Source organism: Stutzerimonas kunmingensis, assembly GCF_002929225.1.
GTDB lineage: Bacteria > Pseudomonadota > Gammaproteobacteria > Pseudomonadales > Pseudomonadaceae > Stutzerimonas.
Map to the genome: position 1 here is coordinate 166,935 of NZ_PISM01000022.1, position 55,634 is coordinate 222,568.

Annotated in this window: 55 protein-coding genes, 1 other RNA gene and 1 pseudogene (2 of these 57 cut by a window edge); 35 read left to right on the top strand and 22 right to left on the bottom strand. The window is 64.2% G+C overall.

The features are described 5' to 3' along the window. The 6 genes from CW305_RS20085 to CW305_RS20110 form a co-directional block, all read right to left on the bottom strand. Positions 1-1,142: the 5' portion of an AsmA family protein gene (locus CW305_RS20085; RefSeq protein ID WP_044314860.1), read on the bottom strand. 1,084 nt of this gene lie to the left of the window's left edge; the window shows 1,142 of its 2,226 coding nt (coding positions 1-1,142); its start codon is at positions 1,140-1,142; its stop codon lies off the left edge, out of view. A 185-nt stretch (positions 1,143-1,327) separates the two neighbouring features. After that, positions 1,328-1,726, bottom strand: coding sequence for an aspartate 1-decarboxylase autocleavage activator PanM (gene panM / locus CW305_RS20090; protein ID WP_041015118.1), 399 nt, complete (start codon positions 1,724-1,726; stop codon positions 1,328-1,330). A gap of 89 nt (positions 1,727-1,815) precedes the next feature. After that, positions 1,816-2,598, bottom strand: coding sequence for an ABC transporter ATP-binding protein (locus CW305_RS20095; RefSeq protein WP_003296263.1), 783 nt, complete (start codon positions 2,596-2,598; stop codon positions 1,816-1,818). Positions 2,599-2,609: 11 nt separating this feature from the next. After that, entirely contained in the window at positions 2,610-3,479 is an 870-nt protein-coding gene (ntrB, locus tag CW305_RS20100) for a nitrate ABC transporter permease (protein WP_104098771.1), read from the bottom strand. A 26-nt stretch (positions 3,480-3,505) separates the two neighbouring features. Further along, positions 3,506-4,837 (bottom strand): CmpA/NrtA family ABC transporter substrate-binding protein, encoded by a 1,332-nt coding sequence (locus tag CW305_RS20105; RefSeq protein WP_104098772.1) that lies wholly within the window; start codon positions 4,835-4,837, stop codon positions 3,506-3,508. A gap of 358 nt (positions 4,838-5,195) precedes the next feature. Beyond that, entirely contained in the window at positions 5,196-6,509 is a 1,314-nt protein-coding gene (locus CW305_RS20110) for a nitrate regulatory protein (RefSeq protein WP_104098773.1), read from the bottom strand. A gap of 129 nt (positions 6,510-6,638) precedes the next feature. Here CW305_RS20110 and hisB point away from each other — a divergent pair, with 129 nt between their 5' ends. The 7 genes from hisB (at position 6,639) to CW305_RS20145 (ending at position 11,596) form a co-directional block, all read left to right on the top strand. Next, entirely contained in the window at positions 6,639-7,232 is a 594-nt protein-coding gene (hisB, locus tag CW305_RS20115) for an imidazoleglycerol-phosphate dehydratase HisB (protein WP_003303331.1), read from the top strand. Continuing rightward, a complete protein-coding gene (hisH, locus tag CW305_RS20120; RefSeq protein WP_104098774.1) occupies positions 7,232-7,870 on the top strand; it encodes an imidazole glycerol phosphate synthase subunit HisH in 639 nt (212 codons plus the stop codon). The genes hisB and hisH overlap by 1 nt, the downstream gene beginning before the upstream one ends. After that, entirely contained in the window at positions 7,871-8,131 is a 261-nt protein-coding gene (locus CW305_RS20125) for a DUF2164 domain-containing protein (protein ID WP_104098775.1), read from the top strand. It begins immediately after the preceding gene. Between the two features lie 36 nt (positions 8,132-8,167). Beyond that, complete coding sequence (gene hisA, locus CW305_RS20130) at positions 8,168-8,911, top strand: 1-(5-phosphoribosyl)-5-[(5-phosphoribosylamino)methylideneamino]imidazole-4-carboxamide isomerase (protein WP_041015041.1); 744 nt, start codon at positions 8,168-8,170, stop codon at positions 8,909-8,911. Between the two features lie 98 nt (positions 8,912-9,009). After that, positions 9,010-9,780: an imidazole glycerol phosphate synthase subunit HisF gene (hisF, locus tag CW305_RS20135; protein ID WP_104099117.1), complete on the top strand. Its 771-nt coding sequence runs from the start codon at positions 9,010-9,012 to the stop codon at positions 9,778-9,780. A gap of 87 nt (positions 9,781-9,867) precedes the next feature. Beyond that, positions 9,868-10,614: a substrate-binding periplasmic protein gene (locus CW305_RS20140; RefSeq protein ID WP_104098776.1), complete on the top strand. Its 747-nt coding sequence runs from the start codon at positions 9,868-9,870 to the stop codon at positions 10,612-10,614. Positions 10,615-10,849: 235 nt separating this feature from the next. Further along, a complete protein-coding gene (locus tag CW305_RS20145) occupies positions 10,850-11,596 on the top strand; it encodes a substrate-binding periplasmic protein (protein WP_104098777.1) in 747 nt (248 codons plus the stop codon). Between the two features lie 3 nt (positions 11,597-11,599). Here CW305_RS20145 and CW305_RS20150 read toward each other — a convergent pair whose 3' ends face one another. The 4 genes from CW305_RS20150 to gpmI form a co-directional block, all read right to left on the bottom strand. Continuing rightward, the gene (locus CW305_RS20150) at positions 11,600-12,391 is read right to left on the bottom strand and encodes a divergent polysaccharide deacetylase family protein (RefSeq protein WP_425444921.1); all 792 of its coding nucleotides are present in this window, start codon (positions 12,389-12,391) and stop codon (positions 11,600-11,602) included. A gap of 2 nt (positions 12,392-12,393) precedes the next feature. Further along, complete coding sequence (locus tag CW305_RS20155) at positions 12,394-13,719, bottom strand: S41 family peptidase (protein WP_104098779.1); 1,326 nt, start codon at positions 13,717-13,719, stop codon at positions 12,394-12,396. A 71-nt stretch (positions 13,720-13,790) separates the two neighbouring features. After that, positions 13,791-15,050 (bottom strand): murein hydrolase activator EnvC family protein, encoded by a 1,260-nt coding sequence (locus tag CW305_RS20160; RefSeq protein WP_104098780.1) that lies wholly within the window; start codon positions 15,048-15,050, stop codon positions 13,791-13,793. A gap of 116 nt (positions 15,051-15,166) precedes the next feature. Beyond that, positions 15,167-16,714, bottom strand: coding sequence for a 2,3-bisphosphoglycerate-independent phosphoglycerate mutase (gpmI, locus tag CW305_RS20165; protein ID WP_104098781.1), 1,548 nt, complete (start codon positions 16,712-16,714; stop codon positions 15,167-15,169). A 140-nt stretch (positions 16,715-16,854) separates the two neighbouring features. On the opposite strand from gpmI, the gene CW305_RS20170 reads away from it, so the two are divergent. The 3 genes from CW305_RS20170 (at position 16,855) to secB (ending at position 18,084) form a co-directional block, all read left to right on the top strand. Then, entirely contained in the window at positions 16,855-17,268 is a 414-nt protein-coding gene (locus CW305_RS20170; protein ID WP_014818641.1) for a rhodanese-like domain-containing protein, read from the top strand. A 2-nt stretch (positions 17,269-17,270) separates the two neighbouring features. After that, on the top strand, positions 17,271-17,525 hold the full coding sequence (gene grxC, locus CW305_RS20175) for a glutaredoxin 3 (RefSeq protein ID WP_102832361.1): 255 nt from the start codon (positions 17,271-17,273) through the stop codon (positions 17,523-17,525). 64 nt (positions 17,526-17,589) lie between these two features. Then, complete coding sequence (gene secB, locus CW305_RS20180; protein ID WP_014818643.1) at positions 17,590-18,084, top strand: protein-export chaperone SecB; 495 nt, start codon at positions 17,590-17,592, stop codon at positions 18,082-18,084. Positions 18,085-18,139: 55 nt separating this feature from the next. On the opposite strand, the gene CW305_RS20185 is transcribed toward secB, so the two are convergent. Then, positions 18,140-19,120 carry an NADPH:quinone oxidoreductase family protein gene (locus tag CW305_RS20185; protein WP_090520706.1) on the bottom strand — a complete coding sequence of 327 codons (981 nt, stop codon included), beginning with the start codon at positions 19,118-19,120 and terminating at the stop codon, positions 18,140-18,142. Between the two features lie 228 nt (positions 19,121-19,348). On the opposite strand from CW305_RS20185, the gene CW305_RS20190 reads away from it, so the two are divergent. Continuing rightward, positions 19,349-19,735: a flagellar basal body-associated protein FliL gene (locus CW305_RS20190; protein ID WP_236690575.1), complete on the top strand. Its 387-nt coding sequence runs from the start codon at positions 19,349-19,351 to the stop codon at positions 19,733-19,735. A 1-nt stretch (position 19,736) separates the two neighbouring features. Here CW305_RS20190 and CW305_RS20195 read toward each other — a convergent pair whose 3' ends face one another. Further along, on the bottom strand, positions 19,737-20,186 hold the full coding sequence (locus CW305_RS20195; protein ID WP_104098782.1) for an EVE domain-containing protein: 450 nt from the start codon (positions 20,184-20,186) through the stop codon (positions 19,737-19,739). Between the two features lie 195 nt (positions 20,187-20,381). On the opposite strand from CW305_RS20195, the gene CW305_RS23530 reads away from it, so the two are divergent. After that, complete coding sequence (locus CW305_RS23530; protein WP_014818647.1) at positions 20,382-20,534, top strand: hypothetical protein; 153 nt, start codon at positions 20,382-20,384, stop codon at positions 20,532-20,534. 28 nt (positions 20,535-20,562) lie between these two features. On the opposite strand, the gene CW305_RS20200 is transcribed toward CW305_RS23530, so the two are convergent. From CW305_RS20200 to CW305_RS20215, 4 genes are all read right to left on the bottom strand, one after another. After that, entirely contained in the window at positions 20,563-21,165 is a 603-nt protein-coding gene (locus tag CW305_RS20200) for a 5-formyltetrahydrofolate cyclo-ligase (RefSeq protein WP_104098783.1), read from the bottom strand. A gap of 6 nt (positions 21,166-21,171) precedes the next feature. Continuing rightward, a non-coding RNA gene (gene ssrS / locus CW305_RS20205) (6S RNA) lies at positions 21,172-21,350 on the bottom strand. A gap of 33 nt (positions 21,351-21,383) precedes the next feature. Further along, on the bottom strand, positions 21,384-21,698 hold the full coding sequence (locus tag CW305_RS20210) for a cell division protein ZapA (RefSeq protein WP_003303305.1): 315 nt from the start codon (positions 21,696-21,698) through the stop codon (positions 21,384-21,386). Continuing rightward, entirely contained in the window at positions 21,695-21,904 is a 210-nt protein-coding gene (locus CW305_RS20215) for a TIGR02449 family protein (RefSeq protein WP_003303302.1), read from the bottom strand. The genes CW305_RS20210 and CW305_RS20215 overlap by 4 nt, the downstream gene beginning before the upstream one ends. A 130-nt stretch (positions 21,905-22,034) precedes the next feature. On the opposite strand from CW305_RS20215, the gene CW305_RS20220 reads away from it, so the two are divergent. The 10 genes from CW305_RS20220 (at position 22,035) to gcvP (ending at position 34,375) form a co-directional block, all read left to right on the top strand. Next, positions 22,035-22,589 (top strand): YecA/YgfB family protein, encoded by a 555-nt coding sequence (locus CW305_RS20220; RefSeq protein WP_104098784.1) that lies wholly within the window; start codon positions 22,035-22,037, stop codon positions 22,587-22,589. A 16-nt stretch (positions 22,590-22,605) separates the two neighbouring features. Further along, entirely contained in the window at positions 22,606-23,940 is a 1,335-nt protein-coding gene (gene pepP, locus CW305_RS20225; protein ID WP_104098785.1) for a Xaa-Pro aminopeptidase, read from the top strand. 1 nt (position 23,941) lies between these two features. Further along, positions 23,942-25,120 (top strand): 2-octaprenyl-6-methoxyphenyl hydroxylase, encoded by a 1,179-nt coding sequence (gene ubiH, locus CW305_RS20230; RefSeq protein WP_104098786.1) that lies wholly within the window; start codon positions 23,942-23,944, stop codon positions 25,118-25,120. 25 nt (positions 25,121-25,145) lie between these two features. Then, the gene (locus CW305_RS20235; protein ID WP_014818652.1) at positions 25,146-25,634 is read left to right on the top strand and encodes a DUF4442 domain-containing protein; all 489 of its coding nucleotides are present in this window, start codon (positions 25,146-25,148) and stop codon (positions 25,632-25,634) included. Further along, positions 25,634-26,854, top strand: a complete 1,221-nt coding sequence (locus CW305_RS20240) for a 2-octaprenyl-3-methyl-6-methoxy-1,4-benzoquinol hydroxylase (protein WP_104098787.1) — start codon at positions 25,634-25,636, stop codon at positions 26,852-26,854. Before CW305_RS20235 ends, CW305_RS20240 begins: the two co-directional genes overlap by 1 nt. Before the next feature lie 112 nt (positions 26,855-26,966). After that, positions 26,967-27,968: an extracellular solute-binding protein gene (locus tag CW305_RS20245; RefSeq protein ID WP_101275390.1), complete on the top strand. Its 1,002-nt coding sequence runs from the start codon at positions 26,967-26,969 to the stop codon at positions 27,966-27,968. A gap of 118 nt (positions 27,969-28,086) precedes the next feature. After that, entirely contained in the window at positions 28,087-29,703 is a 1,617-nt protein-coding gene (locus CW305_RS20250; protein WP_014818655.1) for an ABC transporter permease, read from the top strand. A gap of 212 nt (positions 29,704-29,915) precedes the next feature. Then, entirely contained in the window at positions 29,916-30,998 is a 1,083-nt protein-coding gene (gene gcvT, locus CW305_RS20255; RefSeq protein WP_104098788.1) for a glycine cleavage system aminomethyltransferase GcvT, read from the top strand. Positions 30,999-31,050: 52 nt separating this feature from the next. Next, positions 31,051-31,440: a glycine cleavage system protein GcvH gene (gene gcvH, locus CW305_RS20260; protein WP_003303288.1), complete on the top strand. Its 390-nt coding sequence runs from the start codon at positions 31,051-31,053 to the stop codon at positions 31,438-31,440. A 58-nt stretch (positions 31,441-31,498) separates the two neighbouring features. Next, entirely contained in the window at positions 31,499-34,375 is a 2,877-nt protein-coding gene (gene gcvP / locus CW305_RS20265; RefSeq protein WP_104098789.1) for an aminomethyl-transferring glycine dehydrogenase, read from the top strand. 183 nt (positions 34,376-34,558) lie between these two features. Here the strand turns inward: gcvP and yihA are convergent, their stop codons facing one another. Next, entirely contained in the window at positions 34,559-35,212 is a 654-nt protein-coding gene (gene yihA, locus CW305_RS20270; RefSeq protein WP_014818659.1) for a ribosome biogenesis GTP-binding protein YihA/YsxC, read from the bottom strand. A 267-nt stretch (positions 35,213-35,479) separates the two neighbouring features. Between yihA and CW305_RS20275 the strand changes: the two genes are divergently transcribed. The 5 genes from CW305_RS20275 (at position 35,480) to CW305_RS20295 (ending at position 40,506) form a co-directional block, all read left to right on the top strand. Next, positions 35,480-36,112, top strand: coding sequence for a c-type cytochrome (locus tag CW305_RS20275; RefSeq protein ID WP_014818660.1), 633 nt, complete (start codon positions 35,480-35,482; stop codon positions 36,110-36,112). A gap of 182 nt (positions 36,113-36,294) precedes the next feature. After that, positions 36,295-36,924: a thiol:disulfide interchange protein DsbA/DsbL gene (locus CW305_RS20280; protein ID WP_014818661.1), complete on the top strand. Its 630-nt coding sequence runs from the start codon at positions 36,295-36,297 to the stop codon at positions 36,922-36,924. 6 nt (positions 36,925-36,930) lie between these two features. Then, the gene (locus CW305_RS20285) at positions 36,931-37,800 is read left to right on the top strand and encodes an endonuclease/exonuclease/phosphatase family protein (protein ID WP_041015059.1); all 870 of its coding nucleotides are present in this window, start codon (positions 36,931-36,933) and stop codon (positions 37,798-37,800) included. Beyond that, a complete protein-coding gene (locus CW305_RS20290) occupies positions 37,797-39,587 on the top strand; it encodes a GGDEF domain-containing protein (RefSeq protein WP_104098790.1) in 1,791 nt (596 codons plus the stop codon). The genes CW305_RS20285 and CW305_RS20290 overlap by 4 nt, the downstream gene beginning before the upstream one ends. Before the next feature lie 130 nt (positions 39,588-39,717). Further along, a complete protein-coding gene (locus tag CW305_RS20295) occupies positions 39,718-40,506 on the top strand; it encodes an N-acetylmuramoyl-L-alanine amidase (protein ID WP_014818664.1) in 789 nt (262 codons plus the stop codon). Between the two features lies 1 nt (position 40,507). Here the strand turns inward: CW305_RS20295 and CW305_RS20300 are convergent, their stop codons facing one another. From CW305_RS20300 to algB, 3 genes are read right to left on the bottom strand one after another with little or no spacing between them, the layout of a single operon-like run. Beyond that, the gene (locus tag CW305_RS20300; RefSeq protein ID WP_104098791.1) at positions 40,508-40,912 is read right to left on the bottom strand and encodes a DUF1330 domain-containing protein; all 405 of its coding nucleotides are present in this window, start codon (positions 40,910-40,912) and stop codon (positions 40,508-40,510) included. Positions 40,913-40,933: 21 nt separating this feature from the next. Beyond that, positions 40,934-42,721, bottom strand: coding sequence for a KinB sensor domain-containing domain (locus CW305_RS20305; protein ID WP_023444003.1), 1,788 nt, complete (start codon positions 42,719-42,721; stop codon positions 40,934-40,936). Continuing rightward, complete coding sequence (gene algB, locus CW305_RS20310; protein WP_014818667.1) at positions 42,718-44,064, bottom strand: sigma-54-dependent response regulator transcription factor AlgB; 1,347 nt, start codon at positions 44,062-44,064, stop codon at positions 42,718-42,720. Before algB ends, CW305_RS20305 begins: the two co-directional genes overlap by 4 nt. A 307-nt stretch (positions 44,065-44,371) precedes the next feature. On the opposite strand from algB, the gene CW305_RS20315 reads away from it, so the two are divergent. The 4 genes from CW305_RS20315 (at position 44,372) to CW305_RS20330 (ending at position 47,153) form a co-directional block, all read left to right on the top strand. Further along, positions 44,372-44,803, top strand: a complete 432-nt coding sequence (locus tag CW305_RS20315; RefSeq protein ID WP_104098792.1) for a PA2169 family four-helix-bundle protein — start codon at positions 44,372-44,374, stop codon at positions 44,801-44,803. Between the two features lie 179 nt (positions 44,804-44,982). Beyond that, positions 44,983-45,219 (top strand): hypothetical protein, encoded by a 237-nt coding sequence (locus tag CW305_RS20320; RefSeq protein ID WP_104098793.1) that lies wholly within the window; start codon positions 44,983-44,985, stop codon positions 45,217-45,219. A 109-nt stretch (positions 45,220-45,328) separates the two neighbouring features. Further along, on the top strand, positions 45,329-45,499 hold the full coding sequence (locus CW305_RS20325; protein WP_003282841.1) for a DUF1328 domain-containing protein: 171 nt from the start codon (positions 45,329-45,331) through the stop codon (positions 45,497-45,499). 424 nt (positions 45,500-45,923) lie between these two features. After that, the gene (locus tag CW305_RS20330; protein ID WP_104098794.1) at positions 45,924-47,153 is read left to right on the top strand and encodes a nucleoside recognition domain-containing protein; all 1,230 of its coding nucleotides are present in this window, start codon (positions 45,924-45,926) and stop codon (positions 47,151-47,153) included. A 110-nt stretch (positions 47,154-47,263) separates the two neighbouring features. On the opposite strand, the gene CW305_RS20335 is transcribed toward CW305_RS20330, so the two are convergent. Together CW305_RS20335 and CW305_RS20340 are read right to left on the bottom strand one after the other, a co-directional pair. After that, complete coding sequence (locus CW305_RS20335; protein ID WP_104098795.1) at positions 47,264-49,816, bottom strand: TRAP transporter permease; 2,553 nt, start codon at positions 49,814-49,816, stop codon at positions 47,264-47,266. Between the two features lie 119 nt (positions 49,817-49,935). After that, positions 49,936-50,901 (bottom strand): TAXI family TRAP transporter solute-binding subunit, encoded by a 966-nt coding sequence (locus CW305_RS20340; RefSeq protein ID WP_014818672.1) that lies wholly within the window; start codon positions 50,899-50,901, stop codon positions 49,936-49,938. Positions 50,902-51,511: 610 nt separating this feature from the next. On the opposite strand from CW305_RS20340, the gene CW305_RS20345 reads away from it, so the two are divergent. The 4 genes and pseudogenes from CW305_RS20345 to CW305_RS20355 all read left to right on the top strand — a co-directional run. Continuing rightward, entirely contained in the window at positions 51,512-53,092 is a 1,581-nt protein-coding gene (locus CW305_RS20345; RefSeq protein WP_104098796.1) for a methyl-accepting chemotaxis protein, read from the top strand. A gap of 300 nt (positions 53,093-53,392) precedes the next feature. Further along, positions 53,393-53,557, top strand: coding sequence for a hypothetical protein (locus tag CW305_RS23535; protein WP_179485434.1), 165 nt, complete (start codon positions 53,393-53,395; stop codon positions 53,555-53,557). Between the two features lie 123 nt (positions 53,558-53,680). Beyond that, entirely contained in the window at positions 53,681-55,267 is a 1,587-nt protein-coding gene (locus CW305_RS20350) for a methyl-accepting chemotaxis protein (RefSeq protein WP_104098797.1), read from the top strand. 131 nt (positions 55,268-55,398) lie between these two features. Further along, positions 55,399-55,634 (top strand): annotated as a pseudogene (locus tag CW305_RS20355) (sensor domain-containing diguanylate cyclase) (it continues 1,688 nt past the right edge of the window).

Below are 55,634 nucleotides of genomic sequence, written 5' to 3' on the forward strand. Positions count from 1 at the left end.
GCGAAGTCGCTGATCGCGAGGCGGCCGGTGAAGGTGCTGTCGTCGAGCTTCAGGGTCAGCTCTTCCAACGCCAGGCTGTTCGGCGTACCGCTCAGGCGACTGACCAGTTCGGCCTTGCTCAGTGCGGCAGCGTCAGCCATGGCCGGCAGTTGCTGGCCGGTGCCCTGAAGGAATTCGCGCAGGTTGAACTGCGCCACGGTCAGCGCACCGCTGATCTTCGGTTCCTTGTCCAGATCACGCGCCTTCAGTTCGCCCAGCCCGCGGAGCTGGTTGGCGGTGAACTTGAGGCTGTTCCATTCGGCGATCTGCGCAGCGAGATCGACCAGCAGCTGGCCCTGGGCGCTGAAGGTCAGTGTCTGCCCTTGCAGCGGCTCGCCGGAAGCCTCGCCGGACAGGCGCATGTCTTCGAACTGGTAGCGCTTGAGCTGGTTGTCGAAACGCAGCGCGCCCTGCAGTTCTGTGCGCGCGCGCATCACCGGCTTGTTGCTGCCGAAGAAGGCGTTGAGCTTGAGCGGGATCGGGCTGCCTTCGCGGATCGCGCCGGTCGTGAGCTCGATGCTTTCGGCGCTGTACTGCTGGCCGGTCTTGGCGTCGCTGTAGGTTACGCGGGCATCGCTGACGGTCAGGCTGTCGATATCCAGCGTCAGCGGCTTGTTGCGCGAAGCTGGCGCTTCGTCGGCCTGTTCTGGGCCTGGCTCGCTGGCCTTCGGGGTTTGCGCGGACTGCTCTGGCTGTTTGGCCGGCTGGCCAACGCCCTCCCAGTTGCCGCGGCCCTGTTCGTCACGGCTCAGGGTCAGGTTGAGGCCGTTGACGGTGATGTCGCTCATCTGCACTTCGCGGCTCAGCAGCGGCATTACCCGCACCGACAGGCCGAGCATGCGCAGGTCGGCGAACGGCTGCTCGGGTGTCTGTGCGCTGGCCAGGGTGGTCTCGTGCAGCTCCAGGCCGAGCCAGGGGAACAGGCTCCAGCCGATGTCGCCTTTGATGTCCAGTTCAAGGCCGGCCTTGCTGCGTGCCAGGTCGCGGATCTCGTCCTTGTAGTCGTTGGGATCGAATAGGTGGGTCAGGGCGAAGCCCGCCGCCACGACGATCAGCAACAGCCCGAGAAAGACCAGACCCAGGATTTTGCCGAGCGATTTCATGGACGAGTCCTTGTAGATGAACGATCTGAAAAGTGCCGAGTATAGCCCCGTGCCTGCACTTGTCGGGAACGCGGTCGGCGTTGGAGTGCCGTTGCGGGTGCGGGTTCCACAGATGGCCGCGGCGGGGCGGCAAGCGCGCCCCGTCGGCGGATCAGGCAGGGCGCAGCGGATATCGCGTGGGCGACTTAGAGCGAATCCAGCGGCAGATGCGTTCGCGCGGCCAGGGCGCTGGCTTCCAGATGACCGGCGGGTGCGGCAAGGCGCAACGGCTTGCCGGCTTCACTGGCCAGCCGTTGGGTTTCTTCCAGCAGCCGGCGGCCGACGCCGCGTTTGCGGGTGACCTTGCGTACGCACAGGTGTGACAGGCGCCAGGCTTCGTCGCCGCGCCGCAGCAGGGCGGCGCCGAGCAGACGGTCATTGAAGCGGCCTGCGATCAGGCTGCCATCGGCCAGCGCCGCCTCGATCAGCGCTTCGGCGCTGGCATAGGGCGTCAGCAGCCATTCGGGGGCGTCGGCGTAGATTTTCGCCAGATCGGTTAAATCCTGCGGGCTGGGCTGGGTGACGGATTCGACGTAGACGGGCATGGCGACCTTGCGACGGCTGAGCAGAAGTGCCGGCAAGGATACGCCGAACCGCCGCCAGCGCACGAGACGGCGGCGGTTGGCGCGTTCGCTCAGTGCAGGCGATGGCGCTCGTGAAGGAAGCTCAGCACCGCACGGCGATAGTGGTTGTACTCCGGGTCGTCGGCCAGGGCGATGCGGTCGCGCGGGCGCGGCAGTTTCACCTCGAGGATTTCGCCGATGGTCGCCGAGGGGCCGTTGGTCATCATCACGATGCGGTCGGAGAGCAGCACGGCCTCGTCGACGTCGTGGGTGATCATCATCATGGTGTTGCCCAGGTCCTTCTGGATCTTCATCACCTCGTCCTGCAGGTGCGCGCGGGTCAGTGCATCCAGCGCGCCGAAGGGCTCGTCGAGCAGCAGCACCTTGGGCTTCATCGCCAGCGCGCGGGCGATGCCGACGCGCTGCTTCATGCCGCCGGAGATTTCCTGCGGATACTTGTTCAGTGCGTGGCCCATGTTCACCAGCGCCAGGTTGTGCTCGATCCAGTCGCGCCGTTCGCGCTTGTTCATGCTGCGCTTGAACAGCTTGTTCACTGCCACTTCGACGTTCTCGTAGACGGTCAGCCAGGGCAGCAGCGAGTGGTTCTGGAACACCATGCTGCGGTCCGGGCCGGGGCCGCGGACCTCCTTGCCGTCGAGGATCACGCCGCCGAGGCTGGGGTCGAGCAGCCCGGCGACGATGTTCAGCACCGTCGACTTGCCGCAGCCGGAGTGGCCGATGATGGAGATGAACTCGCCCTTGGCGATGTTCAGGTTGATGTCCTTGAGCACCTGCGAGGCGAGGTTGCCGCGCACGAAACTCTTGTCCAGGTGTTCGATGGAGAGATAGCTCATGGCGTTGCTCCTCAGTTGGCCGGAATGCCGCGGGTGATGCGCTGGCCGACGAAGGCCACCAGGCGATCGAGCACGAAGCCGACCACGCCGATGTAGACGAGCGCGAGGATGATGTCGCTGATGCGCGAGGCGTTCCACGCATCCCAGATGAAGAAGCCGATGCCGACGCCGCCGATGAGCATTTCCGCGGCGATGATCGCCAGCCATGACAGGCCGACGCCGATGCGCAGGCCGGTGAAGATGTAGGGCGCAGCGGCCGGCAGCATGATGGTCTTGAAGTACTCGAAACCGTTGAGCTGCAGCACCTGGGCGACGTTGCGGTAGTCCTGCGGGATGTTGCGGATGCCCACCGCGGTATTGATGATGATCGGCCAGATCGCGGTGATGAAGATGACGAACAGCGCCGAGGGATGGCTGTCCTGGAAGCCCGCCAGCGATAGCGGCAGCCAGGCCAGTGGCGGCACGGTGCGCAGCACCTGGAAGATCGGATCGAGGCCGCGCATGGCCCAGTCCGACTGGCCGATCAGCACGCCGAGGCCGACCCCGGCGACCACCGCCAGCATATAACCCACCGCAACCCGCTGCAGGCTTGCCAGCAGCTGCCAGGCCAGGCCCACGTCATTGCCGCCGTTGTCGTAGAACGGATCGATGATCAGCTCCCAGGTTTCCGTAATCACCTGCGACGGCGGCGGCAGCGCGGCGTCTGCGCCGGAGCAGAGCATCTCCCAGACCACGCCGAGCAGCAGCAGGATCACCAGCGGCGGTACCAGCTGTTGCGCTGCGTAGCGGCCGCTACGCCGAGCCAGTGTGGCGAGCCGGGAAGGGCGGGCGATGGTCACCGGCTCTGCGCTGGCGGGCTGCAGTTTGACATTGGCATTCATGGGCTTTTCCTCGCGGGTTGCGGTTGTCAGGCCATGGCCTTGATGGTCAGGCTGTCCAGATAGGCTTGCGGGTTTTCCGGATCGAATACCTTGCCGTCGAAGAACTTCTCGACCCCACGAGAAGTGGAGGCCGGGATCAGCTCGGCGGGCAGGTTCAGTTCGCCGGCGGCGGCGCGCCAGATGTCTTCGCGGTTGACCTTGGCGATCAGCGCCTGGCTGTCGAAGTCGGTTGGCAGGTAGCCCCAGCGCTTGTTCTCGGTGAGGAACCAGAGGTCGTGGCTCTGGAAGGGGTAGGAGGCGTGGTCGTCCCAGTAGCGCATCTGCTCGGGATGGTTCTCGATGACCTTGCCGGTGCCGTAGGCGAAATTGCCCTTCATGCGGTCGACGATGTCCTTGTAGGGCGCGCCGATCCACTTGCGCTGCGAGCAGATCTTCGCCACTTCCTCCTTGTTCTCGGCCTTCTCGCAGAACTGCTGGGCTTCCATGATCGCCATGGTCAGCGCCTTGGCCGCGTTGGGGTTGGTCGCCACGTAGTCGCTGCGCAGGGCGAAGGCCTTTTCCGGGTGGTTGTGCCACAGCTCGCCGGTGGTGTTGGCGGTGTAGCCGATCTTCTGGTTGATCAGCTGGGCGTTCCACGGCTCGCAGACGCAGAAGGTGTCCATGCTGCCAACCTTCATGTTGGCGACCATCTGCGCTGGCGGCACGACGATGGTGTTGATGTCGGCGTTCGGGTCGATGCCGCCTGCGGCCAGCCAATAGCGCATCCACAGGTCATGGGTGCCACCAGGGAAGGTCATCGCTGCGCTGACTTTCTTGCCGCTGGCCTTCTTCGCTTCCAGTGCGGCTTTGAACGGTGTGCTGTCGAGGCCGATCTTCAGGTCGCGATATTCCTCGCCCACCGAGATGCACTGCCCGGACAGGTTCAGCCGCGCCAGGATCGACATGGCCACCGGCTGGTTGTTCGGCGTGACGGTGCCGGCGCTGATCAGGTAGGGCATGGGCGTGAGAATGTGCGCGCCGTCGATGCCGTTCTTCGCCGAGCCGAGCACCAGGTTGTCGCGGGTGGTGCCCCAGGACGACTGCTTGAGCACCTCGACTTCGGTCATCCCGTACTTGGCGAAAAAGCCCTTCTCGGCGGCGACGAACAGCGGCGCGGCGTCGGTCAGGGCAATAAAGCCGAGCTTGGCCTTGCTTGTCTCCACATCCCCGCCCGCCGCCCAGGCGGCCGAACGCATGCCCAGGGACATGCCGCCGAACAAGGCAACGCCGCTGGCGGCAATGATCGAATGCTTGAGAAAGCTGCGGCGCGAGGCCAGCGTGACGCTGCTGGGCTGGTCGTTGTTCGGCTTGTCGGTCATGGTCGGGTTTTCCTTTGGGCGAAAAAAAACGGCGCCACACCGCCCGGCTTGAGCCGGAGAGCGTGGACACCGTTGTCCTGATGAGGAGTTGTGAAAGCCGAAAGATCCGGCCTTGCCTGAGCTTTGCGAAAGCTGTGCCAGAAGTGCTCGGGCGGAGCTAAGAGGGTGCTGCCGCGGCATCGAATAGTCTGGTGGCTTCCATCAAATCAAGCACTTGCGACGCTTCTGCAAACAGGGCGCGACCAGCTCCCTGATTGGCTTGCTCGACAGGGGATGCGCTTGGCGATCCTGCGGGCCTGGCGGCGCATGCACATCCGCGGGGCAGGCATGCTGTGCTGATGGTGCGGCGTGCCTGTTTTCAGTGCCTGGAGCGCTGGCCCAGGGTGCGGGCCGGGGCGCGCTCGGCCGCCGGCTGTGCCAGTGACAGCAGGCGCTGGGCGACCTCCTCCAGGCGCAGGCCCTGGTTCATTGCCGCCTGGCGCAGCCAGCTGTAGGCCTCGCCCTCGGAGAAGCCCTGCTGGCGCATCAGCTGCTGCTTGGCGCGCTCCACCTGCTTGCGCTCGTCCAGCGCCTGACGTGCCTCGCGCAGCTCTTCATTAAGGCCCTGCAGGCGTACGCTCTGGGTCAGCAGCAGCTCCAGGGTCGAGCGTGCGACCATCGCGGTCATGCCGTCCGGCGGCGGCGCGTCGAGATCGCTGGCCTGCACACTGAACAGCTTGGCCTGCTCGGCGGCGGCGTGCATGTCGGCGATGCCGTCGAGCAGCTTGCGATGGCTCTGCAGGTCCTTGCGGATGCGCTCGATGCTGTATCGGCACTGCTGCAACAGATCCTGCTCCAGGCGTGTCTCGACCTGCTTCATCGCGTCGATTCGCTGTGTATGCAGTTCGAACCAGAGTTCGCACAGCAGCGGTTCGACCGCTGCGCCCGGGCTGGTGCGGCGCGCAATGTCGCGCAGCCGGCAGGCCTGGGTATTGGCCTCGCTGGCGCACAGCGACTGCCACAGCTGCTGTGCGCAGTCACTGGCGAAACGATTGAAGGTGGCGAAGCAACGCTCCTGGCCTTCGAGCAGGTGTTCCAGGCGCTCCAGCATGTCGGCGCGGAAATAACCGCTGGCGAAGCCGACCACACCGAGGGCGCGCTCCTGGCCGGCCAGTTCCTTGCCCTGCATGAAATTGAACAGCGCCACCAGGCAACGGGTGATATCTGGATCGGCGGCGGTGTCGGCCGCCTCGAACACCACGGCCAGCAAACCACCGATCAGCCGCACCAGCGTCGCCGTGGCGTCCTGCATGCTGATGGCGTGTTCGCGGATGCGCCGGCGCAGCGCGGGCAGCTCATCGAGGCTGTGCAGCGCGTAGGCGATGCGGGTGAACAGTCGGGTCTTGTCCGCCGTACTGATGGCGTCCAGGTCGATGCGGTCCAGATCCAGTCGCACGTCGCGTTCCAGCGACTCGGCTTCCAGGCTAAGCACGTCCAGCTGCTGGCGATGATGCGCGGCGTTCCCGCTGAGGTAGATGTTCGAGTAGCCGCGCTCCTTCTGCAGCGCGTGCACCAACTGGCTGATGCCGGTGACCAGTTCGCAGGTGCGCGCCAGGTCCTCCAGGCCGAGTAGCTCGCTGCGCCGGGACGCCAGCATGAAGCGCAGGGTCGCAGGCATTTTCCGTCCGTGCATGGGCGGCACCTCCGCGGGTTGACGCGCTGGTTCCTGCAAGATGCAGTCCAGTAAGCCCTGTGCGTATCCGTGCTGCGGCGTTTGCGCCTATAATGTGCCCCTTTTCGCCCACGATCAGCGGAGCTGTTGATGTCCGAACGTACGGCTTACGTAGAGCGCAACACCCTGGAAACCCAGGTCAAGGTCACCATCAATCTGGATGGCACCGGCAAGGCGCGCTTCGCCATCGGCGTGCCCTTCCTGGAGCACATGCTCGACCAGATCGCCCGTCACGGGCTGATCGACCTGGATATCGAGTGCAACGGCGACCTGCACATCGACGACCACCACACCGTCGAGGACGTCGGCATCACCCTTGGCCAGGCCTTTGCCAAGGCCATCGGCGACAAGAAGGGTATGACCCGCTACGGGCATTCCTACGTGCCGCTGGACGAGGCGCTGTCGCGCGTGGTGATCGACTTCTCCGGGCGCCCGGGGCTGACCATGAACGTGCCCTACACCCGCGCGGTGGTCGGCAAGTTCGACGTCGACCTGTTCCAGGAATTCTTCCAGGGCTTCGTCAATCACGCCCTGGTGACCCTGCACATCGACAACCTGCGCGGCATCAACACCCACCACCAGATCGAAACCGTGTTCAAGGCCTTCGGCCGCGCGCTGCGCATGGCCGTCGAGCTCGATCCGCGCATGGCCGGGCAGATGCCTTCCACCAAAGGGTGCCTGTAATGCAGACCGTTGCCGTCATCGACTACGGCATGGGCAACCTGCATTCGGTGGCCAAGGCGCTGGAGCACGTCGGCGCTGGCCGCGTGCTGATCACCAGCGATGCGCAGGTCATCCGTGAGGCCGACCGCGTGGTGTTTCCCGGTGTCGGCGCGATTCGCGACTGCATGGCCGAGATCCGCCGGCTGGGCTTCGATGAACTGGTTCGCGAAGTCAGTCAGGATCGCCCGTTCCTCGGTATCTGCGTCGGCATGCAGGCGCTGATGGAGCGCAGCGAGGAGAACGACGGCGTCGATTGCATCGGTCTGTTCCCCGGTCAGGTGCGCTTCTTCGGCAAGGACCTGCACGAGGACGGCGAACACCTGAAGGTGCCGCACATGGGCTGGAACGAGGTCAAGCAGGTGATCGACCATCCGCTCTGGCACGCGATTCCGGACAATGGCCGCTTCTATTTCGTGCACAGCTACTACATCGAGGCCGGCAATCCGCGCCAGGTGGTCGGTCGCGGCCATTACGGCAACGACTTCGCCGCCGCGCTGGCCGATGGCTCGCGCTTCGCCGTGCAGTTCCACCCGGAGAAGAGCCACACCCACGGCCTGCAGCTGCTGCAGAACTTCGCCGCCTGGGATGGCCGCTGGTAAATGAGCCGGGCCAAGCTCAAGCCGCCGGTCCTGACGCTGGATGCCGCTCAGGAGCAGGCGGCGCAACAGATCATCAAGCGCTTTCTGGAAGAGCGCTTCGAACTCGAGCTGGGCTCGTTCGAGGCGCAGGAAGTACTCGATCTGTTCGCCCGGGAAATCGCGCCGCTGTATTACAACAAGGCGATCTTCGACGTGCAGAGCCACCTGAAGGAACGGTTCGAGAGCATCGAAAGCGACTTGTGGGCGCTCGAGAAGAGCTGACCCTTAACCGACACTTGATTTGAACAGGTTCAAGCCATGCTGATTATCCCCGCTATCGATCTCAAGGACGGCGCCTGCGTGCGTCTGCGCCAGGGCCTGATGGACGATGCCACGGTGTTTTCCGACGACCCGGTGGCCATGGCCGCCAAATGGGTCGAGGCCGGTTGCCGTCGTCTGCACCTGGTCGATCTCAACGGCGCCTTCGAAGGCCAGCCGGTCAACGGCGAGGTGGTCACCGCCATCGCCAAGCGCTACCCGGACCTGCCGATCCAGATCGGTGGCGGCATCCGCACCCTGGAAACCATCGAGCACTACGTGCGCGCCGGCGTCAGCTACGTGATCATCGGCACCAAGGCGGTCAAAGAGCCAGAGTTCGTCACCGAGGCCTGCCGCGCCTTCCCGGGCAAGGTCATCGTTGGTCTGGATGCGAAGGATGGCTTCGTCGCCACCGATGGCTGGGCCGAAGTCTCCAGCGTGCAGGCAGTCGATCTGGCCCGCCGCTTCGAGGCCGATGGCGTCTCGGCGATCGTCTACACCGACATTGCCAAGGACGGCATGATGCAGGGCTGCAACGTCGAGGCCACCGTGGCGCTGGCCAACGCCAGCCGCATCCCGGTGATCGCTTCCGGTGGCATCCACAACATCGGCGACATCCAGAAGCTGCTCGATACCAACACCCCGGGCATCGTCGGCGCCATCACCGGCCGGGCGATCTACGAGGGCACGCTGGATGTGGCCGAGGCGCAGGCGCTCTGCGACCTGAAGTACAAGGACGAGTGATTCGCTGATCTGTGGTGGATCGGTGAAGCGCGATCCACCCTACACGCTACTTGCAGCTTGAAGCCTGCGGCTTGAAGAAGCTGCTTTCGGAGAAAGCCATGGCCCTGGCCAAACGCATCATTCCCTGCCTCGACGTGGACAACGGCCGCGTGGTCAAGGGCGTTCAGTTCGAGAACATCCGCGACGCCGGCGACCCGGTGGAAATCGCCCGCCGCTACGATGAGCAGGGCGCCGACGAGATCACCTTCCTCGACATCACCGCCAGCGTCGACAACCGCGACACCACCCTGCACACCGTCGAGCGCATGGCCAGCCAGGTATTCATCCCGCTGACCGTGGGCGGCGGCGTGCGCAGCGTGCAGGACATCCGCAACCTGCTCAACGCCGGCGCCGACAAGGTCTCGATCAACACCGCCGCGGTGTTCAATCCGGAGTTTGTCGGCGAGGCCGCGGACCGCTTCGGCTCGCAGTGCATCGTCGTTGCCATCGATGCCAAGAAGGTCTCCGCGCCGGGCGAGCCTGGCCGCTGGGAAATCTTCACCCATGGCGGCCGCAAGCCCACCGGGCTGGATGCGGTGGTGTGGGCGAAGAAGATGGAAGACCTCGGTGCCGGCGAGATCCTGCTGACCAGCATGGACCAGGACGGTGTGAAGAGCGGCTACGACCTGGGTGTCACCCGTGCCATCAGCGAAGCGCTGTGCATTCCGGTGATCGCCTCGGGTGGCGTCGGCAACCTGCAGCACCTGGCCGATGGCATCCTCGAAGGCAAGGCCGATGCGGTGCTGGCCGCGAGCATCTTTCACTTCGGCGAATACACCATTCCGGAAGCCAAGGCCTATCTGGCCGCCCGCGGCATCGTGATGCGCTGATCGCGTTGCCGGCAGAGCGAAAGGCTTCGCTCTCGAAACATGGACACGTCCGCGGCTGTTGCGGATAAGTACTCAGGGGGTACACACATGCGCAAGACAATCTCTACCATCGCCGCAGCTTTGCTGCTGGGCGCTACGCTGGCGCACGCTCAGGCGCCAGACAAGATCAATCTGCTGACCGAGAATTTCCCGCCCTACAACATGGCGGCCGACGGCAAGAACTTCGCCCGCGATGAAAACATCAGCGGTATCGCCGTGGATATCGTGCGCGAGATGTTCAAGCGCGCCGGGGTCGATTACACCCTGACGCTGCGTTTCCCCTGGGAACGCATCTACGGCATGGCGTTGGAACAGCCGAACTACGGGGTTTTCGTCACGGCGCGCCTGCCCGAGCGTGAAGAGCTGTTCAAATGGGTTGGTCCCATCGGTCCGGATGACTGGGTGTTGCTGGCCCGCGGCGACAGCCCGATCAACCTGACCAATCTGGAACAGGCCCGCCAGTACAACGTCGGCGCCTACAAGGGCGACGCTATCGCCGAACACCTGGAAGGCCAGGGCTTGACGCCGCAGCTCGCCCTGCGCGATCAGGAGAACGTGAAGAAGCTGATCGACGGCAAGATCGACCTGTGGGCCACTGGTGATCCCGCTGGCCGCTACCTCGCCCGCCAGGACGGTGTGACCGGACTCAAGCGTGTGCTGCGTTTCGACAGTGCCGAACTGTACCTGGCGCTGAACAAGCAGGTCGCCGACGAGACGGTGCAGAAGCTGCAGAAAGCGCTCGACCAGATGCGCAGCGAAGGTGTGATCGACGAGATCAACGCGCGCTACCTCTGAGCCTTCCCAGGTCGGCGCATTTCCTGCGCCGACTTTTTCGGTGGTGGCGGTGCGCCAGTAGCGTGCACCGATCCTCCTGCTCGCGCCGTCCTGGCGCATGCACGCTTCCGTGATTCAGCGGGCGCTCAGCCGCCTGGCGCCGTGGCGCTTCGCTGGTTCGCATCTTGCTTTGGACAGTCCCCGGCTCTGGCTCGCGGAGGGGTGGGCCAGGGAATCGAGAAGAAGGGAGCGATCCATGTTCAAGCGAATCATTGCCGTCGTCTTGCTGCTGCTCTGTGCTCACGCGCACGCCGCGCTGCCTGACGATTACCGAGTCGTGCTGCTGACCGAGAACTTTCCACCATTCAACATGGCCGAGGACGGCAAGAACTACGCGGCCGACGCGCGCATCCACGGCATCAACGCCGACATCGTGCGCGAGATGTTCCGCCGCGCGAATATCCGCTACGAGCTGACCCTGCGCTTTCCCTGGGATCGCATCTACAAGCAGGTGCTCGAACAGCCGGATCAGGGTCTGTTCTCCACCACCTTTACGGCCGAGCGCGAGCAGCAGTTCAAATGGGTCGGCCCGTTGGCGAGCATCAGCTGGGTGCTGCTGGCGCCCGCCGACAGTCCTCTGCGCCTGACCGGGCTGGAGCAGGCACGTGACCTGCGCATCGGTGCCTACAAGAACGATGCGGTCAGCCAGCACCTAGAGGGCAAGGGCCTGGCGCCGATCAACTCGCTGCGTGATCAGGAGAACATCAGCAAGCTGCTCAAGGGTCAGATCGACGTCTGGGCCACCGCCGATCCGGTCGGACCCTACCTGGCCAAGCAGGAAGGTGTGACCGGCCTGAAACCGGTGCTGCGTTTCAATGAAGCGCGGCTGTTCCTCGCGCTCAACCGGGCGACACCGGACGAGGTGGTTGAGCGCCTGCAGCGGGCGCTGGATGCGATGCGTGCCGACGGCACGGTGGATGCGATGCTGCGCCGCTATCTCTGAAGCTCAGCGGTAGACGCCGCCACGACCGTGGGCGGCCATCGCGCGGTTGCTGCGGGTGGCGATCATCTGCCCGACATCGACCCATTCGATGCCCTGCGCCGAGAGCCGCGGCAGTTCGCGTTCGAGCACGGCCAGCGTGCTCTCGTGGGGATGACCGATGATGACGACCGAGCCTTGCTTGCGCGCCAGCGCGACTGCCGCGTGAAAGCGTTCGGCTACCGCGGACGGTGAAGGATCGTCATCGAGAAAGATGTCCCGAGACAGGCTGGCCAGTGCCGTGCGTTGGGCGCTGGCGGCGGCCACGGTGCGCGGGCTGGTGCGGCTGTCGAGAAAGAACAGGTGGCGGCGCTGCAGTTCGCCCATCAGCCAGGTCATGGCCTGTATCTGATCGGTCATGGCGCTGCCCATGTGGTTGTTCAGCCCGCTGGCATGCGGTACCGCCGCAAGCGCTGCGTCGAGACGGCGCGCCAGTTCGTCATGAGGTAGTTGGGGATGCCAGGTGAAACGGCCTTGGGCAGGCGCCATCGGCATGTGCAGCATGACCGTTTTGCCGGCGCGATGGGCCTGCTCGGCAAGGTCGGCTGCATGGCGGGTGTCGGGAAGGATCGCCAGCGCGACCGGCCCCGGCAGTTGCAGCACGCGGCGGTCGCGTGCCGGGTTCTGCCCGAGGTCGTCGATTATCAGGGTCAACCGCGGTCGCGGGACATGGTCCGGCGTGGCTGCGGGCTCGCTGGCATACAGCGCCTGGCTGGCGAGCAACACCAGCAGCGCCAGCCCTGCTACCCAGCCTGACATCTTCACTGGCCGCGGGTGAGGTTCAATCCCTTGAGCAGATTCAGGGCCTGACCGAGCTGGTAGTCATCGTCCTGCGGGCGCGGCGAGTCGCTGGTGATCTGGGTGGCGGTGGGACGGTCCGGACCGCCGTTGCCGTTGCCCAGGTGGCCAGCAAGATCGGCCTCGCGGAAGCCATCGGCGGCCTGCTCGCGGGTCAGCTTGGCACGCTCGACCTTGATGTCCGGCTCAATGCCCTGGGCCTGGATCGAGCGGCCGTTGGGGGTGTAGTACAGCGCGGTAGTCAGCTTCAGTGCACGATCGTTGTTCAGCGGCAGCACGGTCTGTACCGAGCCCTTGCCGAAGCTGTCGGTGCCCATCAGCACACCGCGCTTGTGATCCTGCAGCGCGCCCGCGACGATCTCAGAGGCCGAGGCGCTGCCGCCGTTGATCAGCACCACCAGCGGTACGCCTTCGCTGGCATCGGCCGGGTCGGCGTTGAAGCGCAGCTCGGAATTGGCGATGCGACCCTCGGTGTAGACGATCAGGCCCTTGGTCAGGAAGTGGTCGGAAATCTCGACAGCCGCCTGCAGCACGCCACCGGGGTTGTTACGCAGGTCGAGGACCAGGCCGTTGAGCTTCTTGCCGTCGTTGTCCTTCTTCAGCTTCGCCAGCGCCTTGCCCACTTCCTCGCCGGAGTTGACCTGGAACTGAGTGACGCGCAAGTAGCCGTAGCCTGGCTCCAGGATCTGGCTGCGGACGCTGCGCACCTTGATGACCGCGCGGGTCAGCTTCACGTCGAACGGCTGGCCGCCTTCGCGCACCAGCGTCAGGCTGATGCTGCTGCCCGGCTTGCCGCGCATCTTGCCGATGGCGTCCATCATCGACAGCCCCTTGGTCGGCTGGCCGTCGATCTTGACGATCAGGTCGCCGGCTTCGATGCCGGCCTTGGATGCCGGGGTATCGTCGATCGGTGAAACGACCTTGATGAAGCCGTCTTCCATGCCGACTTCGATGCCGAGACCACCGAATTCGCCGCTGGTGCTTTCCTGCAGCTCGGCGAACGCTTCGGGCTCGAGATAGGCGGAATGAGGATCGAGATTGCTGAGCATGCCTTTGATGGCATTTTCCAGCAGGGTTTTGTCATCGACTGGTTCGACATAGGCAGCCTTGATGCGGTCCAGTACCTCGGCAAAGGTGCGCAGCTCCTCCAGCGGCAGCGGGGCTTTGGCACTGGCACTTGGCGCCGTGGCCTCCTCCATGGGCTGCTGGGCCCATGCGCCGCCCTGCATCCCCAGCAATACGGCCAGGGCGAGCGTGGATGGGCGGGCGAAACGGCGCAGGTGCAACATGTCGAACTCCAATTATGAGAGGGCGCGCTTGGTGGTGCGGGCGGCTCGGCAGGACCGAACGCCGCTGCGCGCTAACCTTGCGCGCGGCACCATTGGGCAGGATCGCTGGGGCGCCCCTGCTGGCGAATGGCGAAATACAGTGCGGCAGTTTCCTGGCCGCCGCTGGTGCCTACCGTGGCAATTGCGTCGCCGGCCTTGACGATATCGCCGGCGTCGCGCAGCAGGCTCTGGTTGTGGCCATACAGGCTCAGATAACCATTGCCATGGTCGAGGATTACCAGCAGTCCAGCGCCGCGCAGCCAGTCGGCGAACACTACGCGTCCGCCATGGACGGCGCGGACCTGAGTACCGACGCTGGCGCCAATCAGTACGCCGTCCCACTTGGTTCGAGCGTCGCCGCCGCGCGGAGTGCCATAGCGGGCGACGAGACGTCCATCCACCGGCCATGGCAGCTTGCCCTTGGCCTTGGCGAACGGGCCGCCGAAGTTGCCGCCGGCACTGGAAACCAATGGACCGCTCGGCGCAGTGCTGGCGCCGGACCGGGATTGTTGTTGCTCCTGACGCTGGCGCTCGGCAAGCAGCTCTCGTTGCCGGGCTTCCTCGGCTTCGCGAGCCTGGCGGGCCAGAGTTTCCTCGATGGTCTTGAGTACCCGTTCGAACTGGGCCTGCTCCTGACGGCGGGCCTGCAGCTTCTGTTCGCGGCTGGACAGGTCGCTGTTGAGCTTGGCCAGCGTTTGCTGGCGCTCCTTGCGCACCTCGGCGAGCTGTTCGCGCCGCTCCAGCAGGCCGTCCTTCTTTTCCGCCAGAAGGTTCTGCTGCGCTTCGATGTCAGTCTGGACTCCGGCCAGTTGGCGCAGGGTCTCGTTGAAGCTGTCGAGCTGTTCGAGGCGCGCCTTGTTCAGGTAGTCGTAATAGGTGATGGTGCGGCTGAATTTTTCCGGGTTCTGCTGGTTGAGCAGCAGCTTGAGGTATTCCTGCCTCCCATTCTGATAGGCGGCGCGGGCCTGCAGCCCGATCAGGCGCTGCTGCTGCAGGCGTGCGCCTTCCAGGGTGGTCTTCTCCTCGTTCAGGCGTTCCAGCTCCGCCTCGCTGCGGTCGATCTCCTGCTGCAGGGTGTCGACCTGCTTTTCCAGCTGACCCATCTCGCTTTCGGTGGTCTTCAGCTGCTTCTGAACGCCGGATTTCTCCTGCTCGATCTGCTTGAGCAGTTTCTGCAGTTCGGCAATGTCCTGGCGAGCGGCTTCGATCTGCTGCCGCGCTGCGGCACGATCGTCCGCCACGGCGGGGCCGAGCAGGCAGAGGAAGGCGAGGGCAAGAAAGGTACGAGGCATTGGAGGGCGTCAACCGAGCGTTATGACCGACGTAGTATGCCTAAAAAGCAAGCTGGAAGCTTGAAGCCTGTAGCGGGAAACGGCGGCAGGCGCCAGCCGCTTCCCGCCCGGCTCGATCATTTTAGCTCGACGATCGAGCGACCGGTCATCTCTGGCGGTACCGGCATGCCGAGCAGGGTCAGCATGGTTGGCGCGACATCGGCCAGCACGCCGCCTTCGCGGATCGAGACGTTGCGCTTGCCTATATAGATGAAAGGCACTGGCTCACAGGTATGCGCGGTGTGCGCCTGGCCGGTCATGACGTCTTCCATCTGTTCGACGTTGCCGTGGTCGGCGGTCAGCAGCGCTTCGCCACCGACCTTGTCCAGCGCCTCGACGATCCGCCCGACGCAGCTGTCCAGGCATTCCACCGCCTTGACCGCGGCATCGAACACGCCGGTATGACCGACCATGTCGCCGTTGGCGTAGTTGACCACGATAACGTCGTAGCGCTGGTTTTCGATGGCATCGACGATACGATCGGTGACCTCGGGCGCGCTCATCTCGGGTTTCAGGTCGTAGGTGGCGACCTGAGGCGAGGGGATCAGAATGCGCTCTTCGCCGGGGAAGGGCTCTTCGCGGCCGCCGGAGAAGAAGAAGGTTACGTGGGCGTATTTCTCGGTTTCGGCGATGCGCAGCTGGGTCTTGCCGTTGTTGGCCAGGTACTCGCCGAGCACGTTGGTCAGCGCTTCCGGGGCGAAGGCTGCCGGCGCGGGAATGCTCGCGGCGTACTGGGTGAGCATGACGAACTCGGCCAGTTGCGGCACCCGGGCGCGTTCGAATTCATTGAAGCCGGGTTCGACGAAGCAACGGGTCAGCTCGCGGGCGCGGTCGGCACGGAAGTTCATGAACACTACGGCGTCGCCATCCTCGACGCGTACCGGTTCGCCGACGGTGGTCGCCTTGACGAATTCGTCGCTTTCGCCACGCTCGTAGGCGGCGATCAGGCCATCCACGGCGTAGTCGGAGCGGTACTCCGCCTTGCCGTCGACAATCAGCTCGTAGGCCTGCTGTACGCGGTCCCAGCGGTTGTCGCGGTCCATGGCGAAGTAGCGGCCGATCAGGCTGGCGATACGGCCCTTGCCCAGGCGGGTGAAGGTGGCCTGAAGCAGTTCGATGGAGTGCTGTGCGCTCTTCGGAGGGGTGTCGCGGCCGTCGAGGAAGGCATGCAGGTAGATCTTCTCGGCGCCGCGCCGGGCCGCCAGCTCGGCCATGGCGACCAGATGATCCTGATGGCTGTGCACGCCACCGTCGGAAAGCAGGCCGAGGATGTGCACCGCCTTGCCGGCCCCCGCGGCCTTGTCGACGGCGGCACAGATGGTCGGGTTGGCGAAGAACTCGCCATCACGGATCGCCTTGGTCACCCGGGTGAAGTCCTGATACACCACGCGCCCGGCGCCCAGGTTCATGTGGCCGACCTCGGAGTTGCCCATCTGCCCGTCCGGCAGACCGACATCCATGCCGCTGCCAGAGATCAATCCGTGCGGCTGGCTGGCCAGCAGGCGATCGTAGACCGGCTTGCGGGCGGCGTGGATGGCGTTGAAGTCCGGGCTGTCGCTGTGCCCGAAGCCATCGAGAATGATCAGTACCAGGGGTTTGGGCGTGGCGGTGGGGGCGACGGACATGCTTTCGGGCTCCTTGCACGGGGGCGGAAAAGGGCAGCCAGTCTACTGGCTGGCCGGGGCGAGGTCACGAATCATCAGGGTTCAGCCGGTAGGAGGGGCTGTGTATACTGGCCCGCATTTTATCGTCCGGGTACCCGTTGATGCTCGCTAACCTGATTGAATTTGTCTCTAACCACTATGTACTCAGCAGCCTGTTCGTGGTGCTGTTGATCCTTCTGTTCATCACCGAGACACGCAAGGGTGGCAAGAGCCTGAGCAATCGCGAACTGACGGCACTGGTCAACAGTGGCGAGGGCGTGGTGTTGGACGTGCGCGTCAAGAAGGAGTTCGACGCCGGTCATATCGTCGATGCATTGAACATTCCCTACGAGAAGCTGGTCAGCCGCACAGGCGAGCTGGAAAAGCACAAGGCCAAGACCATCATCGTGGTCGACGCCATGGGGCAGCACGCCGGAACGGCCTGCCGTGAGTTGCAGAAGGCAGGCTTCACCGCCGCCAAGTTGTCGGGAGGGATTTCCAGCTGGCGCGGCGACAATCTGCCAGTGGTCAAGTAATCATGCCCAACGTCGTCATCTATACCACCGCCTGGTGCCCGTTCTGTATCCGCGCCAAGGCGCTGCTCGATCGCAAGGGTGTCGCCTACGAGGAAGTTCCCGTGGATGGCAACCCGTCCCTGCGCGCCGAGATGGCCAGCAAGGCCGGACGCACCTCGGTGCCGCAGATATGGATCGGCGACAAGCACGTCGGCGGCTGCGATGAGCTGCACGCGCTGGAGCGCGCTGGACGTCTCGACCCGTTGCTGCAGGCTTGAGGCCGGCAACGCGGGTCCGCGAACAATTCAAACGACACGCACAACTGGATAGAAGGTTGCAGAAATGACCGAACAAGCTAACAACGGCGGCGCAGCGTCGCAGAACGAACAGGGCGCGCAGTTCTCCCTGCAGCGCATCTACGTCCGCGACCTGTCCTTCGAAGCGCCGAAGAGCCCGGAAATTTTCCGTCAGGAATGGAATCCGAGTGTCGCACTGGACCTGAACACCAAGCAGAAGGCGCTTGAGGGCGACTTCCATGAAGTCGTGCTGACCCTTTCGGTCACCGTGAAGACCGGCGAAGAAGTTGCCTTCATTGCCGAAGTGCAGCAGGCCGGGATCTTCCTGATCAAGGGTCTGGAAGCGGCTGCGATGAGCCACACCCTTGGAGCGTTCTGCCCGAACATCCTCTTCCCGTACGCCCGTGAGGCGCTGGACAGCCTGGTGACCCGCGGTTCGTTCCCGGCACTGATGCTGGCTCCGGTGAACTTCGACGCACTCTACGCCCAGGAAATGGCGCGCATGCAGAGCGCCGGCGAAGCCCCCAGCACCGCCCACTGATCCATGCGGATCATGCAGGAAGCGTCTGACGCTTCCTGCATTTCCCTTCTGCGCATTAGCGCACCTGCACCACCAGCTTGCCGACCGCCTTGCGCTGCCCCAGCGTGGCGATAGCCTGGCCAGCCTCTTCCAGCGCAAAGCGTTGCGATACCAGCGGCTTGAGCTTGCCTTCTGCATGCCAGGCGAACAGCTGACGGAAATTCGCGGCGTTGTCCTGCGGTTGACGCTGGGCGAAGGCGCCCCAGAACACGCCGATCAGTGCGGCACCCTTGAGCAGCGGCAGGTTGGCCGGCAACGCCGGAATGTCGCCACCGGCGGCGAAACCCACCACCAGCATGCGGCCGTTCCAGGCGATGCTGCGGAAGGCTTCCTCGAACAGCTTGCCGCCCACCGGATCGTAGATGACATCCACACCCTGGCCGCCGGTGAGTTCCTTCAGGCGCTCCTTCAGGCTGACTTCGCTGTAGTTGATCAGTTCGTCGGCGCCGGCATTCTTCGCCACCTCCAGCTTTTCGGCGCTGGAAGCGGCGGCGATGACTCGCGCGCCCATGGCCTTGCCGATTTCCACGGCAGCCAGGCCGACACCACCGGAGGCACCGAGCACCAACAAGGTCTCGCCGGGTTGCAGATTGGCGCGCTGCTTGAGCGCATGCATTGAGGTGCCGTAGGTCATGCTGAAAGCGGCAGCGGTCTCGAAGTCCATGCTCGGCGGGATCGGCAGTGCGTTGGTACCGGCCACCGCAACCTGTTCGGCAAAGCTGCCCCAGCCGGTGAGCGCCATGACCCGGTCGCCGACCTTGAGGTGGCTGACCTTCTCTCCGACTGCGGCAATCACGCCCGCCGCCTCGCCGCCAGGCGAGAACGGGAACGGCGGCTTGAACTGATACTTGCCCTCGATCATCAGCGTGTCAGGGAAATTCACCCCGGCGGCATGCACGTCGAGCAGGATCTCGCTCGGCTTGATCTGAGGGGAGGGGGCATCTTCGACAACCAGGCTTTCGGGCGGGCCGAAGCTTTTGCACAGGACGGCTTTCATCGCTTTTCCTTGTTCGACTGGTCGGACGCTTGCCGCCCGACATGGGATGGCTCGACTGCTCAGGACTTTCCAGTCTAGGAGCGCTGCGTGGCGAGGCAATCAGCATCGTTCACTGTAATGGCGGCGTATAAGTAGCAGGCGGTCGTGCAACGGCTTGGGGGTTGCGCTGCGACTGGTTATGCTGGCGCAGATTCCTCCTGGAGCTGCTGCGTGAAATACCTACTATCGATATTTTTCTGTCTGGCATTTGCTGGAGCCGTTCGAGCCAATGAGCCGGCCGAAGAGTCCGCTGCTCCACAGGCCATCTATTACGCGCTGACGCCTGCGATGGTTGGCAACTACGGCTCCGGCGAGCGACTGAAGTACTACAAGGCCGATGTTGCGCTGCGTATCTCCAGCAAGGAGGTGGAGGATCGGGTCAAGCATCACGAGCCGCTGATTCGCCATCAGCTGGTGATGCTGTTTTCCCAGCAGACCGACGAGACGCTGAGCGGCCCCGAAGCCAAGGAACAGCTGCGTCAGGAAGCCTTGCGCCAGGTGCGCGAGGTGCTGGAGCAGGAAGAAGGCAAACCGCTGGTGGATGATCTGCTGTTCAACAATCTGATCATCCAGTAGCTCAGCGCATCGCCAGGATCGCCTGCCATTCGTCTTCGCTGACCGGCATCACCGACAGGCGGCTTCCTTTCTTCACCAGTGCCAGTTCGTGCAGTGCTGGCTCGATTTTCAGGCGCGCCAATTTCAACGGTGTCGCAAAGGCGTCGACGAACTCGACATCGACCGCGCTCCACGGATTTGCATCATCGCGAGCCTTGGCATCGTGATAGGGGCTGGCAGTGTCTAGGGCAGTGGGATCGGGATAGGCGCTGCGACTTATCCTGCCGATGCCGGCGATTCCTGGCTCGGCGCAACTGGAGTGATAGAAGAAGAACTGATCGCCTTCCTGCATCTGGCGCATGAAGTTTCTCGCCTGGTAGTTGCGTACACCATCCCAGCGTCCGTGACCCATTTTTTTCAGGTCCCGGATGGAAAATTCGTCGGGTTCGGACTTCATTAGCCAGTAAGGCATGAACCTTGCTCTCCTATCAGACGGTTCGATCAGACCATGATGGCAAAATCTCCGACAATCGGCTGCAATACCTGTTTGCGCGGTGCCGACGCTTCACGGAAAATGCCGCAGCTGTAAGGTGGCCTATCGAGTCCTAGAACGAAAACACATCGACTCGACGCAAGCATTTCGCCTGGTAGGGGGAGGCGAACACAAATGAAACGTAAGCCCGATATTCTGTGGATTTTGGTCTTTATCTTTGGTCTCGGCGTAGTCACCACGGGCTATACGCAGAGTCTGTGGGATCAGCACGATGGCGCGGCCGGCATGGCCCCAGTCATTCAGGTGCAGCAGGCTCAGCAGCGATGACCTCGTGCCGCATGGACGCGGCGTTCCATCACCCGGCGTACCAGCCCTGGTCCGTCACCGTAGCCTGAAGCGCTACATCCCAGCTCTCCAGCGGCAGTCGATCGACGCGCTGACATTCATGAGCCAGTCCCAACAATGTCGGTTTGTGACTTTTTTTGCGCATGGCGCGATACGCCAGGCTGCGATCATAGAAGCCGCCACCCATGCCAAGCCGTCCGCCCTTTCCGTCGAAGCCCACCAGTGGCATGAGCAGCAGGTCCAGCGCCCAGACACGGCGTTGCCGAGCGGCCCGGATCACGGGTTCCAGAATGCCGAAGCGGTTGCGGCGCAGCTGTTCGCCGGGCTCGATGCGCTGGAACACCATGCGCGTACGTGGCCAGGGGTTGAGTACCGGAAGATAGGTTGCCTTGCCGCGGCGCTGAGCCGCTTGCAGCAATAGGCGCGGATCGATTTCGCCATCATTGGGCAGGTACAGGGCGATATGCCGGGCGCGCCGAAACCGGGGATGCTGAGCCAGCTGCCGATAGAGATGGCGAGCGGCCAGGCGCTGCTGGGCGGGTTTCAGTTGGCGTCGAGCGTGGCGCAGCTTGCGGCGTAGCGCCGGGCGCGAAAGGCCTTCGGCTACGATCATCAGAAGTGGCTCCCCAGCATGCCGCTGCCAGCGTAGGCCCTTGAACCCGAGAGTTCAAGGTGGCGACTACAGAGTACCTTAAGGCTTTCCGTCAGGCGGACATGCACACCGGCACCACGTGTAGCCTCCATGGTGTTGCTTATCGGGAGAGGGTCATCGCCGACTGGCGAACATGCCAGGGAGTTGGGCGGAGTATAACGCAAACCGGCTGCCGTTGATCAGTTGCCGGAAGGGTTCGGGTCGGTGGCCAGTGCGCTGTCGACGCGCTCCAGCAGCATGCGTACGTGCTCGCGCGCGCTGTTGGCTTCGGCATCCAGGCGATCATGCTTGTGTAGCAGTTCGTGGGTGATGTTCAGCGCGGCCATCACCGCAACGCGGTCGGCGCCGATGACTTTGCCGCTGCTGCGGATCTCGCGCATCTTGCGATCCAGATAGCGGGCCGCGCCTTCCAGATTGCTGCGTTCCTCTGGCGGACAGGCAATGCAATATTCCTTGTCCATGATGTGCACGGTGACGGTGTTCGGCTGGGTCATGAGTCCTGCTCCAGGGCTTTCAGGCGCGAAATCATTGATTCGACCTTCAAGCGGGCCATTTCGTTCTTTTCGATCAGATGAGCGCGCTCTTCACGCCAGTTCCGCTCGTTGGCCAGTAGCAGGTGGTTCTGCGCCTTGAGCTGTTCGATGCGCTGAATCAGCTGCTCCAGCTTGGTGGTCAGCGCTTTCAGATCGGCGTCTTCCATTGGATTCCTGTTGGGGCACTGAGTGAAGACGGAGGCGATGCCCGGGGGCTTCGATGGTCTTGCCGCGGCCGCCGGTGCTAGGATACGAAGCCTTCATTCTAGTCATTGCGCCATCGTGCGCCTAGCCGCCATGTCCATTCAGAATTCCCCATATGCCGCTTTCGCCACACTTCTGGCTGGCGCACCGCAAACTGTTTCTCCTGCCGAATTGCATGGCCTGTTGCTCGGGCGCAGCTGCGCCGGTGCCGGCTTCGATGTCGAACCCTGGCTGACCGATGCCTCGGACCTACTTGGCGAAGCGCCGCAGGACAATATCCGTCAGGCCTTGATCGGCCTGCAGGAGATGGTCAAGGGTGAGCTTGCCGGCGACGACATCGCCGTCGTTCTGCTGCTGCCCAGCGATGATGCGCCGCTGGCCGAGCGCGCTGTCGCGCTGGGCCAGTGGTGCCAGGGCTTTCTCGTCGGCTTCGGTCTGACTGCTGGCGACCGCGCGCTGAGCGCCGAGGCCATGGAAGTACTGCAGGATCTCTCGGCCATCGCGCAAATTCAGGACTCGCTGGAAGAGTCCGAAGATGGCGAGACCGATTACATGGAAGTGATGGAGTACCTGCGCGTGGCGCCGTTGCTGCTGTTCACCGAGTGCGCCAAGCCGGTACCTGCTGCTCCGAAACCTTCCCTGCATTGAGGAAATCGTTCCGCTCATGACTCGCATCCCGAAATCGGAATACGCCCGCCGGCGCAAGGCGCTGATGGAGCAGATGGAACCCAACAGCATCGCCATTTTGCCGGCGGCGCCGATGTATATCCGCAACCGCGATGTCGAGCATGTCTACCGCCAGGATAGCGACTTTCAGTACCTGTCCGGCTTCCCCGAACCGGAGGCGGTGATCGCGCTGATTCCCGGGCGTGAGCATGGCGAATACGTGCTGTTCTGCCGCGAACGCGACCCCGAACGCGAGCTGTGGGATGGCCTGCGTGCCGGGCAGGACGGCGCGATAAGTGAATACGGTGCCGACGATGCCTTTCCCATCGGCGACATCGACGACATCCTCCCCGGGCTGATCGAAGGCCGCGACCGTGTCTACTACGCCATCGGCACCAACGAAGCCTTCGATCATCGGCTGATGGAGTGGATCAAGACCATCCGCGCCAAGGCCCGCCAGGGTGCGCAGCCGCCTAGCGAGTTCGTCGCGCTCGATCACCTGCTGCACGACATGCGCCTGTACAAGTCGAGCAACGAGGTGAAGGTGATGAAGCATGCCGCGGAGATTTCCGCTCGTGCGCACATCCGTGCCATGCAGGCCAGCCGCGCCGGCCTGTTCGAGTACCACCTGGAAGCCGAGCTGGATTACGAGTTCCGCAAGGGCGGGGCGAAGATGCCGGCTTACGGCAGCATCGTCGCTGCGGGTCGCAATGCCTGCATCCTGCATTACCGCGAGAACGATGCGCCGCTGAAGGATGGCGACCTGGTGCTGATCGACGCCGGTTGCGAGATCGACTGCTACGCCAGCGACATTACCCGCACCTTCCCGGTCAACGGCCGCTTCTCGCCCGAGCAGAAGGCCATTTACGAACTGGTGCTGGCCGCCAACGAAGAGGCCTTCAAGCACATCGCACCCGGCAAGCACTGGAATGAGGCCCACGAGGCCACCGTGCGGGTAATCACCGCCGGGCTGGTCGAGCTGGGCCTGCTGCAGGGCGAGGTCGACGAACTGATCGCAAGCGAGGCCTACAAACCCTTCTACATGCACCGCGCCGGGCACTGGCTGGGCATGGACGTGCATGACGTCGGCGACTACAAGATCGGCGGCGAGTGGCGCGTGCTCGAGCCGGGCATGTCGATGACCGTCGAGCCGGGCATCTATATCGCCGTGGACAGTCAGAACGTCGCCAAGAAGTGGCGCGGCATCGGCGTGCGCATCGAGGATGACGTGGTGGTGACCCGGACCGGCTGCGAAATCCTCACCGGTGGCGTGCCGAAAAGCGTCGCCGAGATCGAGGCGCTGATGGCCGCCGCTCGTGAGCAGGTCGCCTGACATGCAGAGCCTGGCGATCATCGGTGGCGGGCTGGTCGGTGCCAGTCTCGCGCTGGCCTTGCAGGATGGCGCCCGTGAGCGCGGCTGGCGGATTCATCTGATCGAGCCGTTCGAGCCCGGCCACGAGTACCAGCCGAGTTATGACGCGCGCTCCACCGCGCTGTCCTATGGCACCCGGCTGATCTACCAGCGCCTGGGCCTATGGGAACGCATCGCCGAGCGCGCCGAGCCGATTCTGCGCATTCATGTATCCGAGCGCGGCAGTTTCGGGGCGGCACGCCTTGATTGCACACGCGAAGGCGTCGAGGCGCTGGGTTACGTGGTCGAGAACGCCTGGATCGGACATTGCCTGTGGCAGGCGCTGGATGATCAGGTGGTGGTCCGTCACTGTCCGGCCGAGGTTGAGCGACTGGAGCCCGGCGCCACCGGTTACCGGTTGAGTTTTACCGATGGTCAGCAGCTGGAGTGCGACCTCACCGTGCTCGCAGATGGTGGCCGCTCCGGGCTGCGCGAGCAGCTTGGTATCCAGGTGTCGCGCCGGCCGTACGGCCAGGCCGCGCTCATCGCCAACATCACGCCAGGCAAACCGCACGGCGGTCTAGCGTTCGAGCGCTTCACCGAAGATGGCCCGATGGCGCTGCTGCCGCTGCAGGATGATCGTTGTGCGCTGGTATGGACGCGCTCCCAGGCCGATGCCGCGCGCCTGGCGCAGGCGCACGAGGCGGTTTTCCTCGGTGAACTGCAGGAAGCCTTCGGTTATCGCCTAGGCGCTTTGCAGCAGGTCGGTGCCCGGCATCTGTATCCGCTGACGCTGATCGAGGCCGAAGAGCAGGTACGTTCGGGTCTGGTGGTGCTCGGCAACGCGGCGCACAGCCTGCACCCGATCGCCGGGCAGGGCTACAACCTGTCGCTGCGTGATGTGGAGGCGCTGAGCGTCGCTTTGCTGCGCAGCGACGCCGCGTTGGGCGACCTGGCGGTGCTGCAGGAGTACGCCCGCAGGCAGCGCTTCGATCAGCGCGTGACGGTCGGTTTCTCCGATCAGGTCACCCGGCTGTTCGGTGATTCCGGTCGGCTGGTCGCGGCCGGACGCAATCTCGGTCTGCTCGGGCTGGACCTCATGCCCGCCGCCAAGCGTTGGTTTGCGCGCCAGGCGATGGGCCTGGGCACTCGCGCTGGCTGAAAAGCGGCAACCAAAAGGACTCGGCATGAGCGGCTCCCGTTTGGCGCGCAAGGCGCGGTTTCTGCGCTGGGCCATGAATTTCTACCCGCCATACATCGGAGCCGGTGTTCGGGTGCGGCACATCAGCGCGGATATGCGCCTGGTTCAGGTCAAGATGGTGCTGCGCTGGTACAACCGCAATTATGTCGGTACGCAGTTCGGTGGCTCGCTGTATTCGATGGTCGACCCGTTCTTCGTGCTGATGCTGATGGAGAATCTCGGGCGCGACTACATCGTCTGGGACAAGGCGGCCAACATAGAATTCGTCAGCCCTGGGCGCGGCGCGGTCTACGCCGAATTCGCCATCAGCGACAGGCTGCTGGATGAGATCCGCGCGCACACGGCCGACGGCAGCAAGTATCTGCCCAGAATGCATGTCGAAGTGCGCGACGGCGAGGGCACGCTGGTGGCACGGGTGCAGAAGACCCTCTACATACGACTCAAGCCGCGGGCGCGGCAGCCAGGAGAGAAGTGATGCAAGCGGATCTGATCATCGTGGGTGCCGGCATGGTCGGCAGTACCCTGGCACTCGCCCTCGAAGGTTGCGGGCTGAAGATCGTCGTGCTCGATGCGAGCCCGCTCGAGGTCGTCGACTTCGACCCGCAGGGCGGCTTCGAACCGCGGGTCAGTGCGCTGTCCGCAGCCAGCCAGCGCATCCTGCAGCGGGTCGGTGCCTGGCCGGGCATCGCCGCTCGCCGCGCGAGCCCCTACACCGACATGCACGTTTGGGACGGCTCGGGCACCGGGCAGATTCACTTTTCCGCCGAAACGGTGCACGCCGAAGTTCTCGGTCTTATCGTCGAAAACCGGATTGTGCAGGATGCCCTGCTGGAAACCATGCAGCGCCATGGTCAGGCGCGGCTGATCGGCAATGCCCGCGTCGAGCAGCTGGTGCGCACGGACGAGGGCTGGCAGCTGACGCTCGCCGACGGTCGCGAACTGCACACTGCATTGTTGATCGCGGCAGACGGCGCCAACTCGGCGATACGTCGCCTGGCTGGTTGCGAAACCCGCGAATGGGATTATCTGCATCAGGCCATCGTCACCAGCGTGCGTTGCAGCGAGCCGCACCAGCGTACGGCCTGGCAACGCTTCACCGATGACGGCCCCCTGGCATTTCTGCCGCTCGAGCGCGATGGCGACCGGCGCTGGTGCTCGATTGTCTGGTCGGTTACTGAAGCCGAAGCCAGGCGGCTCATGGCGCTGGATGACGCGGCATTCCGAATGGCGCTTGGTCGAGCCTTCGAGGAGCGCCTGGGCGAAGTACTCGAAGTCGATCCGCGGCTGTGCATCCCGCTGCGCCAACGCCATGCCAAACGCTATGTGCAGCCGGGCCTGGCGTTGATCGGCGATGCCGCACACACCATTCATCCGTTGGCGGGGCAGGGCGTGAATCTTGGCCTGCTGGATGCTGCCGTGCTTGCGGAAGTGCTCAAGGCGGCGATTGCCCGCGGTGAGCGGCTGGCCGATGTGCAGGTGCTGAGCCGCTTCGAGCGTCGGCGCATGCCGCACAACTTGGCGATGATGGCAGCCATGGAAGGCTTCGAACGGCTGTTCCAGGCTGATCCACTGCCGCTGCGCTGGCTGCGCAATACCGGTCTCAAGGCCGTACAAGCGCTACCGGAGGCGAAGGCGCTGTTCGTTCGTCAGGCGCTCGGATTGAGCGGCGATCTGCCGGAACTCGCCAAGCCCTGATGTCAGATTGATATTTACAAAACATTACCTGCACGATTTGTCGCATTGAGAAGGTAAATAACATTCACTACTATTCAGCCTCTGTTCCAACTCACCAACAAGAGGCTGTTCCATGCAGGCAAGCAAAGGTTTACTCGCCGCCCTGGCGCTGACGGCGCTGTCGGGTGCCGTCCAGGCTGCCGACGAAGTAGTGGTCTACTCCTCGCGTATCGATGAGCTGATCAAGCCGGTGTTCGACGCCTACACCGAGAAGACCGGTGTAGCGATCAAGTTCATCACCGACAAGGAAGCCCCGCTGATGGCCCGCATCAAGGCCGAAGGCGCGAACACCCCGGCGGACCTTCTGCTCACCGTCGATGGCGGCAACCTCTGGCAAGCCGAGGAAATGGGCATCCTGCAGCCGCTGAACTCTCAGGTGGTCAAGGACAACATCCCGGCCCAGTATCGTTCCTCCAACGACGCCTGGACCGGCCTGTCGCTGCGCGCACGGACCATCGTCTACTCGCCGGAGCGGGTCAAGGACGGCGAGCTGAGCACTTACGAGGCGCTGGCCGACGAGCGTTGGGACGGCCGCCTGTGCCTGCGCACCAGCAAGAAGGTGTACAACCAGTCGCTGACCGCGACCATGATCGAGACTCACGGCGCCGAAAAGACCGAAGAGATCATCAAGGGCTGGGTCGGCAATCTCGCCACCGACGTCTTCGCCGACGACACGGCGCTGGTGCAGGCCGTCGACGCCGGGCAATGCGATGCCGGCATCGTCAACACCTACTACTTCGGTCGTCTGCACGCGCAGAACCCGCAGCTCAAGGCCAAGCTGTTCTGGCCGAACCAGGAAGACCGCGGCGTGCACGTCAACCTGTCGGGCATCGGCCTGACCAAGCACGCACCGAACGCGGACGCCGCGCGCAAGCTGGTGGAGTGGATGACCAGCGAAGAGGCGCAGAGCATCTTCGCCGACATCAACATGGAATACCCGGCCAACCCGGGCGTGAAGCCTTCGGCCGAAGTAGCGGCATGGGGCGAGTTCAAGGCCGATACCATTCCGGTGGAAGTGGCTGGCAAGCGTCAGGCCGAAGCCATCAAGCTGATGGATCGCGCCGGCTGGAACTGATCAGCCCTCCGCGCTTGCAGCGGTGACGTGCAGCTCCGGCCGCCACGTTCACCGCTGCGGTTATACTCGGCGCCCCGGCCTGGTCCGGGGCGTCGTCTTTTTTGCTGTCGAGGCTTGAGTGTCCCATCCCGTCGAGCGCCGCTGGTATCCCATCACGTTTGCTGTCGCAGCCCTGGTGTTGCTGCCACTGAGCATCCTGCTGTTCAGCTGGAGCAGTATCGATACCGAGATCTGGTCGCACCTGTGGGACACGCAGATGCCGCGTCTGCTGGGCAATACCCTGACGCTGGTTCTCGGCGTGGGCATCGGCGTGGTGGTGCTCGGCGTCAGCCTCGCCTGGCTGACGGCATTGTGCGAATTTCCCGGACGCCGCTGGCTGGATTGGGCGCTGATGCTGCCGTTCGCGATTCCTGCCTATGTGTTGGCGTTCGTCTTCATCGGGCTGCTCGATTTCGCCGGTCCGGTGCAAACCCTGGCGCGCGAGTGGTTCGGTAGCGGCATTCGCTTTCCGCGAGTGCGCTCCACGGGCGGTGTGATCACGGTGCTGGTGCTGGTGTTCTACCCCTATGTCTATCTGCTGGCGCGCTCGGCCTTTCTCGCTCAGGGCAAGGGACTGATGGAAGCGGCGCGGGTGCTCGGCCAGTCGCCCTGGCAGGCTTTCTGGCGCGTGGCGCTGCCGATGGCGCGACCGGCGATCGGTGCCGGTCTGGCCCTGGCAATGATGGAAACCCTGGCTGACTTCGGTGCGGTGTCGGTGTTCAACTTCGATACCTTCACCACTGCGATCTACAAGACCTGGTACGGCTTCTTCAGTCTGACCAGCGCCACCCAGCTGGCCAGCCTGTTGTTGCTGGCGGTGATGCTGGTGCTCTACGGCGAGCGCCGGGCGCGCGGTGCTGCGCGACCGGCCAATGAGCGAGCGCGCTCCGCGGCGCTGTATCGGCTGACCGGTGTGAAGGCGTTTGCGGCCAGCGCCTGGTGCGGCCTGGTATTTCTCTGCGCGTTCATCATCCCGCTGTTGCAGCTGCTGGCCTGGCTCTGGCAACGCGGTCGCTTCGATCTCGACGAGCGTTACGCCGGTATGATCCTGCACACGCTCTATCTCGGTGCTATCGCCGCACTGATCACTGTGAGCGTGGCGCTGCTGCTGGCCTTCGCCCGACGTCAGGCGCCGGTGCGCTCGATCCGCAGCGCGGTGAGCCTGGCCAATCTCGGCTATGCCTTGCCGGGTTCGGTACTGGCGGTTTCGATCATGCTGGCGTTCAGTTACCTCGACCGGCACCTGGTCATTCCGCTGTCGAGCTGGTTGGGCGCTGGCGGCAAGCCGATCCTGCTCGGCAGCCTCGGCGCGTTGCTGCTGGCCTATCTGATCCGCTTCATGGCGGTTGCCTTCGGCCCGCTGGAAAACGCCCTGGCGCGGATTCGCCCCTCGCTGCCGCAGGCGTCGCGCAGCCTGGGTGTCGGTGGCCCGGCGCTGTTCTTCCGGGTCTACCTGCCGTTGCTGCTGCCGGGCACGCTGAGCGCGGCACTGCTGGTATTCGTCGACGTGCTCAAGGAAATGCCGGCGACCTTGCTGATGCGGCCATTCGGCTGGGACACCCTGGCCGTGCGCATCTTCGAAATGACCAGTGAAGGCGAATGGGCCCGCGCGTCGCTCCCGGCACTGACCTTGGTGCTGGTCGGACTGCTGCCGGTGGTGCTGCTGATTCGCCGTTCGGCGCGGCGCCCTGGCTAGTCACGCAGCTCTGGCGGCAGGGTGCTGAGCGACGCAGCCGCGCTACTGCGGGCCGCCATTCGACCTCCAGTCTCCTGCCACCTGATCTGCCGTGACCTGCTGTCACCTTGGGGCTACAATGCGCGCCATTCGAAAGTCGCCGACCCCCGCAGGGCCCGGCTCTACTGACTTTTCCAATGCCGATTCGGCGACCTGCCCGGAAGGAGAAACCCATGGGTCAGCGTACTCCCCTCTACGATCAGCACCTTGCGCTCGGTGCCAAGATGGTCGACTTCGGTGGCTGGGACATGCCACTGCATTACGGCTCCCAAGTAGAAGAACATCATCAGGTTCGTCGTGACTGCGGGGTGTTCGACGTCTCGCACATGACAGTGGTTGATGTCTCCGGCGAGCAGGCCCGCGACTATCTGCAGCGCTTGCTGGCCAACGACGTGGTACGCCTGAAAAGCACCGGTCGGGCGCTTTACACCGCGATGCTCAACGAGCGCGGCGGGGTGATCGATGACCTCATCGTCTACCTGACCGACTGGGGTTATCGCCTGGTGGTCAATGCCAGCACCCGCGACAAGGATCTGGCCTGGATGCAGGCCCAGGCGGCCGGCTTCGCCGTCGAGGTCAGAGAGCGCCCCGAGCTGGCCATGCTGGCCATCCAGGGGCCGCATGCACGCGCGCGTACGTCCGAGCTGGTGAGCCAGGCCCGGGCAGGGCTGATTCACGATCTCAAGCCTTTTCAGGGCATGGCCGATGGCGACTGGTTCATCGGGCGTACCGGCTATACCGGCGAAGATGGCCTGGAAATCATCCTGCCCGCGGAGCAGGCGCCGGACTTCCTCAGCGAGCTGGTCGGCGCCGGCATCCCGCCGATCGGCCTCGGTGCGCGCGACACCCTGCGTCTGGAGGCCGGCCTCAACCTGTACGGCCAGGACATGACTGAAGACGTATCGCCGCTGGCGGCCAACATGGGCTGGACCGTGGCCTGGGAGCCGACCGAGCGTGACTTCGTCGGCCGTGCCGCCCTGGAGCAGCAGCGGGCTCGTGACGACCTGCCCAAGCTGGTCGGCCTGGTGTTGGAGGAGCGCGGCGTACTGCGTGCTCATCAGGTGGTGCGGGTGAATGGCGTCGGCGACGGCGAGATCACCAGCGGCAGTTTTTCTCCTACGCTTGGCAAGTCCATCGCCCTGGCCCGCGTGCCGGCCGGGACCGCCGAGCGCGCGGAAGTGGAGATTCGTGGCAAGTGGTATCCGGTGCGGGTCGTGCAGCCGACATTCGTGCGCCACGGCAAGGTACTGGTGTAAATTCGACCGACTGTTTTGCGCGACTGCTGTCAACAGCCTTGAGGACCCAACAATGAGCAATATCCCCAGCGATCTGCGTTACGCCGCCAGCCACGAGTGGGCCCGTCTCGAAGCGGACGGCAGCATCACCGTCGGTATCTCCGATCACGCCCAGGAAGCGCTGGGGGATGTGGTCTACGTCGAGCTGCCCGAGGTCGGGCGCCAGCTCAATGCCGGCCAGGAAGCCGGTGTGGTCGAATCGGTGAAAGCCGCGTCCGACATCTATGCGCCGGTGGCTGGAGAGGTGATCGCGGTCAACGAGGCGCTTGCCGATTCGCCCGAGCTGGTCAACAGCGACCCGTACGGCAGCTGGTTCTTCCGCCTGCAGCCGAGCGATACGTCGGAGCTGGACAAGCTGCTCGACGCGGCCGGTTACCAGGCCGCCTGCGACGCCGACGCCTAAGCATCATCCGCAAAAGCCCCGCTCTGTCGGGGCTTTTGTTTTTCCGAGAGTAGCGACCATGCCGTATATGCCGAGCCTTTCCCAACTCCAGCAACCCGATGCCTTCCTGCGCCGTCACCTCGGCCCGGATCAGGGCGAACAGCAGGCCATGCTCGACGCGCTGGGCCTGAGCAGCCGCGAACAGCTGATCGAGCAGACCGTGCCGCCGGCGATCCGCCTGCAGGCCGAGCTGAACCTGCCGGCGGCGCTGGACGAGCAGGCCGCGCTGGCCAAGCTGCGTGGTTATGCGGAGCAGAATCAGCTCTGGACCAGCCTGATCGGCATGGGCTACCACGGCACCATCACCCCGCCGGTGATCCTGCGCAACGTGCTGGAAAACCCGGGTTGGTACACCGCCTACACGCCCTATCAGCCGGAAATTGCCCAGGGCCGTCTGGAAGCGCTGCTGAACTATCAGCAGATGATCATCGATCTCACCGGGCTCGATCTGGCCAACGCTTCGCTGCTGGATGAAGGCACCGCAGCGGCGGAGGCCATGACCCTGGCTCGGCGCATGGCCAAGAGCAAGAGCAACCGCTTCTTCGTCGAGGAGAACTGCCATCCGCAGACGCTCTCCGTGGTGCAGACCCGCGCCGAGGCGTTCGGTTTCGAGCTGGTGGTCGGCACGTTGGACGAGCTGGCCGGACAGGAAGTGTTCGGCGCGCTGTTGCAGTACCCGGATACCCATGGCGAGATTCGCGACCTGCGTCCGGCCATTGAGCAGCTGCATGCGCAGCAGGCGCTGGCCTGCGTCGCCGCCGATCTGCTCAGCCTCCTGCTGCTGACCCCGCCGGGCGAGTTGGGCGCCGACGTCGTGCTCGGCTCGACCCAGCGCTTCGGCGTGCCGATGGGCTACGGTGGCCCGCACGCGGCCTATTTTGCCAGTCGCGACGAGTTCAAGCGCGGCATGCCGGGCCGCATCATCGGCGTGTCCAAGGACGCCCGCGGCAACACCGCGCTGCGCATGGCGCTGCAGACCCGCGAGCAGCACATCCGCCGCGAGAAGGCCAACTCCAACATCTGCACCGCCCAGGTGCTGCTGGCCAACATCGCCGGCTTCTACGCCGTCTACCACGGCCCGCAGGGCCTCAAGCGCATCGCCCAGCGCGTCCACCGGCTGACCGCTATTCTCGCCGCAGGCCTCGAGCAGAAGGGCATCGTGCGGGTCAACCAGCATTTCTTCGACACCCTGACCCTTGAGGTCGGTGGCGCGCAGACTGCGGTCATCGAAAGCGCCGAAGCGGCGCAGATCAACCTGCGCATCCTCGGCCGCGGCCGGCTGGGCGTCAGCCTCGACGAGACCTGCGACGAGCGCACCGTTGAACAGCTCCTGGCGATCTTCCTCGGTGCCGATCACGGCCTCGACATCGCTACGCTGGATGCCAGCGAGCTGCCGGGCGGAATCCCCGAGGCGTTGCTGCGCGAGAGCAACTACCTCAGCCACCCGGTATTCAACTCGCACCACAGCGAAACCGAGATGCTGCGCTATCTCAAGCAGCTGGAGAACAAGGACCTGGCGCTGAACCAGGCAATGATCCCGCTCGGTTCTTGCACCATGAAGCTCAACGCCACCAGCGAGATGATCCCGATCACCTGGGCTGAGTTCGCCAACCTGCATCCGTTCGTTCCGCGCGGTCAGGCCCAGGGTTACAAGCTGATGATCGAGGAGCTGGAAGCCTGGCTCTGCGCGATCACCGGTTTCGACGCGATCAGCATGCAGCCCAACTCCGGTGCTCAGGGCGAATACGCCGGACTCGTGGCGATCCGCAAGTATCATGAGAGCCGTGGCGAAGGGCAGCGCGACATCTGCCTGATTCCGTCCTCGGCCCATGGCACCAACCCCGCCTCGGCGCAGATGGTCAGCATGCGCGTGGTCATCGTCGAGTGCGACAAGGGCGGCAACGTCGATCTGGAAGACCTCAAGCGCAAGACCGCCGAGGCCGGTGATCGTCTGTCCTGCCTGATGATCACCTATCCGTCGACCCACGGCGTTTACGAAGAAAACGTGCGCGAGATCTGCGCCGCGATCCACGCTCACGGCGGCCAGGTGTATATGGACGGTGCCAACCTCAACGCTCAGGTCGGTTTGGCGCGGCCGGCGGACATCGGCGCCGACGTCTCGCACATGAACCTGCACAAGACCTTCTGCATCCCGCATGGCGGTGGCGGCCCAGGCATGGGGCCGATCGGCGTCAAGGCGCACTTGGCACCGTTCGTGGCCAATCACCCAGTGGTCGAACTGGAAGGCCCGCAGCCAGGCAACGGCGCGGTTAGCGCAGCGCCCTGGGGCAGCGCGAGCATCCTGCCGATCAGCTGGATGTACATTGTCATGATGGGCCCGCAGCTGCGCGACTCCACGGAAGTCGCGATTCTCGGCGCCAACTACCTGGCCAATCGCCTGGGCGACGCCTTCCCAGTGCTCTACGCCGGGCGCAACGGCCGCGTCGCCCACGAGTGCATCCTCGACCTGCGCCCGCTCAAGGCCGAGACCGGAATCAGCGAGGAAGACGTCGCCAAGCGCCTGATGGACTACGGCTTCCACGCGCCGACCATGTCCTTCCCGGTGCCCGGCACGTTGATGATCGAGCCCACCGAGAGCGAGTCGAAAGCCGAGCTGGATCGCTTCGTCGAAGCGATGCTGAGCATCCGCGCGGAGATCGCCAAGGTCCAGGGTGGTGAGTGGCCGGCGGACAACAATCCGCTGGTGCGCGCGCCGCATACGCTGGCTGACGTGATCGGTGAGTGGGGCCGGCCGTACAGCATCGCCGAAGCGGTAACGCCGAGCGCCCACTCCTGTGCCCACAAGTACTGGCCGGCGGTGAACCGCGTGGACAACGTCTACGGCGATCGCAACCTGTTCTGCGCTTGCGTGCCGGTGGATGCCTATCGCGACTGAGTTGCGCTGAGGGCCGGGTGGGCGTCGATTCCTGGCGCCTTTCCGGCTTCTGCGAGGCGATTGGTGCGTTGAAATTCGGGTGGTTTTAGCGATTGGCGCTGGACTTCGTAGGGTGGATGTCGCTTTTTACATCCACCGGAGCTCCGGCTCAGGGCTGCAGGAATCGGCGACGCCTGCCCCACTCTATGCCTCAGGCTCGTGCTCGTCTTCGGCTGCCTCGTCCAGCATTCCCAACCAGTTCGCCAGCACCAGCTGCGCTTCCTCGACCCCCTGCCGCTTCGGTGCCGAGAACAGCTGGACGCTGACATCGGCGCCCCAGCCTTTGTGGATATCGCGCTGGATGGCCAGCAACGCGTTTTTCGCGGCGCCGAAGGCCAGCTTGTCGGACTTGGTCAACAGGATGTGCAAGGGCATCTGGCTGGCGCTCGCCCAGTCCAGCATCATGCGGTCGAACTCGGTCAGCGGATGGCGGATATCCATCATCAGGAACACGCCGGCCAGGCTCTCGCGGCTGCCCAGGTAGGCTTCCAGGTGGCGCTGCCAGTGCTGCTTGAGCGGGATCGGCACCTTGGCGTAGCCGTAGCCGGGCAGGTCGACCAGTCGGCGTTCGTCATCGAGGCGGAAGAAGTTGAGCAGCTGGGTGCGGCCCGGGGTCTTCGAAGTGCGCGCCAGGTTGGCATGAGTCAGGGTGTTCAGCGCGCTCGACTTGCCTGCGTTGGAACGGCCGGCAAAGGCTACTTCCAGACCCTCGTCGGCCGGGCACTGATCGACCTTGGCGGCGCTGATCATGAAGGTGGCCTGTTGGCAAAGGCCGAGAATCGGGTTTTTCGGTAGCATGGTCGTTCCGGTGAGTGCACGCGGGTGCGGCAATGGTTCGTTTCCGTTTCAGAAACGGGAGTATATAATGCCGCAGTTTTTATGTGCGCTTTGGCCTGATATCGGGCCACGTGTGGTGTTCAGCCTGATCCGGACGCCGGTGCGGCGGTAGTTACCACCGCAATGCGGATGCCCAGCGTGCCACTATAACGAGCGTCGCCCCGGTTCGATGGCCGTGCGCGACCCGATGAATTCCTTTCAAACCCTTAGCCGTAGTTGGATTAGCTGATGAACAAAGTACTCGTGAGTCTGCTGTTGACCCTTGGCATCACCGGTATGGCCCACGCGGCTGGAGACGCCGAAGCTGGTCAGGGCAAAGTTGCAGTGTGTGGTGCGTGCCACGGTGTCGATGGCAACAGCCCGGCGCCGAATTTCCCGAAACTGGCTGGCCAGGGTGAGCGTTACCTGCTCAAGCAACTGCAGGACATCAAGGCTGGCAGCACACCGGGTGCCCCGGAAGGCGTAGGTCGCAAGGTGTTGGAAATGACCGGCATGCTGGACCCGCTGAGTGATCAGGATCTGGAAGACATCGCCGCCTACTTCTCAAGCCAGAAGGGCAGTGTTGGTTACGCCGATCCGGCTCTGGCAAAGCAGGGCGAGAAACTGTTCCGTGGTGGCAAGCTCGATCAGGGCATGCCGGCGTGCACCGGTTGCCACGCACCCAACGGCGTCGGTAACGACCTGGCTGGCTTCCCCAAGCTGGGTGGGCAGCACGCGGCGTACACCGCCAAGCAGCTGACCGACTTCCGCGAAGGCAATCGCACCAACGACGGCGACACCATGATCATGCGTGGCGTCGCCGCCAAGCTGAGCAACAAGGACATCGAAGCGCTGTCCAGCTACATCCAGGGCCTGCACTGATAACAGCGGCAGGTTGAACAGAAGGGCGTCGGGGCCGTTGGCTCCGGCGCCCTTTTGCGTTTTCACGCCGGGCTACACAATCTTCGTCACGGCTTTAAACGCGCGGATGAAAAACGCTGGCGAGTCCTGACGTTTTGCTGCAGCCTGTTGCGCCATCGGTCCGTCGTAAACAGGAGTATTTCATGCGCAATTTCCTACTCACTGCCGTTTTTGCCGCTGCGAGCCTGTTCGGTGTCGCAGCCCAGGCAGCGGAGTTTCAGGCCGGCAAGGAATATGTCGAGCTGAGCAGCCCGGTCCCCGTTGCCGACCCGAGCAAGATCGAGGTGGTCGAGCTGTTCTGGTATGGCTGTCCGCACTGCTATCAGTTCGAACCGGTGATCAAGCCCTGGGCCGAACAGCTGCCGGATGACGTCCAGTTCAAGCGTATTCCGGCCATGTTCGGTGGCATCTGGAATGCGCATGGGCAGCTGTTCATCGCCCTGGAATCCATGGGTGTCGAGCCGAAGGTGCATGACGCGGTGTTTGCCGCCTATCACCAGGAACGCAAGAAGCTCGCCACTCCCGAGGAAATGGCTGACTTCCTCGCCGGTCAGGGCATCGACAAGCAGGCGTTTCTCAAGGCCTACAACTCCTTTGGTGTACGTGGCCGGGTTGAGCAGGCGAAGAAGCTCGGCATGGCTTATCAGATCACCGGCGTACCGGTGATGATCGTCAACGGCAAGTACCGCTTCGACCTCGGCTCGTCTGGCGGCCCGGAGCGTACGCTGCAGGTGGCGGACTTCCTCATCGAAAAAGAACGCGCAGCGCGGTAACCCGCGATGCTGCGCCGTTGGAGCGCTCCGCGCCTTGCCGGCCCAGGCAAGGCGCGCGTCAATTCGCAGTGCCTGGCCAGTAGCGGGCTGCCCGCCGATGGGCGGCTAAGGCTGCTTAGCTTCAACATCCAGGTTGGCATCAGCACCGAGCGCTACCACCACTACCTGACGCGCAGCTGGCAGCATTTGCTGCCGCATCCCGGTCGCGCCAGCAACCTGCAGCGCATCGGCGAAGTACTGGGTAACTATGATTTGGTCGCCCTGCAGGAAGCCGACGGTGGCAGTCTGCGCTCCGGTTACGTCAATCAGGTCGAGCACCTCGCCCATCTGGGCGCCTTTCCCTACTGGTATCAGCAGCTCAATCGCAATCTCGGGCGTTTCGCCCAGCACAGCAACGGCGTCCTCAGCCGGCTCGAACCACAAGGCCTGGAAGATCACCCGCTGCCTGGCCCTTCCGGGCGCGGGGCGATTCTGTTGCGTTTCGGCGAGGGACCGGACGCGCTGGTTGTGGTGATGATGCACCTGGCCCTGGGAGGCGGGGCGCGGACGCGCCAGCTGGCCTATATCCGCGAGCTGATTGGCGGCTATCGGCATCAGGTGTTGATGGGCGACATGAATACCCACGCCAATGATCTGCTGGAAAATTCGCCGCTGCGCGATCTCGGCCTGCTCGCGCCGCAGATCGAAGCGACATTCCCGAGCTGGCGACCGCAACGCTGTCTGGACCATATTCTGCTAAGCCCGAGCCTGACGCTGGAACGTGTCGATGTGCTGGCGCTGCCGATCTCCGACCATCTGCCGGTGGCAGTGGAGATCCGTTTGCCGGACTCGCTTCAGGCCGATTCCCTGCCGGTACAGGTACAAGAAACGAAATGAGCGAAGAAGTCGAACGCTGGAAGGAAAAGTATCTTCAGCTCGCTGAGCGGCAGGAGCAGCTCGAAGCGCGCTGGGAGCAGCGCGTCGATCTACTGCGGCGCAGCCTGGTGCGTAGCAGCCTGGCGGTGGAGGGTGCCGATCCCGCGGTCGAGCGCTGCCTGCACGAAATGCGAGAGATCCTCCGCGACGGTGATCTGGATGAGGGGCTCAGCCAGCTGGTGCCGCGCCTGGAGAAGGCTGTGCTGGAATCCGAACGCCACCGCCAGGAACGGGCCGTTCGCCTGACCGAGGCTTTGCATCGGCTGGTCTCCCAGCTACTGGGCATGTCGGTGCCGGCGGAGCTGCGCAAGCCGCTCAAGCGATTTGCCAAGGAGCTGGACCAGCGTGCCGCCAGGCTGCGTGAGCTGCCGGTGCTGCTCGGCGAGCTGAGTGACCTGCAGGGCCAGGTGCTGGATCTGCAGGGGCTGGCGGCGCCGCAGCAGAGCGGTTTTCTGAAGCGCCTGTTTGGCGGGCGGGACATGCCGCTGGCGCCGCCCGCCGCAGTCAATGAGGTCGACGCTGTCCCGGTAGTAGTGGAAGCGCTAGGGCTGCCCAAGCCTGCCGTTCAGGCTGCCCCGCTGCTCGAGGACATGCCGCTTGCCAAGACGCCGGCCGAGGCACCGGCCGCCGAAGAAGCTATCGCGGAAACCGAGGCGGAGCAGAACGCGGCTGCATACGCCCTGCCGGATTCGCCGGAGCCCGCGTTCAGCGTCGTCGCGGACCGCGTGGAGGCGACCCTCGGCAGCCTGCTGGACAGCCTTCATCTGCCGGAACAGCACCAGCCGCAACTGCAGACGCTGCGGGCGCGCATCCAGCACGGCTTGAACTGGTATGAGTTGGTGCCGGTGCTGGACGATCTCGCGATGCTGATGATCGCCTTCAGCGACCAGGGCCAGCGGGATTTCGAAAACTACCTGCAAACGCTCAACGAGCGCCTGACTGCGATGCAGGAAAATCTCCTCGCCGCGCACCAGGGGCATAACGAAGGACGCGACGCCGCTCAGGCGCTGGATGCGGAGTTGCGAGAACAGGTCGGCGGGTTGCAGGACAGCATGCGCCAGGCCAAGGATCTGACCAGCCTGAAGCAGGTGGTCGAGGCGCGCCTGGATGGCCTGCTGACCACGGTGGACACCTACCGGCAACAGCGTAGCGAGCAGGAACAGAAGCTCGGTGAGCGCCTGCAGCAGTTGGTCAGCCGGGTCGGCAGCCTCGAACAGGCAGCACGCGGCCTGCGCGGGCACCTGGAGGAGCAGCGTCAGAAAGCGCTGCAGGATCCGCTGACCGGCCTGCCCAACCGGGCGGCATGGAACGAGCGCCTGGAGCTCGAGTTCGCCCGCTGGCAACGTTACGGCGGCGACCTGCTGCTGGCCGTGCTGGACGTCGATCACTTCAAGCGGGTCAACGATGGCTACGGTCACCTGGCTGGTGATCGGGTGCTGAAGATCATTGGCACCGAGCTGCACAAGCGTTTGCGCAAGACCGATTTCATCGCCCGCTTCGGTGGCGAGGAGTTCGTCGTGCTGCTGCCCAACACGCCCTATGAGGCAGGGCTGCAGCTGATGGAGTCGCTGCGTGAGTCGATCGGCAGCTGTCCGTTCCATTTCAAGGGCGAGCGCGTTGCCATCACGCTCTCGGCCGGCCTGACCGCGTTCAGCGAAGGTGACAGCACCGAGCGTGCCTTCGAGCGTGCCGACAGCGCGCTCTACCGGGCCAAGGATTCGGGGCGCAATCGCGTCGAGGCGGCCTGACCGGCTGCCCTGGCCCGGTCCCGATCGCCCGGTATAATCACGCCCCTCACCGCACCGACATGAGCGGAGCCCCTCGCAGCGGGCTGCTGCTCATCTGCGTCATTTCGCCGTCGACACAGAGGTCGTCCCGATGAAAACCATCCCCGCCGTCCTGATGCTCCTGCTGCTGGCCGGTTGCGCCAGTGGTCCGCGCATCGATACCAGCTACAGCTCGACCGGCCACGACAGCCGCGCCCAGTTCATCATCCTGCATTACACCTCGACCGACCTGCCCCGTTCGCTGCAGCTGCTTAGCGGCCGCGACGTCAGCAGCCACTACCTGATCGCCGAATCGCCGGCGACCATCTACCGCCTGGTGGATGAAAACCGCCGCGCCTGGCATGCCGGCGAGAGTGAGTGGAACGGGCGCACCTGGCTCAACGCCACATCGATCGGCATCGAGCTGGTCAACCGCGGCTACGTGGAAAGCGCCGACGGGCGCCGGCTCTGGTATCCGTACTCCGAGGAGCAGATCGACGCGCTGGTGGTGCTGCTCAAGGACATCATGGCGCGTCACGACCTCAAGCCGGGCGCCATCATCGGCCACAGCGACATCGCCCCGCAGCGCAAGGTCGATCCGGGGCCGCTGTTCCCCTGGAAACGCCTGGCCGAGGAGGGGCTGCTGCCCTGGCCCGACGCCGATGCGGTGGCGGCCGAGCGGATGCGCTATGCATCGGCCGGGCTGCCGACGATCGCCTGGTTCCAGGATGCATTGGCGGCGCAGGGTTACCGGGTGCCGCGCCACGGCCATCTGGACGACGAGACGCGTAACGTGATCGCTGCGTTCCAGATGAAATACCGCCCGGCTCGCTTCGACGGCGAACCCGATGCCGAGACCGCCGCGATGCTGCAGGTGCTCGGTAACCAGGCGGGGCGCTGACTCAGTAGCGGGTGGTGCCGATCAGTCTCGAGTCGGCCAGCGCGGCGCTACGGTGCTCGGCTGCAGCCTGATAGTCGCTGTCGCCGATCATCGCCAGGAAGGCTTCCTTGGATGGATAGCTGACCAGCAGTATGTCGTCCCACTGCTCGTCCGTCGGGGCGATCAGCGCGGCATGGGCCTTGGTCCTGACTTCCACCGCGCCACCGCTGGCCTGCACCTTGGCCAGTGCCACGCGGCTGTAGCGGGCGTAGGCCTCGCGACCACTGCACGGACTGTGCTGACTACCTGACGGATAGGTCGCCTGGTCGTTATAGCGCAGCAGGTTGAGCATCAGGATCGGCACGCCCGAAGGCATCGTCGCAGCGAAGTCGGCGAGCTGTTCGGGGCTGGGGTTCAGGCTCGGCATGTGGCCTCCTCGATGGCGCTGTCAGATCGGCAGCGCAACGTAGAAGATGGTGCCGTGGCCGATCCGTGAATGCACGCCAATACGCCCACCATGCAACTGAGCGATTTCCTTGCATAAGGCAAGGCCCAGTCCGGCACCGCCACGGCGGCGACCGATCTGCACGAACGGCTCGAAGATGCGCGCCTGCTGGCTGTAGGGAATGCCTTCGCCGTTGTCCTCGACGCTGAGGATCATCCGCTCGCCGTGGTGCCGCGCCAGCAGCCGAACCTCGCCGCCCTTGGGCGTGTGGCGCAGGGCATTGCTCAGCAGGTTGTCCATCACCCGCTCGATCTGCTGGCGGTCGAGCATCAGCGTCGGCAGCGGCTGCTGCAACTCCAGCTTGAGCTGAACCTCCTGTTCGGCAGCGTTGACCTCGAAGCGTTGACGCGCGGCCTCGAGCAGCTCGGGGATGTGGCACTGCTCCAGCTCCAGCTTCTGCTGGCCACTCTGATAGCGCGAGAAGTTGAGCAGGTCATTGATCAGCCGGACCAGTCGCTGCATTTCCTCGTGTACGGTGTCGAACAGGTCCGACTCGCGGCTGCCGGCCGGGTAGCGCAGGCGTTCGCGCAGCAGGCTGAAGGCCATCTGCATGCCGGTGACCGGCGTGCGCAGCTCATGGGAGGCCCGCAGCACGAACTCGTTGCGCACTCGTTCGAAGGTGCGCTGATCGGTGACGTCGTGCAGCACCATGACCGCACCGCTGATGCTGCCGTCGTGGTGGCTCACCGGGCTGATGCGCCAGGCCAGCAGGCGGCGTTCGCCGTCCGCCTCAATGATCAGGTCTTCGGGTGGGTCGGACAGTGGTTTGTCGTCCAGCACCTGCCGCGCTGCATTGTCCAGGTCCGGGTAGCCGAGCGCTTCGCCGAGGGTCGAGCCGAGGTGCTCGTTCTCCCAGGCCAGCTGCCGCTGGGCGACCGGGTTGGCGTGCTCCAGTCGACCGTCGCGGTCGACGATCAGCAGGCCGTCGTCGATGCTATCGAGCAGTGCCTGCAGACGCTGCTGGCCGTTGACCAGCGCCTCCACGTTGGTCTGCTTGAACTCGTGCAGAGCCTGAGCCATCAGGCCGAAGCGGCGGCTCAGCGAGGACAGCTCCGCGATGTGCGGCGTCGGCAGGGAAATGTTGAAGTCGCCGCGGCCGATCTGGTCGGCGGCGGCGGACAGCCGTTCGATCGGTTCGCCGAAGCGGCGGGCGAAGCTGTGCGCGGTGATGAAGCCGATCAGCAGTACCGCGATCGCCGTCAGGCCCAGCAGGCCGGCGAGCAGCGACGCCCGGTCACGGCTGCGCAGCTCGGTGTCGCGGATCTTGTCGTACGCCGTGCGCTGCATGTCGGTCATCAGGCTGCGCACCTGATTGAAGGCCTGGCTGAGCGGATTGTCTTCCAGCAGCGTCAGGTTCTGGTTGCGGGCGGCATCGACCTGCTGCAGGAAGCTGGCGTAGGCGCTGGCGACGGCCTGGAATGCCTGCCGATCGGTCTCGTCGCTGGCTTCGGCGATGCCGCGTTCGAGCGTCTGCTGAAACGATTGGCTCAGCGGTTCCAGCGCTTCACTGCGACCGCTGTCGGTGAGCATCACGATCAGGTGGTTGCCCAGCGTCTGCCGCAGCTGCTGGTTGATCTCGATGATGGCGAAGTTGTTGCGGATCAGCTGTTCCTGGCTCTTGGCCATCTGCATGACGCTGACCAGCGCCAGCAGCAGGCCCAGCAGCGCAACCGTCATCAGCGCGGAGAAGCCGAGAAACAGGCGGGTCCGCAGCTTCATCTGGAGTTTCATAGGCCGTACTGCTTGCGTTTTCGGTAGAGGGTCGAGGCGTCGATACCCAGGATGCGCGCGGCCTGATCGAGAGTATCGCTGGTGCTCAACACGCCGGCGATATGCGCTTTCTCCAGCGCCTCCAGGCTGAGCGGCTCACCGATGCGTGGCGCGTTGCTGCCTACCTGTTCGCCCAGCCCGAGGTGGCTGACCTCGATCATCTGCTGCGGGCAAATGATGCTCGCCCGTTCCACCACGTTGCGCAGTTCACGCACGTTGCCCGGCCAGCGGTAGGTCTTCAGTGCGGCAACCGCTGCATCGCTGAAACCGCGCGCAGGGCGGCCATAGTTCTTCACGAACGAGGCAAGGAAGCGTTCGGCCAGGGTCAGCACGTCCTCGGGACGCTCGCGCATGGGCGGCAGGTTGAGGGTGATGACATTGAGGCGATACAGCAGGTCCTCGCGGAACTTGCCCTCGCGCACCATTTCTTCGAGGTTCAGGTTGGTCGCCGCGAGGATGCGCACATCGGCGCGGCGGGTGACCGGGTCGCCGACCCGCTCGTACTCCTTGTCCTGGATGAAGCGCAGCAGCTTGGGTTGCAGCGCCAGCGGGAAGTCACCGATCTCGTCGAGGAACAGCGTGCCGCCGTCGGCCTGGTTGACCCGGCCCAGCGTGCTCTCCGTCGCGCCGGTGAAGGCGCCGCGGTTGTGCCCGAACAGCTCGCTTTCCATCAGGTCGGCGGACAGCGACGGGCAGTTGATGGTGACGAAGGCCTTCTTCGAGCGCCGGCTCCAGGTGTGGATGGCACGCGCCAGTTCGCCCTTGCCGGTACCCGATTCGCCAAGGATGAGAATGTTGGCGTCGGTGTCTGCCACCTGCCGCGCGGTTTCCAGCACGGCCATCATCGCCGGGCTGTGCGAGCCGAGGGCGTCGCTGCGTTGCTTCATCTCGCCTTCCAGCGCTTCCAGTCGGGCCGCCATCTGGCGGACTTCCAGCTGCTTGGCGGCGGACAGGCGAAGCTGTTCCGGGCTGCATGGCTTGAGCAGGTAGTCCGCTGCGCCGGCCTGCATGGCGTCCACGGCGGTGTCCACGGCCGAATGGGCGGTGACGATTACCACGCGCATCCAGGGCGCGAGCAGGCGCATCTGCTGCAGGACGTCCAGGCCATTGTCTTCGCCAAGTCTCAGGTCGAGGAAGCACAGGTCGAATACCTGACGCTGCAGAATGGCCTCGGCCTGCGCCGCACTGGCTGCAGTCATGACCGTGTAGCCGCGGTCCTCCAGGCAGTAACGAAAGGTACGCAGGATCGCCGCTTCGTCATCCACCAGGAGGATGCGCCCGCCGTTGTCCGTCGTTTGGTCCATGGATGCTCCCCATCAAAAGGCGTATCGGTCGCTGAATTGCTCGGATTATGTGTGTCGAGCGCCGGGCGGCGCCGTTGCGTTGCTGGCGAGACCTTAGTCTATGAAAAGTCTTGCAAGTTGCACGGTATCAGCACGGCTTTCCTGCATGCTGCACTCCGACGCCTGCAATGGCATCGCCCAAGTGGCTGATTTGGTTACCGCTGGCGCTTGCGCCGGCCTGGCATGGGGCTTGCGACCCTGAACACAGGGCGTCACTTCTCGCCGAGCGGGCGTGTGGCGAATCTGTTGCAACCATGCAGGAGGTGTTATGAATCAGTCCATGAATCAGCTCAATGAGCTCATTGAGATCACCCGCGACGGGCAGCGTTTCTACCAGCATGCCGCCGACGAAGTAAAGGACGTCGAGCTGCAGCACCTGTTTCGCGATCTGGCGCAGGCCAAGACGCAGATCATCCAGGCCCTCAGCGTGAAGGTTGCAGCCAACCATGAGCACCCGTCGCAGGGCGGGACGCTGACCGGCCGGATGCGTGAGCTCTATGCCGACGCTCGATCACGCATCGGCGACCACGACACCGCCTATGTCGACCAGCTGGAGCAGACGGAAGCGAGCATTCTGCATGCCTTCGAGGATGCTGTAGGAGACGCCGAGCCGGATATCCGAGCGCTGCTCGCCATCGAGCTGCCGAAGCTGCGTGCCTGTCATGAGCGCATACGCCACCTCAAGGAAGCTAGGCATTAAGCGTTCGTGCAAAACGCCCGGCATTGCTGGGGCGCTCATGCAAATTGAGTTGCCAGGACGCTGGGCATAATCTCTAACTCATTGATTTATAACAATTTTAAATTGTAATGCGAGCTGGCACGGCGCCTGCAATATCCCCCTCAACGAAACGACGTCGCCACGCTTAGAAGGAGTTGAGGATGAATCGCCAAGCCCGCTTTTCATTGGCCAGCAAGGGGTTCCTCTCTGCTGCGGTAGTCATGCTGATCATGGGTGCCGAGCGCCCGCTGTCGCAACCGCTCAGCCAGGCGCAACAGAATTCAGCGGAACGAATCGGCATGTATGACGCTCAACCTATTGAGCTCATGCGGACCGGCCAAGAGCCGCAGACCATCGACTATCGCCAGGCGCCTTCTGACCAGCGCTGGGTATTCTGAGCAACGAAGGGGACGTGCAAGCGAATCAGCAAGGATGCTTTACACACTCGATGCCGATCGGACTGACCGATCCGCTGAGAACCGTTCCTGAAACAAGAGGAGTCACACCATGCTGAGTTGGGCCATTACCTTCCTGATCATCGCCATCATCGCTGCGGTACTGGGCTTCGGTGGTATCGCCGGCACTGCAACGGGTATCGCCAAGATCCTGTTCGTGGTTTTCCTGGTTCTGTTCGTAGCGTCGCTGATCTTTGGCCGCGGCCGCGGACCACGCGTGTGATGCAATCGATGGCCGCCCGCAAGGGCGGCTGATTGAGGAGTTTCAGTGGCATAGGAAGCCAATTTCGCCGGGTCATGTTCGGCTTTCGAAGGTGATCCAGAGCGCGCGGGCCTAACCGCTCCGCGCGCTTCACCCCTCAGCGGGGGGAACCAGGGGGTCGGGTTGTTCTGCATCGCGGAGCGACCTAGAGGTACAGGGAGTACCTCCTAATCGGACCGGGTTCTGTGAAGCTGCGGCCGGGGGCGCAATCGCTCCCGGCATGCAGCAACAAATGTCCGATCTGCTTCATCGTCTTTCGCAGCCTCTCCACTCATCTCGCAGTCCCTCTACCTCATCGTTTTCCTCTTGCCGTCTACTGATCTGCGGATGACCCGTGCGCGCGCGCACCGCTATCATCGCGTCCAGCTTTCGACGGGAGAACGACATGCTCAACGGCCTCTGGCTGGGCTTTTTTCTGATCGCCGCGGTTGCCGCCCTCGGGCGCTGGCTGATCGGTGGCGACCCTGCAGTGTTCGCCGCGCTGGTGGAAAGCCTGTTCGCCATGGCCAAGCTGGCCGTAGAAGTGATGATCGTGCTGTTCGGCACCTTGACGTTGTGGCTGGGCTTTTTGCGCATCGCGGAAAAGGCCGGGCTCATCGAACTCCTGGCGCGTCTGCTCGGGCCATTGTTCCGCCGCCTGATGCCCGAAGTGCCGGCAGGCCATCCGGCGCTGGGGCTGATCACCCTGAACTTCGCCGCCAACGGCCTGGGACTGGACAACGCCGCGACGCCAATCGGCCTCAAGGCAATGCGCGCGCTGCAGGAGCTCAATCCGCTGCCGACCGTGGCCAGCAATGCGCAGATCCTGTTTCTGGTGCTCAACACCTCGTCGCTGACGCTATTGCCGGTGTCGATCTTCATGTACCGCGTACAGCAGGGCGCGGAAGACCCGACCCTGGTTTTTCTGCCGATCCTCCTGGCGACCAGTGCATCTTCGCTGGCCGGCCTACTGGCGGTGGCACTGGTGCAGCGGCTGCGCCTGTGGGATCCGGTGGTGCTGGCCTACTTCGTTCCCGGTGCACTGCTGCTCGGTGGCTTCATGGCGCTGCTGGCGGGGCTGTCGGCGACCGCGCTGGCGTCGCTGTCTTCGTTGCTGGGCAATCTGACGCTGTTCGGTCTGATCATCGCCTTTCTGGCCGTCGGTGCGCTGCGCAAGGTGCCGGTGTATGAGGCGTTCGTCGAGGGGGCGCAGGAGGGCTTCGATGTCGCCAAGAGCCTGTTGCCCTACCTGATCGCCATGCTCTGCGCGATCGGCGCTCTGCGCGCCTCCGGCGCGCTGGATTTCGGTCTGGAAGGCATTCGCTGGATGGTGGAGGCGCTGGGCTGGGACACACGCTTCGTCGATGCCCTGCCGACTGCGCTGGTCAAACCGTTTTCCGGCAGTGCGGCGCGAGCGATGCTGATCGAGACCATGCAGAGTCAGGGCGTGGACAGCTTCCCGGCACTGGTGGCGGCTACGGTACAGGGCAGTACCGAGACGACCTTCTATGTGCTGGCGGTGTACTTTGGCGCCGTAGGCATCCAGCGCGCGCGCCATGCGGTGGGTTGCGCGATAGTGGCGGATCTGGCCGGCATCATCGCCGCGATTGCCGTGTGCTACTGGTTCTTCGGCTGAGCCGAAGCCGCGCACTGCCCGGCTCCGAATCTGACGGGCGTTTATAGCGCTTAAAAAAGAAACCCCGACCACATGTACTGTGGCCGGGGTTTCTCTTGCAGCGACTGCAGTCAGCGCTGGCGGCGGCGCCGCTGCATCCAGACGATCAGCCCGAACAGCAGGAAGCCCGGAATCCACATGAATTCCTTCGGCCAGCGATCGGTCGGCGCGCGTACGCGCAGGATCTGCTGGTCGAACTCCAGGCCTGCTTCGGCGGCCGGGCTGCCGAAGGTGACGCTATCGATCAGCACCTTGCCATCGTCCTTGTAAGTCATCAGGCCGATCTTCTCGAGCTTTTCCTCACCGCTTTCGCCGTCAGGGATTGCCAGCAGCACGACGAACTCGCGCGGGTCGCCCACGTCATCCTCACCCAGCACGCGCAGGCGCAGCTGACTGTCTTCTTCCACCCGTTCCAGCGTCTCGACCAGCGCGGCTGGCTCGATGTCGCGATAGGGGTCGTGGATGATGTCCATCCAGAATCCCGGGCGGAACAGGGTGAAGGCCACCAGCAGCAGCAACAGGCTTTCATACCAGCGGCTGCGCACCAGGAAGTAACCCTGGGTGCCGGCGGCGAAGATCAGCATGGCGATGGTCGCCACGACAAAGATCAGCACGCCGTGCCAGAAGTCCACGTCGATCAGCAGCAGGTCGGTGTTGAAGATGAATAGGAACGGTAGCGCCGCCGTGCGCAGGCTGTAGTAGAAAGCGGTGATACCGGTCTTGATCGGGTCGCCCTTGGACACCGCCGCGGCAGCGAACGATGCCAGGCCCACCGGTGGCGTGACGTCGGCCATGATGCCGAAGTAGAAGACGAACAGGTGCACCGCGATCAGCGGCACGATCAGACCATTCTGCTGCCCCAGCGCCACGATCACCGGCGCCAGCAGGCTGGACACCACGATGTAGTTGGCGGTGGTCGGCAGGCCCATGCCGAGGATCAGGCTGAGGAAGGCCGTGAGCAACAGCATCAGCAGCAGGTTGCCCATCGACAGCAGCTCGACCAGGTCGGCCAGCACCAGGCCGACGCCGGTCTGCGATACCGCGCCGACGATGATGCCCGCCGCCGCTGTGGCGATACCGATGCCGATCATGTTGCGCGCACCGGCGATCAGGCCCTCGCGCAGATCGACGACGCCATCCATGAAGGTGCCGTGCTCGTGGGTGCCGTCCTTGCGCAGCATCGACAGCAGCGGCCGCTGCGTGAGCAGGATGATCACCAGCATCACCGAGCCCCAGAATGCCGACAGGCCGGGCGACAGCCGCTCGATCATCAGGCACCAGACCAGCACCACCACCGGCAGCAGAAAGTGCAGGCCGGAGAGCAGCACCGGACGCGTCTCGGGCAGCTGCTCTAGCGGAGCGTCAGGGTCTTCATGGGGCAGTGGCGGGTTGCTTGCGGCAATCTTCAGCAGGCCCAGATAGACCAATGCCAGTAACGCGCCGATGACCCAAAGCGCGGAATCGCCAAGTGCCGGTTTCAGCCAGCCAAGACCGTAATAGACGCCCAGCGACAGGCCGGAAATCAGCGCCGCGCCGAAGGCGAAACCAATCAGACGCTGCATCCACGGCTTGGCGACGTTGGCCCGCGGCAATGCGGTGAGGCCGAGTTTGAGTGACTCGAGATGGACGATGTAGACCAGCGCGATATAGGAGATCAGCGCGGGAAGGAACGCGTGTTTGATCACCTCGACATAGGGGATGCCGACGTATTCGACCATCAGGAATGCCGCGGCGCCCATCACCGGCGGCATGATCTGGCCGTTCACCGATGAGGCGACTTCCACCGCGCCGGCCTTCTCGGCCGAGAAACCGGTGCGCTTCATCATCGGGATGGTGAAGGTACCGGTGGTCACCACATTGGCGATCGACGAGCCGGAAATCAGGCCGGTCATACCGGAGGCCACGACCGCGGCCTTGGCCGGACCGCCGCGGAAATGCCCGAGCATGCTGAACGCCAGCTGGATGAAATAGTGGCCAGCGCCGGCACGTTCGAGCAGTGCGCCGAACAGTACGAAAAGAAAGACGAAACTGGTGGAAACCCCCAAAGCGATACCGAACACGCCTTCGGTGGTGATCCACTGGTGATTGGCCAAGGCGGTGAAGCTCACCCCGCGATGGGCCAGCAGGCCGGGCATCCAGGGGCCGGCGACGCTATAGACGAGGAACACCAGGGCAATGATCGCCAGTGGCGGGCCGAGTGCGCGGCGCGTGGCTTCCAGCAGTAGCGGAATGCCGAGGCAGGCCGTGATCAGGTCCATGGTGGTCAGGTTGCCGGGGCGCTGCGCCAGTTGTTCGTAAACGATGAACAGGTAGGCGGCGGTGGAGGCAGCGATCAGCCCCAGGGCGATGTCGAACAGCGGTACGCGGTCCCTGGGCGATCTCTTGAAGGCCGGGTAGGCCAGAAATGCCAGCAGCAGCGCGAACGCCAGGTGGATCGAGCGGGTCTCGGTGTCGTTCAGCACGCCGAACCCGAGTACGAAGGGCAGCGGCGAGGCGATCCACAGCTGGAACAGCGACCAGAGCAGCGCCAGCCCGGCGATGACCGCGGCCATCGGGCCTTCGGGCAAGCGCGCACCGACATCCTGGGCGATCAGTTCCTCGGTGGACAGTTGTTTGTCTTGCATGAATTGAGGCCTGTTTTTTCAGGTAACGGAACCGCGAAAACCCGTGGCCATGGGGCGCACGGGTTTTCGGCTAAGGCATCGACGTCAGGGCCGCATCCGCGACGCGGCCCCGCTGAGCCTTACAACCAGCCGCGTTCCTTGTAGTAACGCTCGGCGCCTTCATGCAGCGGCGCGCTCAGGCCGACTTCGATCATCTCTTCCGGCTTGAGATCCTTGAATGCCGGGTGCAGGCGCTGGAAGCGCTCGATGTTCTCGAACACCGACTTCACCAGCTGGTAGACCACTTCGGCATCGACCTTGGCAGTAGTGGACAGCACGGCCTTGCCACCGATGGACTGCGTCGGCTGGTCGTTGCCCTTGTACAGGCCCCCGGGGATCTCAGCCTTGGTGTAGTAGCTCTTGGCAGCCAGCAGCTTGTCGATTTCCGGGCCGGTGATCGGCACCAGAACTGCATCGACGGTGGTGGTGGCTTCCTGGATGGCGCCATTCGGATGACCGACGAAGTAGGTCATGGCGTCGATGTTGTTGTCGCCCAGAGCGCTGGCCTGTTCGGCCGGCTTCAGTTCGGCGGCGAGGGAGAAGGCCGACTTGTCCCAGCCCTTTTCCTTCATGATTTCTTCGAGGGTGTCGCGCTGGCCAGAACCGGGGTTGCCGATGTTGACGCGCTTGCCCTTCAGATCATCCAGGCCCTTGATATTGGCGTCGCGACGAGCCAGCACGGTGAAGACTTCGCTCTGCAGCGAGAAGACGGCACGGATGTCGTCCATCTTGCCTTCTTTCTCGAACGGCGCCACGCCTTCCATCGCCTTGTACTGATGGTCCGACTGCATGATGCCGAAGTTGAACTCGCCACTGCGCAGGCCGTTGACGTTGGCCACGCCGCCGCCGCTCGCCGGCGCGTTGCACTTGATGTTTTCCGCGTTGCGGTTGACGAAGCGGCAGATCGATTGCCCGGCAACGTAATAAACGCCGGTCTGGCCGCCCGTGCCGATGGTGACGAACTTCTCTTGCGCCTGTGCCACTGCGCTCAGGCCGGTTCCCGCCAGAGCAGCGGTAAAGATCCATGCCAAGGATTTGCCTTTCATGGATGCACTCCTTTTTGGTTGTTTTCGGATTCCCGGCATCCCTTGTGAGTCTGCGCGGAACTTGAGTCTAGCAGGCGACCGCGTTGGTAACAGCCTGCGGACCTGCCATGTCGATCCGGGCAAGCGTTGCGCCCCAATGCTAGGACCGGATGACGACAGAAGGGTTGCGCGAGCGGCGCCATATTTTTATGTACGAATGCTGTACCGCATGTATTATCTGTACAGCTTTAGTGGCCTACTGCCATGCCTGTTGTAAAAGCCGACCGGCGGAGTAGGACTTCAGTCGCATTGCTAGTCGAGATCAATGATATCAATCTGACATCAGTCTCCAGGCGAGGAGACTTGCTGATCGGACAGGACCACGGGCCTGCCGACTGAAGCGCCATCAGGGGTCATCCAGTGAGGTGGATCAATGCTGGCGCTTTTTTCGTGCCCGTCTTCGGCGCTACAAAACCGATACAAACGACCCGCTGGGCCGTCAGCAGCAAGGAGCGATCACCGCAGGGTGGCGATATTGGCAGGGAGTGCACGAGGTACCGAAAAGGTGCATCGACCGAGACGTCCGTGGCGGAGAAGAACAACACGCTTTGCCTTGTTCACGAGACCACCAATGCGCATGAACCTGCCGGTCACTGGCCGCGACGTTTCCATCAGCGACACCGCCAATATTCTCTCCACCACGGATCTCAACGGTGACATCACCTATGTGAATCCGGACTTCATCAAGATCAGCGGCTTCGAGGAAAGCGAGCTGCTTGGTCAGCACCACAACATCGTCCGCCATCCGGACATGCCCACCGAGGCCTTCGCCGACCTGTGGTCGAGCGTACGGGGCGGCAGCTCATGGATGGGTATGGTGAAGAACCGCTGCAAGAACGGCGATCACTACTGGGTCAGCGCGTTCGTCACGCCGATCAGCCGCAACGGTCGGGTCGTCGAATACCAATCGGTACGCACCAAGCCCGCGCCGGCTCAGATCGCAGCCGCCGAGCAGCTGTACGCGCAGTTGCGCAACAAGCGTCCGCCGCCTGCGCTGCGCCGTGCACCGCTGAGCGCCCGCAGTCGCGTCGCGCTTCTGGCGGCGCTGGGTGCCGCGCCGTGCGTGGTCGGCGCGCTGCTGGCTGGAGCGGGTCTGATCGCTGCGCTGGCCACCGCCGCTGCCGCCGTGCTGGGCGCAGGTGCAATGGCCTATGTCGCGCTGGCACCGCTGCAGCGCCTCGCCGAGCAGGCACGCAGGGTCGGTGACAACCCGGTGGGGCAGCTCTATGCCGGCCGGCGTGATGAATTCGGCCAGATCGCCTTTGCCATGAAGATGCTGGAAACCGAGGCCGGCGCCATGGTCGGCCGTATCGGCGATGCCTCGCGTCAACTCAGCCAGCATGCCCACGAACTGCTCGGTGCGATGGACAGCAGCACGCAGAGCGCTGCACGCCAGCAAAGCGAAACCGATCAGGTCGCCACGGCGATCAACCAGATGGCGGTCAGCGTGCAGGAAGTGGCAAGCAACGCCCAGCGCACCGCCGAGGCAGCCAGCCGCGCGGACAGCGAAGCGGCGACCGGCACCGAGGTGGTCAACCGCACTGGGGCGGCCATCGGCCGACTGGCACAGGACATCCAGCAGGCCGGTGACGTGATCCATGAGCTGGAGGCGCACAGCAATGACATCACCAAGGTGCTAGACGTCATTCGCGGCATCGCCGAGCAGACCAACCTGCTGGCGTTGAACGCGGCCATCGAGGCGGCGCGGGCCGGCGAGCAAGGCCGTGGCTTTGCCGTGGTCGCCGATGAAGTACGCAGCCTGGCATCGCGGACCCAGCAGTCGACCCAGGAGATCAACAGCATGATCGGCGCGCTGCAGGGCGGGGCACGGCAGGCGGTGGAGGTCATGCAGCGCAGCCGCGAGCAGGCCATGCAGAGCGTCGAACATGCGGCCCAGGCGGCGCGCTCGCTGCAGGGCATCAACAGCCGGGTCAACGAGATCAGCGCGATGAGTATGCAGATCGCCGCGGCCGTCGAGCAGCAGAGCAGCGTCAGCGAGAACATCAACCAGAACATCGTCAGCATCCGCGGTGGCTCCGACCAGTATGTGGAGAGCGGCCTGCGCAGCCGGCAGAGCGCGTCGGGCGTCGCCGATCTGGCCAGCAGCATGGAGATGCTGGTGCAGCAGTTCTGGACCCGGCGGCGTGGCTGAGGGCTGTCGGTGAACCGCAATGGTGCGCGCCGCAGAGGGCGCGGTGCATTGCCCGCGCCGTCTGCGGCGGGCTTGTTACGTGGCTCGCGTAGAGGCAAAATGCCACTAGTTTCGCATGCTGCGAAAGCTGCTTTACCGCTCAGGACAATCGGGCCTGATAGCTAAGGCGCCAGCCGTGACATTCCCTTTGGGGGTGCACCACGGCTGGCGCCTTTTTTTTGGGCTCGCGTCCTGCTGCAAGGCGCGCCCTGACTGAGATCGGCACTCAACCTGCATGTGCTAGCACGAAAAGATGAATCAATGCTGACCGAAGAGACGCTGCGCACTGCGCTGGAAGAAACCATTCAGGTACTAGAACGCACGCGACGCTCGTTCAAATCGCGCGAGCTCGGCCAGCTGCGCCGGCGCCTGATCGACCTGCTCGAGCAGCTGGAAACCGATATGGGAGAGAAGGACGAACGCTGATCGCCAAACCGTAACCGGCCCCCTGTACAAGGATGTCCGCCGCATCCATGCGAGCGCTGCCAACAGAAGCAGCGCCGAACCTGCCTCGCGTACTCAGACCCCATTTCCAAGGAAGATCTGTTTATGCGCACCAACCTTCCCGTCAGCGGCCGCGAAATCACGGTCGGCGAGACGGCGAACATCCTGTCCACCACCGATCTGAACGGCACCATCACTTACGCCAATCCGGATTTCGTGGCGATTTCCGGCTTCAGCGAAGACGAGCTGCTCGGTGAGCCGCACAACCTCGTGCGCCACCCCGACATGCCCGAGGCCGCCTTTGCCGACCTCTGGCAAACGCTGCAGGCGAACAGGTCGTGGATGGGCATCGTCAAGAACCGCTGCAAGAACGGCGATCACTACTGGGTCAGCGCGTTCGCCACACCCGTCGGCCGCGACGGCAAGGTCGTCGAATACCAGTCGGTGCGGACCCGCGCGCAGCCCGAACAGATTCGCGCCGCCGAGGCGCTTTACGCACGCCTGCGCGAGGGCCGTGCCGCAGGCGCACTGCGCGCTTCGCGGCTCGGGTTGCGTGGCCGGGTAGCGCTGCTGGCTGGCCTCGGCAGTGCCGCAGGCGCGGCGCTCGGCGCGTTGCTGCTCGGTGCGCCGCTGGCCGCCGGTGCCGCCGCGGCCGTGCTAGGCGGTGCGGTGGCCACTGGCTTGGCGGCGCTGGCACTCGCGCCGCTGACGCAGCTGGCGCAACAGGCGCGGCGCATCGGCCACAACCCGGTAAGCCAGCTGATCTACACCGGACGCCGTGACGAGATCGGCGAGATCGCCTTTGCCATGAAGATGCTGGAAACCGAAGCCGGCGCCATGGTCGGGCGCATCGCCGACTGCAGCCGCCAGCTCAGCAGCCACGCCCGCGACCTGCTCGGTGCCATGCATGGCAGTACCGAAAGCGCCTCGCGCCAGCAGCAGGAAACCGATCTGATCGCCACGGCGATTCGGCAGATGACCGCCAGCGTGCAGGAAGTCGCCCTCAACGCGCAGCGCACGGCCGAGGTGGCGGCCCGCGCGGACAGCGAAGCGGCCAGCGGCCGAGAGATCGTCGGCCTCACCGGCAGTAGCATCACGCGGCTGGCCGGTGACATCCAGCAGGCCGCCGAAGTCATTCATCAGCTCGAAAGCCACAGCCAGGAAATCAGCCGCGTGCTCGAGGTGATTCACAGCATTGCCGAGCAGACCAACCTGCTCGCGCTCAATGCAGCCATCGAAGCGGCGCGTGCCGGCGATCAGGGCCGCGGTTTCGCTGTGGTGGCTGACGAGGTGCGTCAGCTGGCATCGCGCACATCCAGCGCGACCACCGATATCCAGAGCATGATCGGCTCGCTGCAGGCCGGTGCGCGCCAGGCCGTGGACGTCATGCAGCGTAGCCGCGAGCAGGCGCAGCACAGCGTCAGCCATGCCGACCAGGCCGAACATTCGCTCGGCGGCATCAACAGCCGGGTCAACGAGATCAGCGCCATGAGCAGCCAGATTGCCGCAGCGGTGGATCAACAAAGCTCGGCCAGCGAGGAGATCACCCAGAGCATCGTCAGCATCCGCGGCAGCTCGGACAATCACGTTGCCACCGGTCTGCACAGCCAGCGCAGCGCCTGCGGCGTCGCCCAGTTGGCCGATGGCATGCTCGAGCTGGTGCAACAGTTCTGGGCGCGGCGGCGGGCGTGATTGCAGCAGTCTGTCGCTTGCACGGGACAGACTGATATCAGGGTGGCATCATGCACTCGTCGGCGCTTATTAAATGACGCCGGTTGGCTGGCACTTCGCTGGCCATTGCCGCGCCGACGAGGCATTTCCACATGATGCGCGCCTTACTGCTGATGGTCGCCTGCCTGACGTTGCTGCCCTGGACCGGCAACGCGATGGCGGCTGAGCCATCGCCGGTGCTGCAGACAAGGGGGGCGGCGACGCTGCAGGTCGGCGCAGTGGAATACCTGCTGGGCAGGCCGGACGCGGATTTCACCCAGATCGCCGCAGCCGATCTGCCCTGGCAGCGGCTGAACAAACCCAACCTTGGCAAACAGCGCGACGGTGC

Coding starts and splice junctions, on each gene's coding strand:
- panM (WP_041015118.1), bottom strand. CDS start 1,726: ATGCCCGTCTACGTCGAATCCGTCACCCAGCCCAGCCCGCAGGATTTA.
- CW305_RS20095 (WP_003296263.1), bottom strand. CDS start 2,598: ATGAGCTATCTCTCCATCGAACACCTGGACAAGAGTTTCGTGCGCGGC.
- ntrB (WP_104098771.1), bottom strand. CDS start 3,479: ATGAATGCCAATGTCAAACTGCAGCCCGCCAGCGCAGAGCCGGTGACC.
- CW305_RS20105 (WP_104098772.1), bottom strand. CDS start 4,837: ATGACCGACAAGCCGAACAACGACCAGCCCAGCAGCGTCACGCTGGCC.
- CW305_RS20110 (WP_104098773.1), bottom strand. CDS start 6,509: ATGCACGGACGGAAAATGCCTGCGACCCTGCGCTTCATGCTGGCGTCC.
- hisB (WP_003303331.1), top strand. CDS start 6,639: ATGTCCGAACGTACGGCTTACGTAGAGCGCAACACCCTGGAAACCCAG.
- hisH (WP_104098774.1), top strand. CDS start 7,232: ATGCAGACCGTTGCCGTCATCGACTACGGCATGGGCAACCTGCATTCG.
- CW305_RS20125 (WP_104098775.1), top strand. CDS start 7,871: ATGAGCCGGGCCAAGCTCAAGCCGCCGGTCCTGACGCTGGATGCCGCT.
- hisA (WP_041015041.1), top strand. CDS start 8,168: ATGCTGATTATCCCCGCTATCGATCTCAAGGACGGCGCCTGCGTGCGT.
- hisF (WP_104099117.1), top strand. CDS start 9,010: ATGGCCCTGGCCAAACGCATCATTCCCTGCCTCGACGTGGACAACGGC.
- CW305_RS20140 (WP_104098776.1), top strand. CDS start 9,868: ATGCGCAAGACAATCTCTACCATCGCCGCAGCTTTGCTGCTGGGCGCT.
- CW305_RS20145 (WP_104098777.1), top strand. CDS start 10,850: ATGTTCAAGCGAATCATTGCCGTCGTCTTGCTGCTGCTCTGTGCTCAC.
- CW305_RS20150 (WP_425444921.1), bottom strand. CDS start 12,391: ATGTCAGGCTGGGTAGCAGGGCTGGCGCTGCTGGTGTTGCTCGCCAGC.
- CW305_RS20155 (WP_104098779.1), bottom strand. CDS start 13,719: ATGTTGCACCTGCGCCGTTTCGCCCGCCCATCCACGCTCGCCCTGGCC.
- CW305_RS20160 (WP_104098780.1), bottom strand. CDS start 15,050: ATGCCTCGTACCTTTCTTGCCCTCGCCTTCCTCTGCCTGCTCGGCCCC.
- gpmI (WP_104098781.1), bottom strand. CDS start 16,714: ATGTCCGTCGCCCCCACCGCCACGCCCAAACCCCTGGTACTGATCATT.
- CW305_RS20170 (WP_014818641.1), top strand. CDS start 16,855: ATGCTCGCTAACCTGATTGAATTTGTCTCTAACCACTATGTACTCAGC.
- grxC (WP_102832361.1), top strand. CDS start 17,271: ATGCCCAACGTCGTCATCTATACCACCGCCTGGTGCCCGTTCTGTATC.
- secB (WP_014818643.1), top strand. CDS start 17,590: ATGACCGAACAAGCTAACAACGGCGGCGCAGCGTCGCAGAACGAACAG.
- CW305_RS20185 (WP_090520706.1), bottom strand. CDS start 19,120: ATGAAAGCCGTCCTGTGCAAAAGCTTCGGCCCGCCCGAAAGCCTGGTT.
- CW305_RS20195 (WP_104098782.1), bottom strand. CDS start 20,186: ATGCCTTACTGGCTAATGAAGTCCGAACCCGACGAATTTTCCATCCGG.
- CW305_RS23530 (WP_014818647.1), top strand. CDS start 20,382: ATGAAACGTAAGCCCGATATTCTGTGGATTTTGGTCTTTATCTTTGGT.
- CW305_RS20200 (WP_104098783.1), bottom strand. CDS start 21,165: ATGATCGTAGCCGAAGGCCTTTCGCGCCCGGCGCTACGCCGCAAGCTG.
- CW305_RS20210 (WP_003303305.1), bottom strand. CDS start 21,698: ATGACCCAGCCGAACACCGTCACCGTGCACATCATGGACAAGGAATAT.
- CW305_RS20215 (WP_003303302.1), bottom strand. CDS start 21,904: ATGGAAGACGCCGATCTGAAAGCGCTGACCACCAAGCTGGAGCAGCTG.
- CW305_RS20220 (WP_104098784.1), top strand. CDS start 22,035: ATGTCCATTCAGAATTCCCCATATGCCGCTTTCGCCACACTTCTGGCT.
- pepP (WP_104098785.1), top strand. CDS start 22,606: ATGACTCGCATCCCGAAATCGGAATACGCCCGCCGGCGCAAGGCGCTG.
- ubiH (WP_104098786.1), top strand. CDS start 23,942: ATGCAGAGCCTGGCGATCATCGGTGGCGGGCTGGTCGGTGCCAGTCTC.
- CW305_RS20235 (WP_014818652.1), top strand. CDS start 25,146: ATGAGCGGCTCCCGTTTGGCGCGCAAGGCGCGGTTTCTGCGCTGGGCC.
- CW305_RS20240 (WP_104098787.1), top strand. CDS start 25,634: ATGCAAGCGGATCTGATCATCGTGGGTGCCGGCATGGTCGGCAGTACC.
- CW305_RS20245 (WP_101275390.1), top strand. CDS start 26,967: ATGCAGGCAAGCAAAGGTTTACTCGCCGCCCTGGCGCTGACGGCGCTG.
- gcvT (WP_104098788.1), top strand. CDS start 29,916: ATGGGTCAGCGTACTCCCCTCTACGATCAGCACCTTGCGCTCGGTGCC.
- gcvH (WP_003303288.1), top strand. CDS start 31,051: ATGAGCAATATCCCCAGCGATCTGCGTTACGCCGCCAGCCACGAGTGG.
- gcvP (WP_104098789.1), top strand. CDS start 31,499: ATGCCGTATATGCCGAGCCTTTCCCAACTCCAGCAACCCGATGCCTTC.
- yihA (WP_014818659.1), bottom strand. CDS start 35,212: ATGCTACCGAAAAACCCGATTCTCGGCCTTTGCCAACAGGCCACCTTC.
- CW305_RS20275 (WP_014818660.1), top strand. CDS start 35,480: ATGAACAAAGTACTCGTGAGTCTGCTGTTGACCCTTGGCATCACCGGT.
- CW305_RS20280 (WP_014818661.1), top strand. CDS start 36,295: ATGCGCAATTTCCTACTCACTGCCGTTTTTGCCGCTGCGAGCCTGTTC.
- CW305_RS20285 (WP_041015059.1), top strand. CDS start 36,931: ATGCTGCGCCGTTGGAGCGCTCCGCGCCTTGCCGGCCCAGGCAAGGCG.
- CW305_RS20290 (WP_104098790.1), top strand. CDS start 37,797: ATGAGCGAAGAAGTCGAACGCTGGAAGGAAAAGTATCTTCAGCTCGCT.
- CW305_RS20295 (WP_014818664.1), top strand. CDS start 39,718: ATGAAAACCATCCCCGCCGTCCTGATGCTCCTGCTGCTGGCCGGTTGC.
- CW305_RS20300 (WP_104098791.1), bottom strand. CDS start 40,912: ATGCCGAGCCTGAACCCCAGCCCCGAACAGCTCGCCGACTTCGCTGCG.
- CW305_RS20305 (WP_023444003.1), bottom strand. CDS start 42,721: ATGAAACTCCAGATGAAGCTGCGGACCCGCCTGTTTCTCGGCTTCTCC.
- algB (WP_014818667.1), bottom strand. CDS start 44,064: ATGGACCAAACGACGGACAACGGCGGGCGCATCCTCCTGGTGGATGAC.
- CW305_RS20315 (WP_104098792.1), top strand. CDS start 44,372: ATGAATCAGTCCATGAATCAGCTCAATGAGCTCATTGAGATCACCCGC.
- CW305_RS20320 (WP_104098793.1), top strand. CDS start 44,983: ATGAATCGCCAAGCCCGCTTTTCATTGGCCAGCAAGGGGTTCCTCTCT.
- CW305_RS20325 (WP_003282841.1), top strand. CDS start 45,329: ATGCTGAGTTGGGCCATTACCTTCCTGATCATCGCCATCATCGCTGCG.
- CW305_RS20330 (WP_104098794.1), top strand. CDS start 45,924: ATGCTCAACGGCCTCTGGCTGGGCTTTTTTCTGATCGCCGCGGTTGCC.
- CW305_RS20335 (WP_104098795.1), bottom strand. CDS start 49,816: ATGCAAGACAAACAACTGTCCACCGAGGAACTGATCGCCCAGGATGTC.
- CW305_RS20340 (WP_014818672.1), bottom strand. CDS start 50,901: ATGAAAGGCAAATCCTTGGCATGGATCTTTACCGCTGCTCTGGCGGGA.
- CW305_RS20345 (WP_104098796.1), top strand. CDS start 51,512: ATGCGCATGAACCTGCCGGTCACTGGCCGCGACGTTTCCATCAGCGAC.
- CW305_RS23535 (WP_179485434.1), top strand. CDS start 53,393: ATGCTGACCGAAGAGACGCTGCGCACTGCGCTGGAAGAAACCATTCAG.
- CW305_RS20350 (WP_104098797.1), top strand. CDS start 53,681: ATGCGCACCAACCTTCCCGTCAGCGGCCGCGAAATCACGGTCGGCGAG.